The organism is Azospirillum sp., from assembly GCF_035627195.1.
In the GTDB taxonomy this organism is placed as follows: Bacteria; Pseudomonadota; Alphaproteobacteria; order Azospirillales; family Azospirillaceae; genus Azospirillum.
On sequence record NZ_DASPMG010000125.1, the window covers coordinates 1 to 51,045 of the forward strand.

The window sequence follows — 51,045 nt, forward strand, 5'->3', positions numbered from 1 at the left end:
GTCCGCGGCGCGATGACTTCAAATTTTTTGAACTACCCCCCCGGGGGGGCATGATCAGTGCCAGACACCACGCATGTGCAGTGACGCCTGCTCCTCGCGTTGCGTCACGCTGTCATGGCAAGGCTTGCATTGCGTCTCGAGATTGTCTTCACACCAGAACAGACGCTCATCGCCTCGGTGAGGCGTCTTGTGATTGCACACCAGCTGGCTGGTATCGCCTACTAGCCTGCCACACTCCTTGCGCTGGCAGGTGTAGCCATCACGCAGGAATATCTTGAGCCGCAAGGCCTGCCATCGGGCAGTCTTGTACCAGCGCTTCCATGGGTGCATCGGTGAAAGGGAGGCCGCACAGAACTTGGAGACCGTGCGGCCTCAGTCCAGGGAGGAAAGTTGACCATATCGGAGGGCATCCTGCATGGCCTACCCTATGCACACAAAAGCCCCGGGCGTTTCCGCCTCGGGGCTTCAGGTAGGATGCCAGCTGTCCGCTCCAGCTTCCGTTTCTCATAATCGCGCCTGTCGAACAGCGCGCTGGGTATCTGCTTTGGGCGTAGTTTTGGCTGGGGAAGAGACCGTTTTTTTTGGTCTCTTCGGTCCACCATCTCCGTTCCTGCATTCCCCAAATTCATGAGGACGGTACTAGCGAGAGGCCCAACGCCTTCCGAAGTGTCTGATTCCGTATCTTGGAGTCAAGCCTCATCAGCCGATCCTGGAATTCCGACGGGGGATGTGCAGCGACCACGCCTTCGTCGGCGACCTTTTGCTTACGATATCCACGCGATTTGCGCGGCCGCCAAATTGGACGTTGCCCATTCTCAACGGCACGCACAATGTCGATTACCTCATCAGCGATCACCACTGGCGTGCCCTCCGATGCGAGAAACTGCATCACGCCGGGCGTCGACCTGATCCTGGTGTAGTTTCGGTCGGTCAGCCACACGAAGACGAACAGATAGCCCGGAAACATCGGCCGGACGATATCAACCTTCCGACCACGCTTGATCTCGCTCCTCACTTCTTCCGGCAGGTAGATGCCGAACCGGCGGCTTGACAGTTCCTCGGCAACCGCGCGATCCGCATTCGCATAGGTTTCGATCACATGCCACGTCGGCTCCAGATTGCCCTTCATCTCGGCATTGCGGTAATCGAGCGTCACAAATGGCCGGGCCAGTTCCGCCATCACGTCCGCCGAAAACGCCTTCGGTAAGTCGTTCATCCCTCCGCATCGCTTTCCCCTCTCGCTTGGTGACAGATCGAACCCGGAATGGAAGGCCGGGCTTTTGGGCTCAAAAAGATATTCCGATTGAGAATATTTTTTCCGGGAGGAAGGCTGGGAGGTTCATGGGAACATCCAGCTTTCAACCTCAATCCAAGAAAACACTGTGCCGCAGGGCTTTCTTAGATTCTTTGGGAGGATGGGAGGATTGGGAGCTTATTTCCGTCTGTAATATACGCTCGCCCGCGCGCACGCGCATGTGACATAAGAAACAAGCTCCCGAACTCCCCTCAAGCTCCCATCGTCAAGCAATTCAACACGTTAAGCGCCGTCAATTCCTCCCGATTATGGGAGGATGGGAGGATCAGATTTCCATATCGACACCTTCACTCGCCTCCTTTGGCCCGTCGTTGCGCACGCGGATGGGCTTGCCTTCATGGTCGACGAAGTCGTTCACGCTCTTGACGAGTTTCATGTCGAGCCACCAGACGACGTCGCTCTGCTTGCGCTTGTAGCCGCGCTCATCCATCGCGAGCGAGAAGCCGCGGTTCTTCCAGGCGTTCTCGCCGGCGGACGCACACCATGCCTCGTAGACCTGGTGCAGCACGCTCGACTGCACACGATCGCCGATCGAGTCGACGATGCATTGCGACAGGAAGCGGCCAAGAGGATCGGAGGCGGAGCGGTATTCCGCCGTGGCCTGCAGCACGTCCTCAGGCTCGTGCAGGCCCTTGTCGATCCAGACCCGCAGGCCATCCAGCAGCCAGTTCAGAATGCCCGACGCCTCGGCCCGCAGCTTTTCGTGCAGGTGGATGTCGCGCTCTTCCTTGGGGATGGTGATGCCGAACGGTACCAGCCGCACGCGCCGCCAGATGCCTTCGTCCGTTCCCGATATCGTCGGCCGGTAGTTGCCGCTCATGGTGAGCTTGAACTGTGGGTAGAACTTGAAGAAATCGCGGTTGAGGTGACGCGCCTGGATCGGCTCGCCGCCGGTGACGAGCTTCACCATGGCTTCCGCAAGCTTTGCGCCCTTCTCAGGCTCGGAGGTGCGCAGGAAGCGCACGCCGGGCAGGATGGCGAGATCCGGCGTCGCCTGGCCGCCGCCGCGCGCCTTGCCGTGGTCGAGGAAGGTCTCGATCGGGACGGTCTCGCCGTAGTCGCCGGCGACGAAGCTGACGGCATCGATCAGCACGGACTTGCCGTTGCCGCCCTTGCCGTAGAAGAACGCCAGCAGCTGCTCGGTGACGTCGCCGGTCAGCGACAGACCGAGCCATTGCTGGATGAAGGAGCGCATCTCGTCACGCGGCTGCACCTTGGCGAGGAAGGCGTCGAACGCCGGCCGCTGCGCCTCGGGATCGAATTCGACGGGCGCCAGCTTGGTGATCAGGTCGGATGGATCATGCGGCTTGAACTCGACGTAGTCGCCCTCGGACCTGCGGCGGACGACCAGCGTGCCGTTGCGCACGTTGATCATCATCTTGTCGGCATCGAGCTTGTCGATCGCGACCGCAAAGTATGGCGCGCCGCGCTTTGACAGGGCGCCGAGCTTGTTCAGCGCTTCGGACGCGCGGCCCCAGCTGGCGATCTTGTCCGAATACATCGTCTTGTTGCCGTCACGGTCGACCTTGAACACGTAGTCGCGCGCGCCCCACGGCGCATCGTCGGCTTCCTTGTCGCCGCTTTCGGCGACCGCGTCAGCCTCATCCTGGATGGCCCGCACGGTGTCGTGCTCGGCGATCTTGACCAGGTCGTCGGCGCCGTCGCGGCTCCAGCGGCGGCCGTCCCATGCGAGCCAACCGATCGCAGGGCACCACAACAGCTTGTCGCGGTAGCGTTCGCGAAAGCGTTCGGCATTGCCGAGGTCGGTCAGCGGAAAGAACGCCAGCCGCATGTTGCGCGCGCCGTCGTCCTCGCGCCGGCCCGGCGGCCGCCCCCCGCCCCCCACGCCAGTGTCGCCATCGGCGCAATCTCCCGTTTGGGAGGTTGCGAACCCGCTTCGCCCCTCAGGGGGCGCGGGGGCGACAGACGACGACGAAGCGGAAGGATCGGGAGGAATGTCGGATTCCCGCGCCGCCGCGGGTGCGGCCGGGAGGTCGGGAGGGTCGGAAACCTCAGCAGAGGAAGATAGGCGGACAGCCGCGCTATTCCCGGCTTCGCCGGGGCGCGGCAGACTCAGCATGGGATGGCCGAAATCGCGCGGGGCCTTCTTGCCGGCCTTCAGCGCGGCCGCGATGGTCGCCTTCACCGCCTTGGCGCCGATCTCCTTGAGGAGGCCGACAGCGGCGGCTGCGTCTTCCAATAGGGCCTTTGCAAAGGGCTCGCTGAGTGCGCCGGCGCCGATGATGCTGCCGGCGGCTTGGGCGGCCTCCTGCAGGGCGCCGGCGCGGGCCTCGCCTTCGGCACCGCGCAGTCGCTGGATCTCCTGGTCGAGCGCGGAGAGGCCTGCGCGGCGCAGCTCGTCGGGGGACAAGGCTTGCGGCTCGGCGAAGGCGGGCGCGGCGTCGATCAGCTCGAGGACGGCGGTGCCGGTCATTTGCGGTCCGCCACGATGTCGTGCGCGCCGCGAAGCACATCGCTCGGTGTCCGAAACTGACGCGTTGGTGTGGGTCCATCTTCGGACCAGTCGCAGAAGTAATCGCGAACGATACACTCCAGCGCTTCCCACGATGTCTGCTCGTCCCACTCCGGCTCGTAATAGCCGCTGACCGCGCCGACCATGATCGTGCCCTTGAGGGGATGACTCGGCGGTGTCATATAAATCCAGCCGCCTTTTCCGTCGCGGGCGGGACGCTTCAACATGTCATCGTTGAACAGATCCGGATGCGACGAACGGCCGCGCTCCCAATGCTTACGGGCTCGAATGATCATGCCCGTGTAGCTGTCCTGCCGCTCCGCCCGGAATTGCTTCCGCTTGTCGTCCAACAACGGCAGCAACGGTGCCGCGCGCTTCGACAGCTTTTTGAGAATTCGCAAATTCACGCCGCACCCCGCAGCACGTCGTTGAAATCGACCCCCGACGGCGCGAACGCAATCCGGATCACGCGGCCGTCTTTGGCGTAGCGCCGAGCTGCCCGGACCATGGCGTATTCGGTCAGCACCTTCTCGCTGTCGCCGTCGCCGAGCAGGATCAACTCGGTGACAGGCTCCGGAATCGACAAGCCGCTGTCGTCAGGATCGGGCACGGGCCCGGGCACGCGCATCGGATGGCCGTTCGGCCGCTTCAAGATCGGGTGGCGAACGGCTTCCGTGGCGCGGCCGGCCATGTTGCCGAGGTCGCCGGCGGCCCAGAACGCGGTGTCGCCGATCGGCCGCATCGCGGCCTGGTGCGCGGTCCAGACGGCCAGCACGGTCTCGATGCCCTCGCCGATGATCAGGCGCGACGGATCGGAGGGCGCGGCGATCGCGATGTGCGCGGAGGTCTTCGAGCCGCGCATCTTTTTCGCGTTGAGGATCTCGCCGCTGTCGGGATCGATGATCTCGGCCTTGCCGGGAGGATCCTCCGCCGACAGCCAGGTCAGGTGCAGCCCACCGAACTTGCCATCCGGGCGGATGAAGGCCGCGCACATCGCAGGTCCCGTGTGGACCATGCGGGGCGAGGTTCGGCCCCGCGAGTCGATCACCTCGCCGTGCCAGTACGGCATCGAGGGCATATAGCGCAGGCCGGGACACGTCTCCGGCAGCTTGAGGCCGCGGCCCTCGAGGTAGCGCGCCGCCGGCGTGCCGTGGATCGGCATCGCGCCCTGCCAGGTCTTGAACAGCCGCTTGCGCTCGGCCTCGCGATAGGAGGCGGCGGTCTTTTCCCGATCGAGGCGTTTCTGCTCGCGGGCTTCGAACAGCGCTTTCGCCGCGGCCTTGTCGATATCGGTGCGGCCGCCGAGCCGCTCGATCGCAGCACGGAAGTCGCAGCCCTCGGCCTTCATGACCAGTTCGATAACATCACCCCCGCCAGGGCAAACTGCGCATACCCAACTTTCACTATCCTTGATGATCTCGAAGCGTTGCGAGGTCGCGCGGCCGCCGCAGATCGGACACGGCCCGACCAGGCGGGAGCCGGCGCGGCGCAGTTTTACGTAGCCGCCGGCGATCGCCTCCAGCGGGTTGCGGGCCTTGATGTCGTCGAGATCGTCGGGAGAGAGGCGGTTCATTCGTCGTCCGCCTCCTCGATCGACGCGGCATCCGTGGCCGGCACCGGCAGCTGCGACAGCTTACCGAGCCGCTCCAGGATCACGGCGTCGCTCTGGATCAGGTCGATCAGCCGGACGATGCCGGCGAAGTCATCGCGCAAGCTGACCTGGTCGGGCATCGGCTCTTTCAGCATGCCGAGCTTGACCCGGCCGTCCTGGCTGATCTCGATGCGCTCGGCCTCCGACAAGGCGGCGAGCTGCATGCGAGTGAGCGTGGTTTTGCCGGGAGGGATCATTTTGACTTTCGATCTCCGCGGCGCTTTGGCGGGAACGGCTGCATGAACTGCTTCAGCTTGCCGGCCTCATAGGCGTCGGCGAGTGCGCGCAACCCCGCCGGCGTGATGCCGTGCCACGCGTCTGGCCTGTTTCGAAGGCGGGGTTTGAGCAGCCCGCGCTTCACCAGGGATTTCGAGACGGCATCGCCGACGACCAGGAGCATCGAGGGCGAAGCCAACCCCAGCAAGCGCTCCAACTGCAGCTTTCCGAGGGGTCGCATCAGCATCCTCCGTTCGGCCGCAGGTCCGCGGCATTGAGCCAGTCGTTGATCTTGACGCACGCCAGGCGGCGGGCTTCGGCAAGGTCGCGCGCCGGCCGCCAGGCTGCAGATGTCGAGGCTTCGGGCAGGGTCAGCCGGAAGCAGGCCTGGTGCCGGCCGCCATCGGTCGGCATGATCTCGCCGACCTGGACGCGGCCGAGCATCACCGCTTCACGGCCGAGCGTGAGGGGCTGAAACGCCACCACGCCGTCGTGCGATTCCCCGCCCATGGATGGATTCCCCTGTGATGCAGGCCTCAGCGCTTCTTCTTCGCCGAGGTCTTTTTGGCTGCCTTCTTCGCTGACGCCGCGCGCTTGGCAGGCGCCGCCTTGGCGGGCTTCTTCGCCTTCCCTGACAGCGCCACTACCTTGCCCTTGGCGACCGGAGGGCCGTCATAGCCCTTGGCGCGCAGCTGCAGCGGCAGCCAGCCGGTTAAGGCCACGTTCTCGACTGCGAACGCGACGATGTCTGGCTTGCCGTTCTTGCCCTGCTGGCGGGCGATGTCGGGGCCCATCGCCTCCTCGATCGCCTTGAGGCACAGCGCCTTGCTGACGCCGCCGAAATAGTCCTTGGCATCGAAGGCGCCGCGGGCGGCGGCGTTGAAGGCCTTGGCGTCGATCGCGTTGACGATCGCCATGGCGCCGTCGTGCGGATCGTTATGGTCGGTCGACGTATGCTGGAAATCCAGCGCGTTGGCCGCCAGCTGCGTCAGCAGCGTGATCCGCTCGGCCGGCTTCAGCTTCTGCGCCAGCGGCAGCGCGCGCTTCATGTCTTCGGCGCCGAGCACGCTCCGCTCGTCACGGCTGCCGAGGCCTGAGATCGAGGCCTTGACGCCGCAGTTTGAATAGCAGCCGACGCCGGCGATCAGCACGGACAGCGCGAGCTGCTCGTCCTGGATTAGCGCGGTTGCGGCGGCCTTAGTCAGCTGCACGGACAAACGATGCAGCAGCGCCTGCGAGATATCGGCTTCATCGGCCTCGGCCGGCGTTACTGCTGCGGCTTTCTTTCCCGGCTTGGCCGGCTCGTCTGCCGGAGTCTGTGACGGCAGCCTGGCTTCATCCGGCTTTTTCACGCCATAGAGGATGACGATGCGGCCGTTCTCGACGTCGACGATGCAGCCGAGCTGCTTTCTTTTCTTGGACTCCAAGCTGCGCGCGCGGACGGCGGAGGTGATTTCCGCCATCTCCGCTTCGAGCTTTTGCTGCAGTTCTTCCTGCTCGTTGTAGGAGAGATCGGAATCCTCTTCCAGCGACTGCAGCTTTGCGTCCAGGGCGTCATAACGCGCCTTTTCGTCGCCCTGATAGTCGAGATGTTTCGGCTGCGACTGCGACCAGTAGCGCGCGCCGTGCGGCAGGTCCTCGTTGATCTCGGCCCAGGCCCAACCATCGGCCTGCAGTTCCTCGCATTTCGAGATCAGGAGCTGGCGCGCCATCTGCTTCAGCAGGACTTCGTTGCTGATGATATGGGAGGTGCCGAACAGGTCTTCCGTGACGTCGCCGCCGGCGTTGCGGTAGGCCTCGATGCCGACGACATCGAGCAGCTGGGTCACGCTGGCGTCGACTGCGCCGGCGCCGAGTTCCTTCTTGACGAAGGTTTCATAGAGCCGGCCCTCCGCGTGCAGCTTGTCGAAGGTCTTGTCCTGGGTGTCATGCCCCAGCGCCAGCGTGAAGGCGCGGGCGACCTCCGCCCTGATCTCCCCGGCCCGCCAGGCATCACGGATCTTCGGGCTGAGCCGGCCGAGCGCCAGCGCCTGGCGCACTTCCTTCTCCGTCATGCCGTACTGGCGAGCGATCTCTTCATGGGTCTTGCCGCGCTCCTCGAGCCGGGCAAAGGCCTCGTACTGGTCGACCGGGTGGAGCTGCTTGGCGGTGATCGCGGTCGTCAGCGAGAATTCGAACGCGCGGGTCTCGTCGACGTCGTGCAGGGTGCAGTTGATCGGCTGGTCGGAGTCCGCGGTGTAGATCATGTGAAACGCCGCCAGCCGCCGGTTGCCGTTGGCGACCGAATAGAAGCCGCCGCCGGCGTCTTTCACGATCAGGTTTTCGATCTGGCCCTGCGCGTGCAGGTTGGCGGCGAGTTCGGCAATGCCGTCCTGCCGGCCGGCGACGCGGGCGTTGATGCCGGCGCCGTCGTCCTGGCCGAACTTCAGGCGGTTCAGTGGAATCTGCATGTCCATCGGACTAGCCTCCCTGGCTGGTTGATTGTTCACGGATGAGTTGAGCGGTCTCGCGGTAGCGCTTGCGCAGCATTTCGCGGGTGCCGTCCGGACCGGTGGAGCCGATCGGGATCAGCGCCTCGAGGATGGCGATCTGGTTGAGCAGAATCTGGCGCTCGATGGCGGTCATCCGATGAGCCTCGGATTTTCGATGATGACAGGCTGCGGCTGAACGAGGCCGATCGGCGCATCGGTACCTTGGGCAAAGGCGTCACGAGCTCGCAACGCGCGGCAGACGGCTCTCACCACTTCGCGCCCCTGAAGCATGTCTACAAGCTCGGAAACGAGGGTGAGGTGGTTCGGCCGCTTCGGGACCGCGACTTGATGGCGCCCCGCGATATTGATCAACTCAGAGACGTGCAGCATGTCGAGCATTTGCGCCAGCCATGGCTTGTTTGCCCGGTAGTAGTCGCCGGCTGTCACGGTGACGGAAGAGGCCGCAGCATCGACCGTCCAAACCTCGATGCCAGCGACGCGCCGGATGATCTGCTGCGTCTCAGTAAATTGTTGCTGATAGCCAATCCCGCCGGATGCATGCTCGGTCTTGATGGTTGGCAATTGTTCGTTCCAGCGCGGCGCGAGAGCTGCGATCATGCGCGAGCTGATCGGCTTAAACGCCCGCAGCTGCGCTTCCAGCCGATCCATCACGTCCCGGCTCGATTTGATCTCGACCGAAACGATCTCGTCCTCGGTCACTGCCGCAAGATCGATCCGGTTGCTCGAATACCGCAGCGGCAACTCGTGGATAATTCTTGCTGCAGGATAGCGCTTACGCAATTCCGGCACGATCAGAGCGCGCATTGCTAGTTCTTCATCGGAACGGTTGTGCGTCATCGATCGTCCTCGATCAGAAACGCCGCCGCCCGCCCCAAGGGCGAGGCCGGCGAGCCGTCCGGGTTGCGCTTCATGGCGTGGGCGATGTCGGAGGGCGGGCAGCCGTATTGCAAAAGCATCGACATCAGGATGGCGCCGTCGCTGGCCAGCGTGTCGGCTTGCGTGTTGACCTTCTGGGCGTTGAGGAACACCTCGACGATCGGGCCGACTTTCGCGCGCTCGACGCAGACCAGTTCACGGCCGAGGCCGATCTTGTAGCGCTGGCCCTCGTGCTCGATGGCGATGGTTTCATGGGTGCGGCGGCTGGCGAGGCGGTGGCGGGAGGTCATAACCAGCCCTCGACAAGCGGCAGCGAAACCCTCATATCTGCAGAGACAGGAACAGACCGATGACGAAGGCCACCAAACCGAGAAGGCAGCTTGCCGAATTTATCGTTGAACGTGTCAATCTTGCAGCGCCCGAGAAGCTCGAAGGCATTGACATCGTTCCCGGCGCTCATCCGCTTGCCAACTGGAGCCCAGGCGTTTACTGGCCACCGGCAGTCGCGGGGGGTGCAACTGAACGCATCCTCCAGAACGTGGTGCTCGACCTGCAACGGGAATTTGATATCTCGGACTGAGGTCACGCTGCTTCCCCCGTAAATTCCAACTCGTCGCCCCAGGAAACCCATCCGGCCCTTGTCCGCCTTGCCTGCAGCGCGAGGTAATCGCCTTGCGTCAGCCACTCGATGCGCTCCAGCACGGCCCAAACCGATCTTTGTAGCGCTGGCCCTCATGCTCGATGGCGATGGTTCGTGGGTGCGGCGGCTGGCGAGGCGGTGGCGGGAGGTCATAGCGGCTCCCACTTGATCACGACGCCCTCGAAGGTAGTGGCGCCATGCGTGTCGAACCAGAAGGCCTTCATGTCGTCAAAATCGTTGAAGCCGTCGTCGCGCGCAAACTGATCCATATCCGCGATCGGCCGCAGCGGGCCCACGCGCCGAAACTCCCTTGGCGCATGTTCGAACAGGTCAAACAGACAATAGGACGGCCATTCCGACCACTTCAGCAGCACGCCGCCGAATCCGACGCATCGGCCCTCGCCGAGCAACTCGCAGTTTCTGGTTCGCATGCCGGTATAGAGCTGGACGATCTCTCCCGGACTCGCATGCCGCCGCTTGCCCATCGCACGGATGGTCTGTCGTTTGGGCCAACGATCGAACGACAGCGAAACGCTGCTCAAGCCGACGCGGATCGGTTCGGCAAAACGTCGCTGGAAGCTGTAGGCGACCATCAGGCTTGCCCCCGCTGGTCGATCGCCCGCCGGCCGATCGGCGGATCGCCCATCACCACGGCCGTCAGGTCGGCATGCTGCAGCGGGGCATCGCGCATGGGGTCATAGAGCGCGTCCGTCCGGCTGACGCGGATGTCGACCTGGTGCATCCACGGCGTTTCCGACTTGTATTCCGCGCGCTTGTGGGCGCGCTGGTAGGCGATATCCTGTTCGGTTCTGCGGCGGCGGCTCATGCCTCACCTTTCCGTTCAGCGATGCCCGGACGCATGCGATTGTCGACGCCGGCGAGCTGCAGATGCCAATTCGACAACGCCGCGGCGGTGCTGATCGTATGGTGTTTGGCCTTCTCGACGTCGCCGTTGATCGCGGACGTCGCGGCCTTCTGCGCGAGATATCCGATCAGCCAGAACCAATCGAGCGGAGCCTTGCCGGCATCGTGGGCGGCGCCCCAGCGTTCGCGCTGATGTGCGGCCTCCAGCGGGACGCCCCTCATGAAGGCTTCCGTCTCCGGTTTGTTGATCTGCGCCTCCAGCTCGGCAATACGCTCGCGCAGTGCAGTGACCTCTGCTTCCGAGATCTTCGCTAGACGAAACTCCGCGGCCCTGTTCATGCTGCCTCTCCCGTGAATTCAAGTTCATCTCCCCAGGACGTCCAGCCCGGCCTTGTCCGCCTTGCCTGCAGCTCGAGGTAATCGCCTTGCGTCAGCCGCTCGATGCGATCGAGCCAGGCGTCGGGCTTGCGCGAGTGCTCCATGACGGGGGCGACGATCAGCTGGCGGACGTCGGCATAGAGCCGCTTCGGATGGCCCTTGGTGGCGAGCCAGCATTGTTCCGGGTTGGCGCGGGTCCAGTAGCCCTGCCCCATGTGCCAGGTGGAGTTGTCCCAGATGTCGAGGCCGGTATCGTCGCCGTTGGTCTTGATCCAGGTAAAGGCCGTGGTGACGTGGCGCAGCCCGTAATGCGCGAGCAGATCGAGCGCGTCCTGCGGGCACCAGTCGACCATCCACATGTAGAAGGCGCCGTCGTCGGCCAGGAGTTCGCCGACGGGGAGGTTCTTGATCTTGTCAACCTCCTCGGTCTTGTAGTGGACATTGGCGCTGCGGCCTTCGCCGGCGGCCGAGCGCGTCAGGAATTTCCATTGCGGGTCGGAACCGATCGAGCCGAACTTGCGGCCCTCGCGCGCCATCCGGCCTAGATCCTCGACACTGCCGCCGTTGATGGTGCGCGCGGCATGCGCGGCGCGGCGGGTGTCGACCTCGGCGGTCTTGGCGTGCGCCTTCACCGGGTCGATCAGGATGGCGTGGCCGCTTCGCACCTTGTCGCGGGCGCCGGCGACGATGGTTTCGAATTCCGCTTCGTCGAGCGCTGCGGCGCGCCTGGAGGCGGCCGACAGTTTGTAGTCGACGCCGATGTCCGGCAGCGTCGCCGGGCGCGGAGCATCGTCCGCCGGGGCAGCCTTGGCCTTGCCGCGCTGGCCGCGGGCGCGTAGTTCGCCGGATTGCTCGGCGGCGGCGAGCTGAGCCCCCAGGTGCCGCTCGGCACGCAGTTGCAGTTCGGTTGCTTCCGCCAGCAGCTCGCGGTCCTGCACCTTTCGCGCGTAGAGCTTGAGATGGTCGATCAGGTCGCGCACCTCCAGCGTATCCTTGACCGTGCGGGCCTCGGCGATCGCGGCGCGGGCGCGGTCGTATGCGGCGAGCAGATTCATGGTGCTCAGATGTCTTTCAGCTGGTAGCCGACGCCCTTGACGGCGCGCAGGTCGAGGCCGATCGGGGCGAGGCCGCCCTTCAGGTCGGCGGCGATCAGGCGCAGCTGCTCGGCAGCATCGCGCGGCGGCTTGCCGTCCCACAGCGCGCCGACCAGGAAGGATTCCGCAACCGGCGCCGGCCGCGGCTTTGCGAGCAGCCGGACGAACTTCGCCTGGCGTGTGGTGACTTCCGTCGCCTTGCCGTTGAAGGTGATGCTTTCGGAATCGAGCGTCAGATCGATCGTGATGCCGTTGACCGTCTCGCCGACCGGGGCGCTCTGTCTTCGGGCAACCTTGGCCGGCTCGGTTGGCTTGTCCGGGTTCTTCGCCGGAGGCGGCAACAGCTTCGGGCCGTCATCCGGTGGAATGTCGATCTCGATGCCAGCTTCGACGATGCGCGCGTCAACCGGCCGCTGCTTGTGCGGCGTCACGCCGATCGCCGGCACCATGCCGAGCCGGAAGAAGAACGCGCCGGTCTTTTTCAGCTCGCGGGCACAGGCGACCCCTGCCTTGTCCTTGACGATCCGCAGCTTGCCGACGTCTTCATCGGTGCCGAGCTGCGCGCTGAAGGTGTCCTTGACGTTGAAGCGGGCTTGCGCGACCAGGTCCTTGCGCAGCGCCACGACTGTCTTGCCGTTCTGCGTGATGGTGATGCCGGCGGACTTCCTAGGCTGGTTGACCGCGATTTCAATCCGTTCAAACGCCATGAAGGTTCCCCGTGGTTGGAAATGCGGATGCGTGGAATTGATCGACGCGCAGCGGGTTGTGGTAACCGGCCGGCAGATACGGCTGCAGATCGAGCTTGATGTAGTGGCGCTTTCCCAGCGCCTGCAGCTTGTCGATCACGCGCAGCGTGTAGCCGCGCCAGTCCGTAGTTCGGGTGATCTCTTTGAGGTAGTTCGCGCGGCCGACCTTGTAGAGGTCGACGAATTCATGGGTGGCGTCGACGATCGACAGGCTGGCCTCGATGTCGAGCGTCGGCTCGAGGCTCACCCAGGTGAAGATGCCGCGATCGTGGAACGCCTTCAGCGCAGCGAGACGGTCAGCGGGCAGCGCGGCGTTGCGCTCCCACTTGCGCGAGAAATCATCGTCGAGCGTCGTCAGCGTCGACGCGAAGGCGTCGCGATCGGGCCGGAAACGATGGATATCGCGCAGCGCGCGCGTGCCGCCCTTGGTCAGGGTGCAGAAGCCGAGCCCGTATCCCTTCAGGACTTCCAGAACGACGCTGGTCAGCGACGTATCGCCAGGGTGGAACGGGTCCGTGGTGAATGAAAGCATGACCTGCTCGGTGATGCCCGCGGCCTCGTACTTCTCGGCATCGCGCACCAGGTGACGGCGGAAGTCTTTGCGCTCGACGGCGCCGGCGTCGAAGTCCGGCCGGCCTTGCTTGGTCACCAGCGGCACGTAGCAGTAGGCGCAGCCGTGGCCACAGCCGCGATAGGGATTGGTCGCCAGCGGCGCATACTCGCCGGCCTGCCCCTTGGGCGCATAGATGTAGGTGCAGCCAGCCACGGACGCCATCAGTTCGCCCTCGCCAGCTTCAGCGCGTGCTCGCGCTTGCGCTCGATCAGCAGCGGGCAGTTGTCGCAGGACGCGTGCGGGCCGGTCCATTCGTCGACCGAAAGCTTGCCGCAGCAGTGGTCGGCTTCTGCCAATGACATCTGGCGCGCGTGGGTGTCGGTGAGGCTCATGTCGCGAGCGCCCTTTCAACTTCACCCATCGAGACGCAGATGTCGGTTGCGAGCAGAGCCATCAGCTCCGGCTCTTCGCCGTCGCGCGTCAGGATGATGCAGCGCTTGCCCTGGCCGCAGAACCATCCGGCTTCGAGATGTGCGGACCGGCCGCACGGCAAGGCGAGCAGGCAGGTGTCCGCCCACTGCATGCCACGAAGATCGCTGAGAAAGCCGGCAGCGGCGATCGGAGAGGTAGTCAGCAGCTGGCGATAGCGCTCCGCCGACCACGCCTGCCATTCCGGATCGATCTGCGACCAGGCGAAGCCCGGAACGCCGTTGAACGGGTTTCGGAAATCATAGACCTCGTGGCCGAGCGCTCTAAGGCGCTCGACGATTGCGGGTTGGTGCGGGTTGCGCCATGACGACGCCACGTAAATACGCTTCATGATCCCCTCGCCTGCTTCTCGTCGTTCAGCGCGCGCCAGGCATCCGCCCGCAGCATCGGCAGCAGGCAGCCGGCCACCATCAGCCAGGGCGCGCCGGGATCGCGCTCGCCGTCGCGGTAGGCTTCGAGCGCGATCACCATCGCAAGGGCTGCATTGGTGCAGCGGACGCCCTCGGCGGGCCTGGCGTCGGCGGCGCGGACTTCCTGGGCGACCGTAATGAAGCGGTCGTCGACGATGTTGCCGGCGAGCGAAAGCCCGTGGCGGGTGACGACGTTGCCTGAGATCGTGATCAGCTCGGTGAGCGTCTTCGATAGCTCCCTCATGGCGCATAGCCTCCGGATTGCTTCAGCTCGTTCGCCTCGGAGCGCACCAGCTCGACCAGCGCGCCCATCACGTGCATCCAGCGGTCCTGGCGGGCGCTGCCGGCGTCTGATTGTGCCGCTCCCATCAGGGCGACCACCAGCAGCCGCGCCGGATCGAGGATTGCGCGGGCCGCGGGATCATCGGGGGCGGCGACCAGTTCGCAGGTCACCGCGCGCGCATTGGCGAGCGCCTGGGCTGCGTCATGGCGGCCGTCGAGCAGCGCTGTGGCATGCGCCACGACCTTGGCGCCGAGGAAGTTGGCATGCTCGGCGGGCGTGAAATTGGAATAGAGGGTGGTTCTACCGAGCACGGCGTTCACTCCCTGATAAGGTGCGGGCAGCGGCGGCCCCTTGAGAGGACTTTCCATTGCCGCCGCTGCCCTGGTCCGCGCGGCTGGCAGGCCTTGCGGAATCGGGGAAGGAATGGTCGCGCAGTGATCCCGAAGGCAGCGGCATCACCTCGCCGAACGGATGCGCAAATGGATCGGAGGCCTCAGCCTCGGTGGGCCAGGCCATCACGATGATGGTGATGCCGAGCGAGATCGCGGCGAAGCCGGCCATTGCGAGGTCAATCAGGTCCATGGTGGAATTCCCCGTCGGTTCAGTGGCCGATCAAGCCGGAAACTTTTCCCAGCGCGCGAGCTGGGCGGATTGGCGCAGATAACCGTCGAGCGCTTCGGTCAGCGGCTTGGCTTCCGGGGCGTTGTGCGGCATCACGCGCAGCGCCTGGTGCACGAGCAGTTCGGCGGCGAGGATGCGCAGTTCGGAAACGATGTTCATCAGCATGACGTGCGTCCCGGTGTGAGAGACAAGACGGCTCACGCTCGGAAATAACCGGGCGGGCCAGAGGTTTTCGATTTCAGGGGTACGCAGTGATGCTACTGGAACTAGGAGCGAGAGATCAGCTATCGGAGCCGGCGACCCTCGCGAATTTCAGGTGACGATGGCGCCGTCCGGTAAGCACAGAGCGTCCGGACGGCCAGGATCAGCGCATTGATGATTAACCAGGCGACGATGATCTTGGCGAAGAGGATCATGCGGCCCTCCGAATTAGGTGAGCGTCTCTCCGCCCTGTCGCGTCCATTATCTCAGACGTTGCAGGCTGAACCGCGACAGCCTCGCCTACTCGCAACCCCGTTCCGGCGGTCGATCGTCTTACGGGGCCCGTGACCCCAGCCGTTCCGGCTTTGCCTCTGGTTGCTTTCGCCAGGGATTCATCTGAAGTTGCAGGCGAGCCGCCATCGGCTCCTTTTCGGAAACCGCGATCGCGGACGCCGCCGGCGTCACAATCGCCGGTGACAGGCGGGGATAAGGCCCCGCTGCGATCCGAAAGGAGGTGATGACACCATGCGGAAGCATGGCGGTGCACCGAAGCATGTTCACGTCCGACGGTATGCCCAATGGCGACGGGGAAAGCGCACGAGAGTGGGAGACCACCCGCGCGGCGCCAATCCGAAGCCGGCAAGCAGACCGAGCCCAGGGCAACTTGAACTGTTCGATGACGAATGACGGGACTCGCAATCCCATCACCCCGATGGCGGCTCACCATCCGGTCAATTGATGCGCAGGAAATGAAAACGAGACGTGCACTGAGTGCCGCGAGGGATCGGTCATCGGCACCGAGGTGCTTACGGCCTTTCCGCTGGGGGCCGGGCAGGCCGTACCAGACGCCTCTCTGGGTATTCAGATTTTCCTGATGGCAACCCCAAACCGTACCTCTCCGGTCGCGGCTTGACGCATTGTGCGTCGGCGATGGCAATTCGCACACCGAACCTCGCATTTGGCCATCTCGGCGCGAACTCGACCCAGCGTCTTCCTGCCACGCCGCGCCTCCGCCATTGTGAACAACTTGAGCTTTGGGTTTCTGTGGTCGAATTCGAGAACAATCGGGTCGGCCTCGCCACAGTCCACGCAGGGATGCGTGCTCAAGTGATCGAGCAGAAGGCTCTTTACTGCGCCAACAAGGAGTCGGTTCTTCGCCATACTCCGCGCCGACTCTCTCGCAATGTTTCTGTGATAGTAAGCGCGCTGGCGCGCACGTTTTTTGATCGGGTCTTCGTACCCCATGCCAACATCCTAAACTAGACGAGCCTTGCCAGGTGCCACTCGGGCATTCAGTCGCCAAGGATCGCGCCATGGAGCGCGTACATGGCCTTGGCATTCGGCTTGCGCTTGCCGTCGATGAGAAAACTCGCGTGGCGCTTCGTGCATTTCGCACGCTGCGCGAGGCCGGCAACCGGATCATCGGGCCAGAGCGCCCAGACGACGAGACCGAACCTAGAAAGATTTTCGCGACGCGGATGAACAGTTGTTCCGATGTTCCGGCTTGGCCGCTGCCGCCGCTGATTCGAAATTGTTCCCATGAATGAACTTCCCCACGCCACAACACTGTCGATCGAACTGGAAACGAAGCTGCGCAATACTGCGGCGTATCTCGGCGCGCATCACGCATCGGTTGAATTGCGTTGCATTGACTCGCATAGCGAGTCCCAATTCGAAACAGAGGCGCAACGCCGCAGCCGAAAGGTGCAGATCGAATTAGGTTCACAAACCCGAAATGGTTGTCATACACTGTCCCCTCAACCGGCGTCCGGCGGCGGGCGGTCGCCCCTCTGTTGGGGGTATAAGAACAATGGGAATAGTGGTTTGCTTTCCGAGGCCGCGTCATGTCCGGGCCTCATCGAAACTGTTTGCCTGTCGACGCGCCGCGACCTCAGCCAAGATTTCAAGAGTGATTTCATTTTTGCCGGCTTCACCTGCCAGCTTGACGACGGCCGCCCAATGCTTTCCCGGGATGCCGCCGGGCCGTGATCGCCAGCCGCTGACCGTGGATGCAGACTCTCCGAGCCCCTCGGCAACACCCTTGGTGCCGCCGATGGCGTCAATGACCGAGCCCCATGTCCAATCCGAATCACTTGTCATGCACCAAGAAATAGTTCGCATTTCGCGAACCTGTCAAGACTACGCAACTTGCGAAACGACATTTCGCGAGTCGCGTGTTCGAATATCCACCATGGATAGTGATGTGGATGTTGGCCGCCGGTTGATCGCATTTCGCGAGTCCCGGGGCATGAACCAGGTCCAATTGGCCGGCGAGCTCAATATCGCAAAAAACACGCTCAATGGATACGAAACCGGCGAGCGCCCATTACCAGCTGAAAAAGCGAAGAGAATCCGCGAGCGGTTCGGCATCTCGCTGGACTGGCTGCTTTATGGAGATATCGGCCAGCCAGGCTATGAGATCGCGGTAAAACTAGGCCCCAAGCCAAGTATCAAGGCCGACACCAAGGCGGCCCCGGCCCAGAAGACGCCAGCAAAGCGCAAAAAATCTGCGAACCGGTAATTCGCATATTGCGAACTTTCTGTTGACAGGTTCGCAAAGCGCGAACTAAGATGTTTCCCGTGAGATCAATCACGGGGAATCATCGTCATGCGTACCTCTGCCCGTTCAACCTCCTCCATCGTCGCTTTTCCGGCCCGCTCGCGATCCTTCGCCCGCCGGCCGCTGTCGTCGTTTGCCGGCCACGTCACCTGCCTGATGCTGTTCCGGCACGGCGAAAGCGCGACCGAGATTGAGGTTTCCGATGATGGTGACCCGGTCGGCGCCGTCTGGCTGCCGAAGGCACTGATCTCGATCGACCGCACCGACCGCGGCCGCTTCCTGGTGGTGACGCTGCCGCAGAAGATCGCCCATCAGCACCGCCTTTACACCCCGATCATCGATCGCGCGCGCTTTACGGCGGCCGAGCGCGCCGACCTCGAGGACGCCATCATCACCGCCGCGCGGGCCCGCAAGCGGCTGAGCGGACGGGAAGACGCGCTGCCGTTTCCGGGGAGGAACGCATGGGCCTAATGCTCGCAACTGCTGTGACCGACGAGATGCGCGCAAAATGGGAAGCCGCGAGCCGGGCCCGCGAAGCGCGGCTGGAATACGGGCGCACCGTCGGCGATCTGCGGCGCCTGCTCAAGGGCGCGAGACAGGTGCAGATCGCGCTGCGCACCGGCAGCGCCGACAGTGCGAATGACGTCGTCTTCCCGGTCGTCTCGGCCGCCGCAGTTCGCATCATGTTCAAATACTACAAGGATGACGAGTTTGCCCCGTGCGAATTCGATCCCGAAGAGAAGAGCCTTTCGATCGGCACCCTTCGCGCCATTCACAAGGCGCAGGAGACCGCGTCATGATGCCCGCCGAATTCCGATGGCTGAAAGGACCGATCGTGGTGAAGCCAGCGACCTATCGCCAGCAGCTGACCGAAAGCATGGCTCGCAGCCTGGAGCAATCCGGCTGCGCCGGCGACGAGCGCGACGCGATCCGCTGGCTGATGCACGAAGGCTACGCATCGGCGGACATCCTGATGCTGCTGGATGACGTCCGCGCGCTGGCGATGCAGGAGCTGGTCGGCCGCGAGATGTCGCGGCGATGATCTCCGATCGAACTCATTCTTCCACCGCAGTAGTACAGCGTATCAGCGCGGTGGCCCCGCCCGGCTCGCTTCTCAAGCGCGGACAAGTCCAGCCCCGGACGCGCCTCGAAGTGACCGGGCGGGATCTCGATCCCGACTACCTGCGGATGGTCAGGGAATGCCCATGCCTGATGTGCGGACTGGACCCTTGTGGCGAAGCGGCCCACGTCAGATTTGCCAGCGCCGCCTACGGCAAGGCCTCCGGGCTACAGAAGAAGCCTGAGGACCGATGGGCGTTGCCCTGTTGCGGGCAGGACCATCGCGTCGCCAGGCACGCGCAGCACAACCGAAACGAACAGGAATTCTGGGCATCGCTCGGCATTATTGCCCTGCAGACATGCGTCCGCCTCTATGCGGTCCGCGGCGACCTGGTCGCGATGCGCGCCGTGGTCATGGTGGCGATTTCAGAACGCACCGCTCCGCCGTCCTCCGTGGCCGTTCCAAACACGGCGGCATCACCGGCTTCACCGCCGCGGCGGGCGCACCCCCCGCGCCCGTCGATCAAGCCGGAGGACGGCGGAGGCTCCTCACAATGAGCGGCAAGCCGAAGAGAAGCGGCCGCATTGGCGAGCGCGGCAGGCCCGGCAATCTGCGAAGGCAGGCCGCCCGCGGCGTCGCCACGCCGACCGGCGAGGTCCAGGTGGTCTGTGCTTTCGATCCGGAGACTTTTGCCGAGATCCGCGAGATGGCCGTTCGGACCCGGACCAGCTTTCGCGCCCAGGTGCGGCTGCTGGTCGAGTTCGGCCTTGAGGACATCAAGCTGGCCGAGGCGGAGCCGGCCGAGCTGCTGATCAACTGCCAGAAGGTTGAGCGATGATTCAGTCGAAGATTACATCGAACGTGATACCATTCGATGCGCGCCGGTTTTGGCTGCAGCGATATCCCGTGATCGAGGAAACATTCTTCAACCGCGACCAGGCGGCGGCATACTGCCGCCTCACAGTTCCGGCCTTCTCGGCAATGGTTCGCGGAAAGCTGTTGCCCGCTCGTTTGAAAGACGGCTGGTGGAAGGATCATCTGGATGAGGCAGCGGCCAAAATCGATCCACTGCTTTTCGACCGTAACGTTTACGGCTCGGAGGTGTACTTCATTGAGTGCGAGTGTTTTTGCAAGATCGGTTTTTCAGCCTTTCCGCCTTCAAGAATGGCCGACCTGCAGGCCGCGACACCGTTTCAACTCCGATTGCTTCACACGATCCGCGGCGACGAACGGATAGAGCAGCAGCTTCATGACCGTTTTGCCGCCCTGCGGGTCCGTGGAGAATGGTTCAACAAAGCGCCAGTGCTTCTTGCCTACATTGATTGGCTGAAGGCGAACGGTACCAAATGACCAACCTTTCCGCATCAGGCATCGAGGACGTCCCCCCCCACGTCCTAGCCGCCTTCGAGGGACACCCGCATCTGACGATGCCGCATCTCGCTAAGGTCCTGGAAATGGACAGGAAGACGCTGGACCGGCACCGGGAGGCCGATAATCTGCCCGTGCATATCAAGGGAACCGGGCTTGAGCGCCGGCACTATGTCTGTACGTTGGCCGACGTTGCCGAGTTCTACCGCCGCACGGGGCCAGCATGTCAGTATTCCGCGTCAAGGGATCGCCCTACTTCCAGTTCGATTTCCAGCTCCAAGGTCATCGCTTTTACGGGTCCACGCGGTGCACGAATGAACGTGAGGCCCGCGAAGACGAGAAGGCCCGCCGGGCAGAGGCCGCCGTCCTCGTAAAGCAGGCGCTCGCCGCCGGCCGCAAGCCGATGACGTTCGGCGCCGCCTGCGATCGCTGGTGGGACCAGGTTGGCAGCCACGGCAGCGATCCCGACCTCAAGCGCGCGCTGGACTGGCTGAAGGATCAGATCGGCCATCAGGTGGCCCTGCACACCGTCAACGACGACATGGTTTCCCGGGCCGTGGAAGCCCGCAGGAAGTGCGTCATGCGCGCCGGCCGCGATGCAAAGGGCACGCAGCTCTACCGCCCCCTCTCCGCGCGCACGGTCAACAAGACCGTACCCAGCCTGCTCCGCCGCGTTATGAACCGGGCGCGCAAGGCCTGGTCGGTCGCGATCCTGGTCGAGCCGAACTGGAAAGAGCACTTCCTCGCCGAGCGGAAGCGGCCGGTGCGCGAGATCACGGCCGCGGAAGATGCCGCGCTCGACGGGATCGAAAGCCTTGAGTATGCCGGGCTGCGCGAGTTCGCCGAGATCATGGGCCTGCGGCGGAAGGAACTGCTGCTCACCTGGCCGCAGGTCGATTTCGACAAGGCCACCATCAGCATCATCGGCAAGGGCGGCGTGCCGGCGATCCTGCCGCTCACGAAGCGGGCCTATCACATCCTCTGGGGCCTGCGCGGGCACGACAAGATGCACGTCTTCACCTTCGTGGCCCAGCGCACCAGGCGCTGCCCGAAGACCAAGCGCGACTTCGTCAAGGGCCAACGCTACCCGATGACCTATTTCGGCATCGGCACCAACCGGCGCAGGAAGTGGTCCAAGGCGGGCGTGGATGCGCGGCTGCACGACACCCGCCACACGACAGGCCAGCGCGCGCTGCGCACCACGGGCAACCTGCGGCTCGTACAGCAGCTGCTCAGGCACACCGAGATCCGGACCACCGCGAAGTTCTACACCGACACTACTATGGCGGACCTGCGGGCTGGGATGGAGGCCGTCGAACAATCAAAGCCTGCAAAGCCCGATCAACCAAAAAAGGTGACTGGCGAATGAGCGTTTTCAAGGTCCGGAACTCGCCCTACTATCAGTATGACTTCCGTCGAGAAGGCCACCGCTATTCTGGATCGACCAAGTGCCTCAAACTGGCCGATGCGGAAGCCTTTGAAATCGCGCAGATCGGGTTGGTCGAGCGCCGCAATGAGTCACTGAAGCTGGCTGCGATCCTTCCGCGGCATGTCATACGCGAGCCCCTTGGCGACGGATGGCGATATTACTTCATCGTGCCGAGCAAGGCCCGCAAGGCCGGTTGTCCGGTTCGCAATGAGAGCCTTGGCACTGTCTTAGATACCGCCATAGCGCGGGCCGAGGATCACCTGCTGCCCGAGTTCGACGCATGGCATGCGAAGCACAAAACCACGATGGGGGTGAATGGTGTCACCGAGCGGTCAGACCCTCCGCTCGTTGGGGTCTATCTGCTGTTGCTCAAAGGCAAGGTCGTCTACATCGGATCTAGCAAGAACATGCCCAGGCGCGTTAGGCAGCATCGGAACGGCAGCCGACCGTTCGACAACGCCTACTATATTGCAGCCTCGGAAAGCGAGATGAGGAGCCTGGAGGCCTCTCTGATCAAGGCGATGCTGCCGACGCAGAACACGAGCGGGATTGCGCGACGGCAAAAAGCCCCATGCCCAGCCCCAGAGTACCCCGACGCACCATCTTCAAGCCTTTGATGCACTGAGTAAAAATCGCATCGTGACCCACGTCTTTCGATTCCGAGGGTCGGGAGTTCGAATCTCTCCGAGCGCGCCACGTCTACCCGCCTACGTTCATTGAAAACATTGAGAAAAGGCGCGGGAACAAGGCCGCTCAGCACCGGTCCGGAAGGCGAACGCAAGGGGATCAAAGGTCACCTTGTGTTGCGCTAGCGGACGGTGAGTCCCAGAAAAAGCCCCAGACTCCGCTTGCGGACCGTTGCGACCTATATACCGGCCATGTCCCAAGACGACCCCGTCCGCATCATTCCCCACGCTCCGGAAGGCATCCCCGACACCGGCAGCTTCGAGGTCGTCTGGCCGGGCGGGAATCGGCACTTTTACTGGGATGAGAATGCCGGCCGCCGGGCGATCACGCTGCACGACAGCCGGGACGAGGCGCTGGAAAAGGCCCGGGCCCTGGCGCGCGCCGAGCGCGACCGGCTGGAACACGCCTGCCCGGGATGCGACGGCACCGGCTGGGTATGCGAGGATCATCAGGACCAGCCGTGGGATGGTCCGCACGCCTGCAGTTGCGGTGCTGCCGGCGCGCCCTGCCCGCGCTGCAACTGGCCGGAAGATGGCGAGCTGCCGCGGATGCCGGACGGATTCCAGCCGGGCTGACCCGCGAAACCGCAGCTGCGTCTGGGCTAGGTTCGCTCAGTCGGCACGATCCCGATGGCAAGGACGACGACCCCGATCGCCAGCACGATCATCAACATGGCCATCAAAGCCAGATACATGCCAGCCTGCCCTGCGGAACAAGCCTCAGCCCACCGTGGAAGCGGTGAGCTGAGGCCCGGGAGCGGAACGGTCGCTGTGAGACAACCGCGCAGCAAACGCAATCGCCGCACAGATGTTCCAAACCGGGTCGCGTTTTCTATCGGATAACATCTCGGGCTGCGGGCGCCCGGTGACGGCTTCGAGCTGGCCCCGCCGATGATCACGCGCGCCGACGCCCGCTGAGGCCAGTACTTTCGCTTGTTCCACCGCCAAACGTGAGTCTGTAAACTTAACATTTGTTGGGGAAACAATTTCGCATCAACCTACGTTAACTTCTATCACCGCTCGGTCCTCGGCAGTCATCGGTGATGAGAACGCCGGTAGCGCTCCCGCCTTCCTCTAGCGAAAGGAGCGCGCCATGACCATCACCCGGCGTCGTTTCAAACAATCCACATCGTTCCAGGATCGGCTTGCAGAGGAAGCCAAGCGCTTCAGAGAAGAGGCGGACAAGCTCCCGCACGGCCCGCAAAAGGAACTATACCTGCGGCGCGCCCGACAATGCGAGACGGCCAGTCACATCAACGACTGGCTCACATCGCCCGGCCTACAGCCGCCAACTGGCTTGTCCAACCATGCCGACAACTAGTCGCATGGATAAATTCAAGCATATCCTCACCTTTGTGAACCGACCCGGCTTTGTCGCGCTCGACGTGGCCGATGATGAGGCCGCGTTGGCCGTGGGCAGGATGATCGCCGAAGAGACAGGCGGCGCCGTCGTTGTTCGCGATTCGCAACTTGTTGAGATCGACACGATTCCTGCGCCGCAGAGAAACTGAGGCCGCCTGAGACGACGGCGAGCCGCCGGGGTTCGAGCCCGGGCACAAGCTCTTAAATGGTTGCCCGCGAATCCGGTTGACACGGCCGCAAAATTGCATCGCTAACTGATTCGCTTTCCAACTTTTCCCGCCCTATTTTGGACTCGGGACGTTGGGAGTTGCATATGAGTTCACCGTCAATTGTTCCAAATGACCGTTTGGACAAAGATTTTTATCTGGTCCTTGAGAATTTCAGAGCCGGCGCCGCATTCCGGGAAACCGATGAGGGCATTACCTACACCACCCTGATCGACGACCTGCTGACCGGGCAATACGACCAGGTGCTGCGGATCGTGGCCTTCAATCCCGTCGAGGGCTGGTCGCGCGACGCCTCCGAAGATGTCGCCAACGCGCTCGAGCAGCACATCGCCGCCGAAGGCCGCGAGGTCTCGGAGGCCATGCGGGATTTCATCGAAGGCCAGACCGGGCGCAAGATCGGCCAGCAGCTGGCGTTGTTCTGATGGGCGCCAGTTTCGCCGTGTCGCCGCTGATCCTGTCCGCGATCTGCGTGGCGGAGAGGGATGGCAATCCGCCGATGACCGCCGACGAGATTGCCTTCATGCTCGAATTGCCGCGGGAATTTATTGACCCCGCCCTGGATCAGCTGGTCCGGAACGGCTCGATTGTGCGCGCTGGCGACCATTATCGCTATGACAAAGACCGATCGCTCACCGCATCCGAACTGGCCGAGATCGAACTGCTCCACGACGAATTGCAGGCGATCGTTCCCCTTCTGGAAGCAATTCCGCCGCGTCTGGACAGTTGAGGGTCAGTCAATCCCCGCTCATGTTGAAGTTTGAGTATTGCAAGCCGGTCAACGCCAAGGCCGTTCCGACCGGCGACGAATGGATTCACGAGGTCAAATACGACGGCTACCGCGGGCGCATCGTCCGCGACGGCCGTGACGTCAAGCTGCTGTCGAAAAGCGGCCTCGACTGGGCCTGGCGCTTTCCGTGGATCGTCGAGACCGCGCTGAAGATCCGGCAGAGCCAGTTCATCATCGACGGCGAGATCTGCGTGCTCGACGTCCAGGGCATCTCCGATTTCAACGCCCTGCATTCGAACAAGCACAATGACGAAGCGCAGCTTTACGCGTTCGACCTGGTATCGATCGGCGGGGAGGATCTGCGCGACGTGCCCCTGCTCGATCGCAAGGGCCGGCTGGAAAAGCTGCTACGCCGCCGCGTACAGGGAATCTTCATGGCGCCCTTCGAGCGCGGCGAGATCGGGCCGGACCTCTTCACCGCCGCCTGTCGCATGCGGCTCGAGGGCATCGTGTCAAAGCACGAGGGGCGGCGGTACCGGGCCCGCACCTGCGACTGGGTCAAGGTGAAGAACCGACAGCACCCGGCGTTCGCCCGGGTGATGGACCAGTTCTGACACGGTTAACGGACCGTTCGTACACGGGAGCGGCCTTACTGCTGCCTTTTCTTTGAACTTATGAAGATGTGAAAGAGCGGCCGGCTTGCCTCATCCGTTACTTCGATGCTCCACTCCTGGCCGGGCCGGAACTTGCCGTCGATGTCCCTGAACAGATCCCCGGCAAAAAGGGTAGCCGCTTTCCACGCCGCTTCATCGTCGGGGAACTCCTCGCCCACGTCATCAGTGCTTGGTTCGACGTCATGGACGTTGAAAAAGTATCTCGGCATTGCCGCAGAAAAATGCCGGTTGGGAGCATTTGTTCCGGCGTCGGTTGGCTGCCCCCCGTAGTTCTCCGAACGGAGAATGTTAACGGCTGCACAATTCCAACCGCATGGAGGCGGACGCAGGTGGCACGGGTGTTGCTAATTACCCAATGACTGAGATTTCAGGTTCAGTCTGAGACAGGGCGCCGCCGGGACAACTCATTTCGAGCCCGGCGGCGTATCCTTTTGAAACGTTCGGGCGGGTTGGCACAAACTGGACGTGACAAAGGGACCGTCGGGAACTTCAACCTGTCAGGGAAGTTACAATCGGCAGGCATGGAGGCTCCAAATGATAGTCACAATCGCTGCTGCAGCCCTCGCTGCTCAACTTGGCGCAGCTCCCGCGGGCGACACCAATAGTTTGGTGCACCAGGTTCGTCGTGGGTGGTGCAGCCACGGTTATGACATCGACATCCATGGACGTTGCTATCCCAACGGCGTCATTCCTCCTCAGTATCAAGCCGGGCGACAATACCGCGGATACGGCGCCTACGGACGATACAGGGGGCGGTATCAGGACCATCCAAGGTTCTATCGTCGCTACTAGGACCTCAAACCACAACAGAAGGCCCGCCAGCGTGAACCGGCGGGCCTTGTTCGAGACATCCGGTGAAGTCTACGCCATCCCGTGCAGCCGGAAATAGCTCAGCGCCACTTGGTAGGAAATGATCGCCTGCTGTCCGTAGGTAAGCCGCGCCTTGTCGTAGATCGCCGCGGCGGCGGCCGGTTAGACACCCTGCCTCAAGACTTATCCTGGTCGCAGATTGGCCGCGGCCTCGTCTGTAGGGAGCCGGCATCAAAGGTTCTGTGCACGTCGTGCCAAACTGGCATGACAGAGCTGCTGCTGCCGAGCGATTCACCCGCCATTGGAAAACATGAGAACTCAGCTTTGAAAATGACTGCCGCGCGACCTTTCTGAAACGGCTGCCCGTCGTCTTCTGGAGCACGCCCACGCCTTCGAACCCATTCAGGATGGGCTGGATCTATATCGAGAAGCTCAATGGCCCTTCCTGTTCCGCGACAAAGGCACGCTCGCGGAGCACAGCGCCGGCGAAAAGCTCGCCATTGAACGAGGCTGGTGGAAATTCATGACAGCGGGACTTTCGAACAATTCACCGCCGCCGGCGCGGATGTAATCGCTTGAGGCTTTGAACCTTCTCCAGCCCGGCAAGCCATATAGTTGAGGTCCCCCAAGCCCTCGCAAGCCCATCAGAAAGCTCCGTCCCTCCTAAGGCGGGGCTTTCGCTGGCCGCGATGACCGCCGCGCCACCGCTCATGCTCAATGAACCGTGTGCGCCGCCGGGTTTTCCTTTAACCTGAGATCGAGATAAACGTTGTACTCGCCGCATTGGATATATTGAAAATCGAAGTCTTGCAGAGCTTTCAGCACCTTCGACTCCGCTTCCGCAGAATGTATCTCGACACAGAAGTTGCGAACGAACTTCAACCAACGTTTAGCATCCATATTAAAAAGCGTCGCCTCGGCACCTTCGATGTCGATCTTCAAGATATCGATGATCGGTTTGGGGCACATCTTGAGAACGGTCGGCATATCGATCGCCTCGACGTCAGCATTTTCAAGGTCGCTCGTAGGAGCGACCTGAGTTGCCCATTCCCGACCATCGCGAAAAGCTCCACGAGAAAGCGATAAACGGGTTGAGCGATCCCATATGGCCGCTTCAACTATCCGAGCGCGAGGACCATATGCAGCAAGATTTTGAGCGCAGATATAGGCGTTATTCGGATCAGGTTCGACAGCCAACACGAAAGCGTCGGGAAAGGCATTTAAGAAAAAGACGCTTGAGTATCCGACGTTCGCTCCCAAATCGACGATCACTCGAGCGGACTGCGTTCGAGAGGCAATTTCGGACAGGATTTGTTCGATGAAAATCGCATCGAACACCTCAGGATCGCTGCTACCACCTAATCTCATAAGCACTGAATGCCCGGAGCTTGGCACACGCGCCAGTCTCATGGTCTTAGGAAGAAACCTGCTACCGTTGCTTCCACGGATCACGCACCAGCGCAGTCCGCTGAAAACTCCCAAAACGCTTATGCAACGCTGTAGCTTCCTGAAATGATTGCGCATCGACACCTACGCGAAACATCGAAATCAATGCAGAAAACTAAATGATCGCGCTGCAATGCTTAGTTCGTCAATGGATCTCGCCGGTACCTAGCCGGGATCGTGCGAGGCACGTCGTCGCAGGCAACCTGGCGAAGTTGAGCCGGATTGCTCGTCTTTGAGGTGCGCGGTGAGAGTCATCGCACGGCAATCAGGCTAACGGACGCTGGGCTCCAGAAGATGCGTTCGCCAATCTAAAGACCGCTTGTGAAAGGCTGAAGTTGATGGGGAGAGGCGCGGCTGATGCCGTTGGGCAAGGCGGCTTGGCTGAGTTACCTCACCGGGTTTTGGTGCTATTTGTTTCTTGGGGCGTTAGCTGCGTGGCCGCGGTTGCCCTAACGGCTAGGCTCAAGTATTTTTTCACAGAAAGCTGGCCAGGCAGCGATGTGGCCTCATTTGAGTTCCACTGGTGGTCCCTCGCAGCCAACCATCGCCATTTTTTGGATGATCAGCTCGGAATGCCTACAAAGGACGACCTTCTTAAGATTGTTCCAATCGGAGAGGAGAATGCGGTCTCATCCCGCTTGCTCTGGCAGCAGCTCGGCATGTGGTCCCTCGCGAGTATCAAAAAAACGCTGAGTGAGATGGCAGAGGCAGGCCTGATCGAGCGAAGGCAAGATTGTCAAGAAGAGAGAGCAGCCAACTTGTATTTCAGGCTCCCCGACCCGGCCGCCCGCTTGTAGAAGGCAAGAAATGAACGAACTGGAGCCTAAGGCATCCCAGCAGTGGCTTTGGTTTGCGGCGGCGCTATTGGCTATGGCGGTGATAGCGGTGATTGTGACTAAGCTTCCCGTTTGAAACGGTTCTGCGCGGCGGCAGGCGGCTCTGCAGGCGCAGCTGCCGCCAGGTCGATTTCGCGGTTGGTTTGGTCCCGGCGGTATCCCTCGGTGTCCACCCATCGGCCCTTGTCGGGATCGTAGGTCGAGGCCCGCTCGCCGCACCCCGCGAGTGAGATCAAACAAAGCGCCAGCAGCACCAGGATGACCGGTGGGCAGGCCTCGAGGAGTCTGTCAATGTACCAGGGGACAGGCATTCCGCGCCGTCGTCTCACGTCGCAGTCCCAACTGGAATCCGGCTCAGTTCACGCCAGTGCCAGATCCACCGGCAAACGATATGCTCCGGCTCCTTCAGGTGGGCGGCAATCTCCGCCGTGTTGAAGCGACGGGACCACAGCTTCAGCGCGATCGAGTATTTGCGGAACAGTTCGCGCTCGATGTCGTCGCTTCGGGTGAGGCCGCTCACGTCATCGCCCCGGCATAAGCGGATCGTCAGCCCCATGTAGCCCTGCGTCGGTTCGATCACCGCGCTTTCCGGCACGTCGATCCATTCGCCGTTGATACGCACGCGGTAGCGGCCGTCGCGGCTTTCCCAGTTCAACGTCGTCGAGCGGGGTGGCGTCGGTGCCGTCGCAGCATGCCGCGCCGGCACGGCTGGTGAGGCCCTTGAACCAGCCGTCGAGTTCGGGCCGGTGATGATCGTAGGCGCGCGCCGGTTTGACATGGATCAGCAGCGCCATCGCCAGAAGGATCAGCGAGACGATGATCAGCGCCAGCCAGCCGTTGAAGCGCATCTTCTGTTCGCTCATATCCCGGCCAACCAGGTGAGGCCGGCGAGCAGCCCGGACAGCACGCCGAGCATGACGATCACCCCGCCGAGCGTTTCCTGCGGGCCGGACTTCGCGAGCGCACAGAGCGTCGCGCCGAGCGCGAGCAGGATGCCCGCGGTCAGCAGCATGATGGCCGTCAGCATGGGGAAGCTTTCCTTTGGGATCTTGGGGAGCGTTACGCGCCGTATTCGCCGTCGACCGCCGAGCGATGGCTGCGGATGAAGCCTTCGCCCCGCCGCAGCTCGTCGATCTGGCGGCCCTGCGAGGTGACGCGGCGGTCGAGGTTGAGGATGCGTTCCTCGACCAGCGCCTGCTTGATCAGGATCTCGCTCATCTTCTTCAGTTCGCTCTGCACGCCGGCAAACTGCGCACCGGTCTGCTCGCGAATCGCTTTGAATTCCTCCTTGTTGTCCTCGCCGTCCGCCTTCAGCTGGTCCTTCAGGGTTTTGACCGTGTTGCGCAGGGTGACAATGGCCGCCACGCCGCCGCCGGCGATCACCGCCGTCTGCAGGATGGTGCCGATGCTGATCGTCAGATCCAGGGTAACCGCCATTTTTGCGTCAGCGCCTTTTTGCTTGGGCGCACGCACGCGCAACAGCGCGATCGCCAATGGATTGCACGGCAACTTCTGCCAGCGCCGAACTGGGTGCGGCGCGCATTTCGGCCGCGACCTTGTTGCGGAATTCGCGCGTCCACGTCCGGACCGGCGGGCACACGACGGCGGGGGGCGGTGTCAGGTCCGTGCAGGTCATCTGCACCACGAAGAAGGCAAAGCCGGTGCAGTGAAGCGTCATACCTCGCCGTCCCCTTCCAGCTTGCGGATGGCGTCCTCGACCGATCGCGGCGCGTTGGCCTGCGCCTCGAGCTGAGCCTTTTGAGACGAGATCGTGACGTTGCCTTGCTCGACATGGGCCTTGGCTTCCCCGAGATCCTGCGCGTTCTGCTCGGCGCGTTTGGCGGCCTGGCTGGCGTTGAGGGTCGCGCCGAGCGACTTGAGGAATACCTCGAGGAGCGGCGCGAGCACCGCCAGCAGGCCGCTCCTCGCAAGCCAGGCCAGCATCAGCTTGGCTTGACGCTGTCGACCACGGCCGGGAGCACGGCCGCGTCCGCGCCGTCGCCGAGGTTGAGCTTGGCCCAGATCTTCTTGGCGATCTGCTCGGGCCCGCCGGCCCAGGACTGGAGCCAGCCCGGCGCGTTGTCGATCGCATACTGCAGCGCCTCGCGCAGCACCTGGTTGCCGACATCGACCTCGAGCTTCTTGTCCTTGACCGCGCCGGCAACCGCATTAAGGCCGTAGTTGATTGCGTTGTCGATCAACAGCTCGACCCGGGCATTGCCGAAGATCGCAACCAGGTTTGCCGGCAGCTTGCGCAGCATCACCATGGCCAGCGATACCAGCACCCACGCGACGGCGGAGGCGATCTCCGAGACCGTGGCACCCCAGGCCCACACCACCTTGTTGGCCTCGGAGGTGGCCTGCGCCACCGTTTCGGGGGCGCTGTCGGCTGCGAACGCAACCGCATGAACGATCGCGACGTCGGCGATCGGGGCGACCGCGAGAGCGAGGAACATCACCGGCACGATCGGGGCGGCGACGACGGAAAGATACGCGGCAGCGATTGCCGCGCGAGCATAGCGCATCATGGTTTTACCTTTGGGGTTTGGGGAGGGTTTACGCGATGCCGTCGCGCGGCGGTTTACTTCAGCTGAACCACCAAGCCAGCCACATAATGACGGTGCCGATCCAAGCGGCGGCGATCAGACCGGCGCCTTGGAACTTGCCAGGCGACGACCGCATGGCGTTGGCCCAGAGCACCACGAACGACCATCCCAGCGCGGCCAGTGTCGCGACGCTTGCAAGAACGATCACGACGCCACCTGGATAAACCGCGCCGCGACATAGTCGTCGCCGGCGATCTTGAACCAGAGCGTATCGCCGTTCCTGGTGTCTCCGATGATCATCACCGTGTCGCCCTTGTGAAGCACGCGGGTCACCGGCGACTTGCCGCTGGGCTCGTCGCGGACGTTGAGAAAGTCATCGACCGAGACGTTGACGATGCCGATGCGACCCGGCTTCGGCGTCACCGCCGGCGGCGGATCGTCGTCCTCGTGCGCGCCGCTATCCGACAGCCGCGCCATCGCCTGCCGGATCAGGTCGACCATCTTCAATTTGTCGACCTTGCGGCCCGGGCAGGTTTTGGTGGTCTTCGGATCGTCGCGATGGAAGTGCAGCCCGCTGGTCTTGAAGGCGTAGCCGTCAGGACTGATGCCGAGCGAAAGATGCAGGCAGGCCATCCCCTCGGCGTAGCGGTCGGCGAGATCCGGCGTGAACGCCTCGCTGTCGAAGTTGCCGACGCATTCGACGCCCCACGAATTGGCGTTGAAGGAGACGGCGTGCACGCCGCGCTTCTCGGGGAGCGACAGCACGCAGAAATTATCCGGCGTAAAGAAGAAGTGCGGGCCGGCGCTCCAGCCCATTTCGTTGCCGTAGTAGCTGGAGAGGTTCTTCATCCACGCGGCATCCGTGATCGGCACCTTGCGGGTGCCGTGGGCGTAGGTCTTCCAGGTGGCAAGGCTCGGGCCACCGGTATGGTGCATGGTGACAAAACGGGGACGCCAGGCGCCGAACTTGATGCCGTCGAGGTAATCGAGGAACAGCGCAGCCGTGGGGAAGCACTTCCCGACATAGGGAATCGGCGCCATGGGGATTTCTCCAATGGTTTGAGTCCAATTGTCTCAACCGTTGATATATATCGGGTTACGCTCGCGATCTTACGTTGATCGCTGCACAGTTGCAGTGCTAAAACGCTGCCATGTCTTCAGCAGAGACGCCGCCAGATCCAGACGAGCCCGAACCGACTCATGAAGAGGCAGTCGAAGGCTGCAAGCGCTGGCTGTTTTGGGTTGGCTGCCTGACCGCGCTTGCATTGACGGTGATTGGCTACGGCGAGGTCGCCGGACGAATTAGCTTTTTCTGATCAGGCGCGCGGTCGCGACCTCTAGAATAATTCCGCAACCAGCGTGCCATAGCAAAGCAGAGCGCCGGCACCGCCCGTGAAATTCGTTTGCATGACCGCGTTGAGGTTACCGCCACTCGGCAGGTTGAAAACCCGCTCCATATTCGGGAAAATCCAGCCGTTCGGATCATTGCTCGTCAGATGCATCGCAGTCGTCGCACCACCGGCCGGCGACGTCTGGATGCTCGTCGTCCCGATCCCAAAGTCTGAATGCATGTGCGAGATCACCGGCGTTGTTCCAGTATTATGAATGACGCCCGACTGGCACAAGCAGCGCCAGTTTCCCGCCGGCAGCACGATAACATTCCAAACTTTGTCGACGCTATCCACCAGCCCGACATTGTCTGCAATGCTGATTATGCTGGTGAGCCGATGCCCCTTGTAGGGATACGGAATCGAATAGTTGGCCCATGCGGTATGCGTGCCGGACTGCGTGCCGGTAAAATTGATCGACGTTCCAGCGATCGCGTTTGCGATGCTGCTTGATACCCGAAACGAATTCGTCTGCAGCGACGCGCCCGCCGTAACATAAACGATTGACCCCGCCGTCAGGCCGGTCAGCAGCGCGCCTGTAGTGGTCAGAAAGAGCGGCGTGTAAGCCGGCAGGCCGTGGCCGGTCCAATTGATGGTTCCAGGACTCCCAAGCGTCAGCGTGACCGTGGCCGTCTTTGGCATTGCGGCCAAAATCAACCCGTTCGGGATCGGAGCTACGGCCGCGGCGGCCAGCACCGCCGCCGCGGCGTCGGCCATGGCGTCGGAAACCTCACCCTCGAGAGAAGCCGCCCACGCGATGACGTCGGCCTTGACCGGACGATGCGGACCGCTGGCCGGAACGCCGTCGACATTGTAGAGCCGCCAGACATCGGCGCCCGCAGGAGTAGTCATGGGATCGCTTCCTTTTTAAGCTTTTAGATTTCCGCCAAAGCGGCGGGATCAACCAGGATCCAGGAGAACAGCACGGTGCCCGTCAAAAGGTCGATCGTTGGCGACGGCTGGATCTCGACCACGCAATCCTCGAGATCGGCGAGGAACGGATACTGCACCTTGACCCAGCGCTTGCCGAAGTATCGCAGGCCGATCAGTTTGGTGGTGAACGTGCCCGATCGGCGCGGGTTGAGCCGCTGCAGCGCCCGGCCGGCCAGCCGCTCGGCCTGCGCTTCCGACTGCACCCAGGTCAGCGAAAGCGGCTTCGGCCGCTCGGCGCCGAGTTCGGAAATCGATATTTCGTCGCGCACGTCATCGAGCGCGGCGCTGACGAATTTCTGCGCCGGATCGGTGAAACTGACATTGAGCACGTTAATGATCTGCTCATCAGCCTGGCCACAGTGCAGGCTGACGCCGACGATATCATGCTCGGTCAGCGGCGGCTCGGTCGGCTCGCGATAGACCCCGACCGTCAGCGACAGCGTGCCGTCGCCGGCCTCGGCCAGCCAGCCGTCGCAGGTCGACAGGATCGAATTGATCACGTCCTCCGGCGAGGTGTCATAGCGAAACCAGCCGTCGGAGACGTAGCGCGGCGCGCCCTCGACCAGCGCGTCGCACAGATCGGCCTCGACCATCCATTGCGCCAGCACGTCCGGCGGAAACACAATGTCGAGATCCTGCCCCATGCCGCCATCCTCGCGCGTGACGTAATCGATCAGCTCGAGCACCGGGTTTGATTTCGTCACCCACGTCGAAGGATCGCCAAAACTCTGCGCGCCGTCGCGCGGATCCCAGATCGGCGAACAGTTCGCCACCACCGACAATTCGGGACGGCCTCGTGGGTAAATGCGGCTATGCTCCGATGGATCGCCGATGCCGGCACAGATGATGCCGGCATAGGCAATGCCGTCCCCGCGGTGTGTGCTGTCCCATCCCACAATGCTCGACATTGCCGTTTGCGATGCGTCCCCGAGCCGAATCTGTATCAACACGGGGTGTCCTGTGCCGCCGGAGGGTATCTGATAAGAGCCATCCGATAGCCCTTGCACTTCGCCGGCAGACAAACCGCCATTTAGAACAGAAGGAATCGTCGATATCGAATCGTCGCTCAAATACATGCCGAGCAGCGAATCGATCTTGCCGGAATGAAACGCGATCACGTCATAGGACTGTGCGGGAGGCCCGCCGGAATCCGAGGCCTCGAAATACATATAGGCGCCGGCGAGCCTGTTAATGCCGTAGCCGCGCTGCCGCGCCGGGATCGACTGCCGGATTGCCTGCGAACCATCCTCCGGCCGAGGTGCCCCCGGCGTGCCGTTGAGCGCGTATTGCAGCCCGATCGACGCGCCGATGATCGCGGCACTGCCGACGATCGTCGTTAGCCCGACGCCGACAACGGTCGTCGACGCCAGGGCGAAGCCGGCCGGACCAGTGACGCCGGCGGCCGCCACGGCGTTGATGATCAGAAGGCCTACCGCTTCAGCCATGGTGATAAGCCTCCAGCAGCGGCAGCCGATCCTGATCGGCAATGACGATGCCAAGATCTGACGTGATCACCGCCAGCAGGCGATCCGAAACGCAGATCGCGCCGGTCGGCCGGCGCAGGATCCGGCCCTGCCGAACCGCATACGGCGCCATCACGACGGCGATATCGCCGCCCGCCGGCGCCGGCGTCGGCGCATAGCCGACGGCCGCAAGTCGCCTGGCGCACGATCTGGCAAATCCGCCCTCGCGGCGCAGGATCCGGCGGAACTCGCGTTCGCTCGAATAGGTGCCACGCACGTCGGCGATCGGATCGACGCCGCGAACGGCCATCACCCAATCGGCCATGAACACGCCGCAGTCGAGCGCGCCCGGCTGCCAGCGCCGGCCGGCAAGCGACGAGAGATAGTTTTTCAACCTGGGAATGTCGGCCATTTCTTGTTGAAGTTGTTGGCATAGCGCGCCGTGAATTCGCAGAACGCGTCGCCGGGCGAGCGCGCCTGCTGGTCGCGGTCGGAGAAATAGGAAAAATTCGGCCGCCGCCGCGACGTCAGCAGCGATCCGCATGACAGCGTGACGGTCCGCACGATCGACGCCTGCGGATCGGTGACCGGCGGCTGGTCGATCGACAACCGGTCGGCGCGATAGGTCGCCAGCCAGCGCGGCGGACCGAGCAGCTGCCACGCACCGGACAGGATGCCGAAGCCGACCGCGACCCGCTTGCCCTTGACCTCGTCGGCGTCCTGGTTGGCGGCGATCTGCAACACCTCGCCCGAAACGCCCGACAGCGTGAACTCGACCCGCTGCGCCGCGCCGTTCATGATCTGGTTGAATGACGGCAGGTCGCGCAGCTCACCGAACCCGACATATTCCGCGCCGTCTGGATCGAACACATTGCTGGCCGCGCGGATATTGCCGAAGCCAAGCCAAAGCCGCACTACCGGGTCGGTATCGAGCCTGAAGAACGCGGCGATGTTCTGCACGCCGGATTGCAGCGCCGCGATTTCGGCATCGTTGAAATTGATCATGGCTATGCCGACTCGACGAAATCGACACTGGCCGAATTGAAGGTCCACGGCACGACGCTCAGATCCATCGATCCCGGATTTGCCAGCCGCATCCTGCAGCGTGGCCGATCGAATTCCAGCGGCGTCCCGGCCTCGATCGACTCGCGCAAAGGCGGGTTGAACGTGATGGTCGCCGTCGTGCTCGACGTCATGTCGACGGTCGCGATCTCGTAAAGCCGCCAGTCCATCGTATCATGCGCGATCGAGAACGACTCGCCGCCGATCAGTTCGCCGGCATAATTGAGCGTGATATCCATACTGGTCGCGCGCAGGTCCACCGCGTCCGTCGCCTCGATATCGATCACCGACTGGTAGTATCCGGCTCCGTCATCGAACAGGGTATCGTCCGCGTGCGCGATATCGATGCCGGCGGTCTGCGAGACGCCGGCCGGCCACGGCCGGAACAGCGTGTCATTGCGCCAGACGATGATCGGCGTCACGCCGCCGTTGCATATCTGCCGGACCGCGCGCCACAGCAGCGTCGAGATCCGCTGCCGCTGCCTGCCCTGCGAGCCCGGCAGTCCGCCCGACAGACTGACGTCCGACATCGAGCATTTCCAAAAGCCGCCGCCGTCGCTCCTCGTCAGAACGGAAACACTGTTGGCCGTATCGCCTGGCGTCGCGGCGACGCCGGCCAGATTCCAGCTGTGGCTTTTCTCGCGCAGCAGCAGTCGCGGGAAATGAACCGTCATCAACCGACCCCTGTCGACTGCATGCGCTGCGCACTGGTGAAAGCCCGGTTCTGGCCGGCAATGGCGCGCGCATGCTGTGCCAGCACGGACTGGATGCGGGCGACCGTTCCACTGTCGGCGCCGGCGGCGTTGATCTGATAGACCGGCGCAAATGTCTGGCCGCGACTGCCAGCCGCGGATCCAACCCGCGGCAGGATCATCCCGCTGCGGTTAGGAACAAACAGCTCCGGCCGCTTCTCGCCGACGACGTATGCCTTGCCCGCCTCGACCGGACCGCCGGCCGCCCTGGTGCCGCCGAAGAGACTGCCGAGATTGAAGCCGCCGCCCCCACCGCCGAGCGCCGCGGCGATCGGCCCCGTGATCGCCTGGCGAATGGCAATCCGCGCCAGGTCCGCGATGATCGCATTGGCCATCGCCGTGAAGGCATCGGCCGCGCTCGCGGTCCCGGTCACGATCCCGACCAGGGCATCCTCAAACGAGCGCAGCCCGCCCAGCGCCGCATCCTGCAGCGCCTTGTCGGTGTCGCGTGCCTCGCGCGCAAACGTTCGCAGCGGCGAATGCGCCTCCTCGGCCGCCACCTTCGACCTGGCGTAAGCCTCGGCCAGCGCATCGATCTGCAGGCGCTGCTCGGCCGTCACCTTGGTCGCGTCGAGGCCAGCCTGCTTGTTGGCTGCTTTAGCCGCGGTCTCGAGCTCGACGGTCTTGCGCGCCCGCTCGCGGGCGAACGTGTTGAGATCGATGGTCTCGGTCTCGACATTGGTGACCGCAATGCGCTTTTGCGTCTGATCGATCTCGCGCTGAAACGCATCCCTTGTTGCCGCGTCATCGCCAGCGGCACTCGGCAGCCTGGTCTTTTTCCCGGTGACCTCGACGCGCGTCGGCGGCTTGATACCGACCGCGTCATAGAATTTTGCCGCATCGTCCGCCGAAAACTCATTTCCGCCGCCGACCGTCAAGCGCTGCTTGGCCGCCTCGAAACGGCTGATCAGGCCGAGCGCCTCGCGCACGCGCCCCGATGCCAGCAGATCGAAGCTCAGCGCAAACATCTTGACCGCGACCTCGAGCCCCTTGAAGGTTTCGAGCAACGCCGGCCCTCCCCAGTCGACCGACATCCTTTTGTAGGCGGTCGCGGTACGCTCCTCGAGCTTGCGAAACGCCTTGTCGAGCTCGCCGGCCTTGTCGATCAGGCCCTGATCGAGCACCACGCCCGCCTCTTTCGCCTTTTCGATCAGCGCCGGCAGGCCCTGCTCGGCGATCTCCTTGAGCGTGCCGACCATCTTCGGACCCGCCTGGCGCCCGAAGGCATCGGTTGCGAGTTTCAGACGTTCCTGCGGTGTCGCCGCATTGGTCACCAGCCGGGCAAAATCAACCAATAGCGCGCTGTTGTCGCGCAGGGTGCCGCTGCTATCGCGTAGCGCGACGCCGTTGGCGTTGAACACCTTCATCAGGTAGCCGGAACCGAGCGCCGCCTCGGCGACGCTATCGGAAAACTTGTCGAAAGCCTTGTCGGCCAGTTCGGCATCGCCGCCGGCCTGGCCGAGCGTATGCCGCAACGCCTGGATCGCATCAGTCGACAATCCAACGCGTTCCGACAGATCGCCGAGGTCGTCGACCTCGCCGATCGCTTTTCTGATACCGACGATCGACTGCTCGAGCGCAAAGGCACCGGCGGCCGCGCCAACCAGGCCACGGCTGAACGAGTTGAGAAAACCGTCCGCAACACCCGGATTGATTTTCTTGAACCGATCCTCGATGCCGCGCGCGGCCTTGTCGGTCCCGCTCATCGCTTTCGCCAGCGATTTCTCATACTTGGAAATGTTCGCCTCGAGCGAGACGACCAGGCGCTCCAGATCGGTTGCCACTTACATCAATCCTTTGATTGCAGCCATTCCCAGAGATCGTCAGCCTCGGCCGGGCTCAGGGAATCCCCGATCTCGATCTGGCCGGATATCATCGCGAAAAACTGCCACATCGACATCGCGTCGACCTGCTGCGGCGACAAATTCAATTTGCCGCCGGCGCCGTAGATGGCTCCGAACCGGATTTTCCCTCGTGGGAGATCGTCGACGCGCGCGCCCGACGCGGAGCCCTTGATTTTTTTTCGATTCTCTCCTCTGGCGCGCCGTAGCAGCCGGCAGACAGCACCGCGATCGCATGCAGCAGATTTTCCGCCGGCGGCCGCGCCTCGACATAGGTGCGCGTTTTCTTCAGCGCCTCGACAGGCGCCAGGCCGCCGCCGATCAGGCCACAGCGCAGCACGTTTGAGATCTCCTCGATTCTGCAGACTTTCGCCTGCAGGCGATCAAGGATCACGAACGGCCCGGCGTCGCAGGCCTCCTGCAGCAGCGCGATCTCGCCCCAGCCCAGACGGAACCGATAGGTTCCGTCCGCCCAGTCCAGCATCAGAGATGCGTCGCGGCTCACGGCGAAACCGTGCGCGCGAGCTCGCCGTCGCTTTGCATTTCGATATTCGCGGTCACGCGCCCGCCCTGTTCGGCGCCGGCGGTAAACGTCGCGATATGCATCAGCCCGGTCCAGGTGATCGTCTTGGCCGGAAACTCGACCTCGATCTTGACCGGAATGCTCTCGACGCTTTCCCAGCCATCGAGCCAGGCCTCGACCGATTCCGCGGCCAGCACACCCTCGCCGGAGACCGCAGCCGACAGGCTCGCGGCGTCGCGACCAACCCAGGCAACTGCGTCCGGATCGTCGCAATCCGGCAGATTGACGTCGGTCAGATCCTTGGTCAGCGTCAGCGATTTCGACGTGAAACCGCACGGCGACGCATAGGTAATCGGATCGGCGTCGTCGCCGAGCAGCACGCGGAATTTTCCAAACCTGGCGGTTGTCGGTTGCGCCATGACAGCAGTCTCCTTTTGTGAAAACGGGGTTAGGGTTGCTCAACCAGCGCGACGAATTCGATGACGGCATGGCTGGTCTGACCGTCAGGATCCGGCAGGATCCGCGTCTGCCGATGCTCGATCGACAGCAACGCGTTGTCTGTTAGCGACAGATCGAAGCCGTGCAGCGCCAGGCGAACTGCCTCGGCGACACGCTTGACCTCGACCCGTCCCTCAGTCCGCGACCATGCGTCGAGCTGCAGGAACACCTCGAAAGCCGTCAGGCATTCCGCGTCGTCAGAAACAATCTGATCCGGCCCCACAGAAATGTAGGGAAAAACCGCCTCATCGGGCACGGCGTCATAGACCCGATCAGCGATCAGCGCCGTCAGCGGCGCAAACCCGACCAGGCGCGCGACGATAGCCCCCTGCAGCTCGAGCGAAACACTACTCATTTGCCAGCTACTTTCTTCGCCGCCCGGTTGGTCGCCCTGGTGATGCGCGATTTGACCCGCTTGCGCAGCGCCCGATAGGCAGGAAAGAAAAACGGCTGCGGCGCCGTGCCGGGATGCTGCGTTCCCTTGAACTTGCCGCCATTGACATGCGGCGCCGTGCCGAACTCGACAAACGACGCATAGTAAGCCTTCGCATCTCCGGCATGGATCGTAACCGTGAGATCCGGATCGCCCGCACCGGCAAAGGCGCTGACGCCGCGCACATTCGCGTTTTCCGCCCGATATTTGCCGAAGGTCGACCCGATGCTTTTGGCCAGGTCGCCACTCTGCTTGGGAACAAGGCGCCGCTGCATATCCGTGATCTCGTCAGCCCCCTCGGCCAGCGCCTGCTTGATCGCCGAGCGCACCTCGGACGGCAGCGCCCGCATCTTGGTGAGCAGCCGATCGCGCCCCTTCGTTCTCGCGGCCATCCGTAACCTCACCCGCTTGCGCTGAAACGATTGCCCTGACCGCAGCCTCTGGAACGCGCCGGTAGGACCGGCCGGCACGATACGCCACGATGACACCGGCCCGCGGCCGGTAGTCGAAATCCCGCAGCATGGTCACGCTCTTCACGTCGCCACCCCGGATTGGCACAGCATCTCGAGCCATTGGCCGCCGGCATCCGGATCCGCGATCGAGCGGATGTTATAGATCACGCCGGTTCGCACATCGCGCGCGCGCCAGTCGGTCGTAATCTCCGCGGTCGCGCCGACCTGCCTCACGGTGATCACGACCGGCTGTTGACCCGATAGCCGCGCCGCGGTCACCGCCTCGCCGCCGAACTTGGCGACGATCGCTGCCGCGCAGACGAACTGCTGCTCGAATTCGCCGCGCACGTTGCCGAAACCGTCGGAGACGACGGATCGCTTTTCGAACGCGACGCGCTCGCGCAGCTGGCGGGCCCGCGGCATGGGTCAGTTAGCGACGGCGGTATAGTGCGGCTGGACGTCGAGCACCGAGGCAGAGTCCGCCAGGCCGACCAGGTTGACGTATTCGCCGGAGCCGACATCGGCGATCGGGCAGATCCCCCCGGGGGTGTCACTGCCGTAGTAGGCGAGCCCTGGCGTTAGCGTTGCGCCGATCGTGATCTTTCCCTTACCGAGCGTGATCGGCTGATTGAGGGAAGCCGCATTCAGCGCAACGTGCGAACCCTGGCGTGCCGCGGCGGTCGCTGAATTCGAATCCGCCAGCATCCACTTACGCGACGTCGGATCCAGATAGCAAAGCTTGCCTTGAGCAATCGTCTCGCCCGCGGTCCCATGGACGCGCGTTGCAGACGGTGAGGCAACGACGTTGGCGGCGGTGATCACGATGTCGGTCATTTGTGACGTTCCTTTTCAGGTTGCGGGTTAAGCAAGATTTCAGCGATAAACCCGATACGGCTGCAGCAGCCGGTAGATCGTATCTTTCAGCCGGGCCCGCTCCTCGTCGGTCGGCCCGTCAAACGTCATCTCGACATGCAGCTTCACCGCCGACTTGAAATTGTTCAGTCGGATGTCGCTGGCGGGGTACCCGACCCAATATCGGATCCGGATGCACTGTTCCTCGCCCGACACTACCGGCCAGCTCTGGCCCGACTTCAGCAGCACGCGGCATTTGCTGGCGTTCTCGCCGTCGACGATCCGATAGACGGTCCCGACCAGCGTCTGCTCGACACCATCGGCATCGTCATAGAGGATCACCGGCTCCGCATCCGGATCGGTCAAAAGCGGCCCGCCCGGCAGCGCGATCTCCGAACCGCAAAAACCGTCGAGCCGCAGCTCCACCAGCCGCGGCAGCATCGAGCGCCCAAGGAAGCCGAGTTCGGGATCCTCGAACTCGGTGATGGCACCCCAGATCTTGGATTCGATATCGGCATCGTCATCGTCAAAATCCTGACGCAGATGCGCCTTGACCTCTTCAACCGACGGCACCGGTTCATCCGGCGGTGTGATAACGACCAGCGTGCTGCCCATCAAATGACCAACCTGATTTGAAGTACGATCACGGAACGAGTTTCGACAGCACGGGATACAGATCGCATTCCACTGTGGAGCCGTCGGCGTTCACCAGTGTCAGCAGCCCCTGCCCGTCGACCGCCATCTCGATGATCGCGGGCCCTGCCGCGCCGCGCGGCCCCACCCCGCCGCGTTCGCCCGGCTTTCCGGTCTTGCCTTGTGTCGATATCACCTGCCATCCCGCACCCGGGCACGGCCCCGGATTATCCTTGCGCGCGATGAACGCCGCGCCGCCGAGGGCTACGATGTCGAGCTCGCGGTAATCCTGCTCCCCGGCATCAAAGGTCTCGCGCACCCGCGGGCTTCGGCCATCACGCCCGGCGGCTGCGATGCAGGTCCAGTCCGCATGCGGCGGCGCGTGACCGGTATCCTTTGCAGCCTGCCAGGTGGATCCGGCGAGCGTCACCACCTCGCCCTCGTAATGCACCCGGTCGCTCCAGGCGCGGACCACCGGCATCTTGCCGTCCGCGCCCCTGTCGCCCTTCTCCGGCTTCGGCAGGGCCGCCACAGCCTTGGCGACCACATCATCGACCAGCGGCGCCAGCTGCTCGACCGTGACGCTCTCACCATCCTTCGGCGCCGGCAGGGCGGCCACGGCCTTGCCTACCGCCTCGTCGATCAGCGGCCGTACATCGTCGATCGTGACGCTGTCGCCGTCCTTCGGCACCGGCAGCGCCGCCACGGCCTTGGCAACTGTGTCCTCGACCAGCGGCGCGAGCTGCTCAACCGTCACGCTCTCGCCGTCCTTCGGCGCCGGCAGCGCCGCCACGGCCTTCTCGACCGTTTCTGCAACCAGTGGCGCGAGCTGCTCCACCGTGACGCTGTCGCCGTCCTTCGGCACGGGCAGTGCCGCCACTGCCTTGGCGACTACATCTTCGACCAAAGGCGCGAGCTGCTCGACCGTTACGCTCTCGCCGTCCTTGGCCGCCGGCAGCGCCGCCACCGCCTTCGCGACCACGTCGTCGACCAGTGGCGCCAACTGCTCGACCGTGACGCTGTCGCCGTCCTTTGCCGGCGGCAGGGCTGCTACGGCCTTGCCGACGGCATCCTCGATCACCGGCCGCACATCGTCGACCGTGACGCTCTCGCCGTCCTTCGGTGCCGGCAACGCCGCCACGGCCCTGGCGACCACATCGTCGACCAAAGGCGCGAGCTGCTCGACCGTCACGCTCTCGCCATCCCTGACCGACGCCAGCCGATCGGCAACCGCGCGCTCCAGATTGACCAGGCGCAGCTCGCGCTCGGCGTCGATCCGGCGCAGGTCGGCGATCGCCGCCTCGATGCGAAGCCCCGCTTCGCGTTCGATCCGTCCCGCGACGGCGCCGAGCTCCTCGGCGAGGATGTCAAGCGGCGTGGCGGGCATGTGCCGATCGGAAGAGTTGGCGCGCGCGCTCGTTACCATCCGCATCAGCCTCCGGCTTGTCTTGCTCTGGATCTTCGGTATCGCCGGCCGGCGGTTTCGCCGCCGGCGCCGAGACCTTGCCCGCCATGCTCAGCGGGATGTCCTGCTGCTGCACCAGGATTTCGTCGCCACCGGCTTTTGCCGGCAGGTCGAGATACCGCCGCGCTTCGTTGACCGCCATCACGCGGCGGGTGCCGTTCGACAGCGCGTCGAGCATTTCCTTGAAGGACGAACGCAGCAGCGCGTTGGTGTCGAACTCAACATACTCCTCGGGAAAGCCCTTCAGCCGGAACAGCAGGCCGAACGCTTCCTCGATGTGGTTCAACGCAAAGCCGAGCCCCATCGCCCGCCAGGACGACATCAGCGCCTCGGTCGACGCGAATGGGGTGCCGCCGATGCCAAGAATCTGCAGCGGCATCCGAAACGCCAGCGCCACGTTCTGGTCCGACATCTTCAGCATGTCGGCCAGCATCGTATCGCCCACGGCCTGGGTTGCCGGCTTGGCCTTCAGTCCCCATGCCAGGACCGTCGTGCTGCCGGCGTTTTCGCCGGTCGTCTGGTCGATCCAGCGCTGCCGCAGATCCTGCGTCTGCTGCGCCGTCAGCTGCTGGTCGGTTTCCAGCATGAACGACGGGCGCGACTGATTGAGGTAGTAGGTGATCTGCTGATTGAGCGCCGCACCCGAGAACATCATCTCCAGCGCGGTCGCGAGGATCGGGCTTTCCCCCTTCAGGGGATGCCGCGGCGTATGCAGGCGGATGTGCAACACGTCCCGCGCCGGAATCGGTCGTGAAAGGTCAAAACGCTTTTCGGCGATCTCGTTGCCATACAGCGCATAGAAGATCTCGCCGCCGGCGCCGAGCAAGGGCTGACCCTCGCGCATCCAGTGCAGTTCAGCGATCTCGCTGCGATCGTTACGCACCCCAGCATAGGCAAACGCCTCGCCCTTGGAATAGAGCCGGCGCGTCATGTTGAGCAGCAGGTCCGACATCGACTGGTAGTCGTTCGGCCGGCGGATGATGCGCGACAGCGCCGAGCTCGTGACGCGTTCGCGGCCGCCATCACCCGTCGATCGCCAGTGATCGCCCGGACACATCGCGACCGTCTGCGAATAGGCCGACACACAGGCCTCGACCATGGCCCCGCTCTGCCCGTAGTCGAGCGAGTAGCCCTTCTGCCACCAGTTCATGAACTTGCCGGCGGTCGCCGACAGCCAGCCACCGTCAAGCAAATACGGTCCGGGGCGGTACTCGCCCTCGGCGGGCACCGCCTTCAGCCGCAGGCCGGTCAGGATCCTGTCCAGGAGGCGCAAGGGATCAATCCGCCTTGGTTTCGCGGGTCTTGTAGCCCAGCTGCTGCTGGTCGTCGGCCTTCATGGCCTTGCCCTTGCCGCCACCACCACCCTTGCTGGCAGCGTCGGCCTTGGCCTTGGCGTCGGCATCTGCCTGAGCCGCGGCTTCCGCCTTGGCGCGCTCGGCAGCGGGATCCACCCCGCGGGTGCGCGGAACGCCAGGCGCGCGCATCGCGACCGGAACGCCGCTCGCATGCACCAGGGCGCCGCCCTCATCCAGGGCTACTTCGGATGGATCGACGGTTCGGCCGTCTTCCAGAACGTACCAGGTATCCTGCATCGGTCAGGCTTCCTTCTGTGAAATGGGCCCCTTACCCCTAGACAGCAAAAAGCCGCCCGGAGGCGGCTGTGGGGAACGGGGACAAGATTTCAGCCTGGCTGATTGGACCTTACGGTTGAATTGCTGACCTATCCTGCGGAGGAAACGTGGCGTAGAGGGTTGGGGATGCTCCAAAGAATTGCCTCGTCCCTGAAATATCGCGCGAAGTGGGCCAACCTCGGCGTTCTATACGCCCGGCAGCCGGACATAAGCCATATCAAGGTTGGAGGGCGCCCCGTAAGGCTCCAGCTTCCTAACGATGAGCGGCCTCGCCAGGAACACGAGTTCCACAAGATCGTCTTTGAGGACTGCTACCGCCTGGCAAGCGCGCCCAGCGCCAATACTGTCCTCGACATCGGAGCCAACATCGGCCTCTTTGCCATTGCTGCCCGGAATCGGTTTCCACGGGCTACCATCCACTGTTACGAGCCCAATGCAGCGGTGCTGCCAAACCTTCGCGCGCACGGACTGCAGATAGACGCATCTTGTTTCCCGGAAGCCGTAGGACTCACGGCCGGCAAGATATCCCTCCAAACCTCCGGGGACGGCTCGCTGTTCTCGGTAAGCAAACCTGACGCTGCGGGTCTGATCGACCAAGTTTCGTTCGCCAGTGCAGTTGGCAAGCTTGGCAACGTCGATCTGCTCAAGCTCGATTGCGAGGGCGCTGAATGGCAGATATTCGAAGATCGCGAGACGTGGAAATCAGTGAAGCATCTCGTGATGGAGTATCACCTCTGGGCGAAAGAGGGCTCGACTGTTGCAGAGCTTAAGTCAGTCATCGCCGGGCTAGGGTTCAGTCGGGTAGATGTGCGGGAAGACAGCCCAAAGTTTGGGATAGTGTTCGCATCCCGCGCGTAGCGACCGCAACGCCGCACCAGCGCCCCGGATTCGTCATGCGCCACCTCGTTGGGATCGACCTTGCGGCCGTCCTCCAGAACGTACCAGGTATCCTGCATCGGTCAGGCTTCCTTCTATGAAACGGGCCCCTTACCCCTACACAGCAAAAAGCCGCCCGGAGGCGGCCTGGGGAGAGTGGGGATAGGCAGATTAAGGCCGGTCAAGACCTAGATTGGACCGGCACCGTGGGGTAGTGGTGGGGGATGAAGGCCCTTGTCCTGATACTAGCGCTAGCGCTTGCGCCCGTGGCGACAGCCACCTGCGGAATACCTACCGGCAGACCCTGGCGCACTGGCTGACCAAGGTATCCCCTCCCCCGACCGTTTTTATCCGCGACAGCATCACAGCCGGGGGGCAATGGTTCGATGACGTCAGGAATATCAATCTCGCTTCGAATGGTCTCATCACCGAGCAGATCGCGGGGCTTCTAAAACTGGCCCAAGCCTATCGCCCGAAGCGTATCGTCATCATGGCCGGTACAAACGATGCCACCCGCGGTTTTGATGCCGACAAGCTTCGCGGCCTGTGGGAAACCACATGCAAGGAACCGACCATCGTCATCACTTTGGCGCCGCCGTCAACGAATGTCGAGACGAACCGACGTATTGACCAGATCAACCGCATCGCTATGGATAGCTGTCCTGGAAAGCCCGTCATCACTCTGGATATCGGCGACGAACAAGGCCGATTAAAGCCTGAATTTACCGTTGACGGCACCCACCTTGGACCGAAAGCTTATGCGCAATGGGTCGCTCGATTAAAGGCGCTCTAATAGATGGACGAAACGCTTTGGCACAAGTGCCGCACACCGTTCTTTCCTCGCCGCACTGTCGACGGCGGTTGGACCGACGTTCTCGGTCAAGGCCAATGCTGGCGGCGGCGGGTCAACGGAAAGTGGGAATATCGAGAGGACGAAGAATCCGCGAGCGATTGGCTTAATCGGCAATGGTGAATTTCAGCACCGAATCGAGGTTGGCGATGTCTCAGGGTACATGCACTATTTGTGGCAAGATGAATTGCGAGTGGGTCGCTGGCCCCTATTGCGATGGAGCCTCGCCTCCCGCGCCCGATGGATATAGAATCCGGGTAGCCATGCAAAACTTCGGCGGCTTCTTTTTCTATGCTGAGCAGAAGCATCGGAAATGGTTTCGCAATCGCTGGGAGCAGATCACCGGAGTGATGGGATCAACCCCGGAAGAGGTGCTGGCGTCACTTCGGAGCAAGATCTAGCTACGGCGGCAAGTTCTGATTAGTCCGTAGCGTCACCGTCACCTGTGGGCTGTCGCTGGGTGTGTTGGCGGAGAATATTGGCGCTGCATTAAACCCACCAAAGACGGCCCCCGCTGAGGGAGCCGTGAGCGTGTCACCAACCTGAGTTCCTGTTGCGCCGGATGGCGTCAACGTGCGCGTTCCGCCACCGGCAGACGCTGGAAGCTTCATATTTATCATTCCGCCTGAACTCGTTGCCGTGCCGAAATCCACCTGAACGTTGTCCGTGCGCAGCATCTTGATCTGGCCGAACTGGGTGATCGACCAGTTTAAGGAGCCCGTGTTAGTGTACGGCACGTTGTTGGTGAACGTAAAGGTGTCCAGTTCACCCCACATCGTAGGGACGTTTGTTGAAACCGTCGTGCCTGCTGCGCCGCCTGTATAGGTAAGGTTTGCACAAGAGAACATCGGCGATTGAGCTGCGCATCCACCGAAAAGGGTAATGCTATTTACGCCTGTTGGGTTCGTTATAGTGAGTTTTGGCGCTGGATGTGGTGTGACGCCGAGGCCGTTTGTTGTCCATGCTCCCGTTGGAAAGCCGCCCGCCTCGCTGGTTTGAACATAGGTGTTCACCAAATCTTGCGTCACATCTACGACTTTGAACGAACGTCCCGCTTGGGCAGTCGTGCCGCCGCCTCCGCTACCCGCCCAGAACATATATTTGCCCGGAACGATGTACCGGGTCTGCGTCTCGAACGCTCCCACAGCGCCGGTGCTAATGGCATTCGGGATCGTGATGACTCCGCCTGACATGGTCCACAAAGTCGCAGGAGCGGTATCGCCAGCGCGTGTGACGACGCCCGGCGATGATACGCTGCAATTGGTGCAAATGGTTTCGTCCGAGGCGCCATAGGAATCTGTCCCGATCTTGAATATAGCGTCAGTCGAAATACAGCCAGGACACGAAATCGGAGAGTTGGTGAGGGTTAGCTTTTTAGGGCTGCCTTGCCATGACCGAATGCTTGTCCCGCTTAGATTGATTTCGTCCATAGACGAGCTTTGGACGTGAACTCGTCCTACCAATCCTCCGGTTATATTCCATTTTCCGACGAGCTTATCTGTCTCGATGGTGCAGGTAGATGCGTCAACGTTGATCCAGTTGTGCGTTTCGTTCTGCGTCGGGGCGACGCAGTTAACCCCGGCCATCTTTATATTTTCAAAGGTGACACTCCGGCCGTTAAAATATGTCTGGCCTGGGATGTCCAAGGTGAAGTCTTTGAAGACAGCAGTTTGCTCCCACAGCGGGTCCAGCGCATAGAGCGTAGCAGGCCCGCCGGGATCGACTTCAAAGAGGTTGCCGGTGTTGTACTGCGGCCAAGCCGCCTTATAGGAGTTTGCCAGTGGTGTATCGAAGCATACCTGATGCGTGCCGGAGTTTGTGCTGGCGACGGTCTTAAATTCGAACCAATGGTTATTGCTGGGGAAACCATAGGGCCCAGCCCAATAAGCCTGCAACACATAGCCGGTCATCATGACCTTAGAGCCGACTGGTGTCAGCGACGTTCGATCGCCGCCGCCAGTGCCGCCGCTGGTATAGGAACCATCGTAGTCGCTCTGGAAGATATCAATCTGCGTACCGTTTATAACCTTGATCCAACGCAGGCCGTTTGTCCGCTGAGCGAGCAAGCCGCGCGATGTGATGCCGGTCAAGTAAAGCGTGTCGCCAGATGTCAGGCCCGCCGTGGAATTAAGCGTGACTCGCGGTTGGCCGTTGCCTTGGAACTGCCTGCTACTGACGGTAGAGAGCGGAGGCACGTCGAGTTGATAGGTCCCAGTGCCGCCTGCTGAACCGGTCAACTGGGACTGGATCGAGACCGCGTTACCTTGAAGGCCGCCACCATTTGGGTACACCCACATACCGACAGCGAGGGCGCCATCCTGAACAGCCGAGACGGTCATGACGCCTGTGGTAGCGACACTGGCGGTAAATGATGCTGGCTTGGTCACGACGGTCTGGGATGAGAATGTGGCGGAGACGCTTAACGCATACGTGCCAGTTCCTCCGACACCGGTCGTCCCGGCGGTGCCGTAAGGCTGGATTGTGTTGAACGACCCCGTGCTACTGTCTTGGTTTCCGATGATAGCGCCGGGGAGGATGGTCCCTGACGCCACCGCCGTCACTGTCATTGTGGTCGTGGATGACGACGCTGTGAATGTTGCACGAGCAGGAAGGTTGTTGCCAATCGCGGATACGGTGACCGCTGATGCAGTCTTGATGATAACGCAACTATCACCAGCATTCGCGTCGTCGGTGCGGAGGCTGTGCGCGTTGTCTTGAACCTGCCCACGTCCTCCTATCATGAGGGCTCCAGACGCGCGCTTGATTGAGGTTGTCGCTGCGCCGGTCCCAGCAACGACCAGATCGGCTACACCTCCAAATATGAGTTGATTGTCCCCCGAACCGGCCGGATTAATCAGACACGTTCCAGCAGGAAGGTTTAACTGGACCGGAGCCGTGCCTTGAAAGGCCGCCTTGAACGCGAGGAATGCTGCCGTGTCATCGGTCACTCCATCGCAGACTCCACCGTAGGTGGAGAGGCTTACCTGAACGCGATTGTCGGCGCCTAGACCTCCCAACGTACCCACCGCCGCATAGACACTGCCGTGCAGCAACAGCAGCATAAGAGCAGCGACAACATTTCTCATTACAGCATTCCCGCCCAGCTAAGACCCGCGCCACTGTTGTAAAGAGAAGTTACATCGCCGGCAGAAAGAATACGCCCTTTCCAAAATCCGCACTGGTCAAAGCGATAACCCGTCGCAACACCGGCGCCGCCGAAAGCGCCTCTACCAATAGATATTTCATTTGTCGTGGACTGAACAGCGTTTGTAGCAGTGGCCGTTCCTACTGATGCCCCATTCTTATAGAGGGTCAGACCCTTTGTGGCGCTGTCGTATGTAGCAACTAGATGCACCCATACATTGTTTGTAATAGACGCGGAGTCATCTGCGTTGGTAACGTTTGATGAACTGTCGTAGTGGAAGAACGACCATTTATTAGACCCAGAAAAACGTGATCCTAGAGACCATTCTGCATTTCCAAATCCTGAAGTACCCTTGCCAAACGCCACCGATCCAGGACTTCCGGGACTGTAAATCCACATCTGCACGGAGAATGAGCCGCCAGCCGTGACAATGTTAGAGTTGCTTGCGGCAGTGAGATAAGCGCTACCGGGAAGAGCGAGGTAGTTGCCAACCAAAGCAGGCGCGGTATTTGTCGACGTTGGACTGCCAGTCGCTGTGAGCGTGGTAGCGCTGGCAGTGTCGTCTGTCCACGAGCCTGTTTCGAACGACCAGAAGCCAGTGCAGCTGGTTTGCAGGCCGAGCCCACCACCACCAGTCGAGTGGACGGTCCCTGGCCCCGGTCCCATACCACCCTGGGCCCTCGCCTTATCAGGCCGGATGATGGCCGGGATTGCCGGGACGAAAAGCCCGGCGGCTGTTTTCAAAAACCGGCGGCGGTCCATCAGCGTGCCACCCGCCAGTTGAGCGTGATGGCGCCGGGCGTGATCGAGCCCGACGTATTATTGCATACCTTGAAATTCACGTTGTTCGCTGACGGATAGGCGATGATCGTCAGCATGCCGGCGACCAACGGAACATAGCCGGTGACTGCTGTCGGATCGCCATTGAAGCCCCACCAGATGACGTCCGTCGTGGCCGTGTTGGTCGCGGTAGTCGTGACCACCGTTGCGCAGGTGGCCGAGGATATCGCGCTCGTGCCGAGGGCTGAGGTCCCGCTGGCCACCGTCGTGCTCAAGCCGCCGGCTGCCGACAGGTTGGCTGCGGCAGCCGTCGCGACGCCAGTACCCGGCGTGGTCGAGCAGAGCGCCGTGCCGTTGCTGAGATCGGCGCAGGCAGCCTGAGATACGACGCCGGAGCCGTTGCCCTTCAGTGCTCCGCTAATCGTGCCTGCGCCG

At 62.7% G+C, this 51,045-nt stretch carries 76 protein-coding genes (1 of these 76 only partly in view); 19 read left to right on the forward strand and 57 right to left on the reverse strand.

All coding sequences use genetic code 11. From position 1 onward, the window contains the following. Positions 1-625: 625 nt before the first annotated feature. The 11 genes from nusG to VED21_RS11615 all read right to left on the reverse strand — a co-directional run bounded on the left by nusG (position 626) and on the right by VED21_RS11615 (position 9,313). Entirely contained in the window at positions 626-1,216 is a 591-nt protein-coding gene (nusG, locus tag VED21_RS11565) for a transcription termination/antitermination NusG family protein (protein ID WP_324882507.1), read from the reverse strand. A 364-nt stretch (positions 1,217-1,580) separates the two neighbouring features. Then, complete coding sequence (locus VED21_RS11570) at positions 1,581-3,749, reverse strand: phage/plasmid primase, P4 family (RefSeq protein ID WP_324882508.1); 2,169 nt, start codon at positions 3,747-3,749, stop codon at positions 1,581-1,583. After that, complete coding sequence (locus VED21_RS11575) at positions 3,746-4,195, reverse strand: hypothetical protein (protein ID WP_324882509.1); 450 nt, start codon at positions 4,193-4,195, stop codon at positions 3,746-3,748. Before VED21_RS11575 ends, VED21_RS11570 begins: the two co-directional genes overlap by 4 nt. Next, positions 4,192-5,361 carry a DUF7146 domain-containing protein gene (locus VED21_RS11580; RefSeq protein WP_324882510.1) on the reverse strand — a complete coding sequence of 390 codons (1,170 nt, stop codon included), beginning with the start codon at positions 5,359-5,361 and terminating at the stop codon, positions 4,192-4,194. The genes VED21_RS11575 and VED21_RS11580 overlap by 4 nt, the downstream gene beginning before the upstream one ends. Beyond that, positions 5,358-5,603 carry a hypothetical protein gene (locus tag VED21_RS11585; protein WP_324882511.1) on the reverse strand — a complete coding sequence of 82 codons (246 nt, stop codon included), beginning with the start codon at positions 5,601-5,603 and terminating at the stop codon, positions 5,358-5,360. Before VED21_RS11585 ends, VED21_RS11580 begins: the two co-directional genes overlap by 4 nt. A 29-nt stretch (positions 5,604-5,632) precedes the next feature. Continuing rightward, positions 5,633-5,872, reverse strand: a complete 240-nt coding sequence (locus tag VED21_RS11590; protein ID WP_324882512.1) for a hypothetical protein — start codon at positions 5,870-5,872, stop codon at positions 5,633-5,635. Between the two features lie 23 nt (positions 5,873-5,895). Further along, positions 5,896-6,165, reverse strand: coding sequence for a hypothetical protein (locus tag VED21_RS11595; RefSeq protein ID WP_324882513.1), 270 nt, complete (start codon positions 6,163-6,165; stop codon positions 5,896-5,898). Between the two features lie 26 nt (positions 6,166-6,191). Continuing rightward, complete coding sequence (locus tag VED21_RS11600) at positions 6,192-8,111, reverse strand: ParB/RepB/Spo0J family partition protein (RefSeq protein ID WP_324882514.1); 1,920 nt, start codon at positions 8,109-8,111, stop codon at positions 6,192-6,194. Between the two features lie 4 nt (positions 8,112-8,115). Continuing rightward, a complete protein-coding gene (locus VED21_RS11605; protein WP_324882515.1) occupies positions 8,116-8,280 on the reverse strand; it encodes a hypothetical protein in 165 nt (54 codons plus the stop codon). Then, entirely contained in the window at positions 8,277-8,984 is a 708-nt protein-coding gene (locus tag VED21_RS11610; RefSeq protein ID WP_324882516.1) for a hypothetical protein, read from the reverse strand. The genes VED21_RS11605 and VED21_RS11610 overlap by 4 nt, the downstream gene beginning before the upstream one ends. Further along, positions 8,981-9,313 (reverse strand): hypothetical protein, encoded by a 333-nt coding sequence (locus VED21_RS11615; RefSeq protein WP_324882517.1) that lies wholly within the window; start codon positions 9,311-9,313, stop codon positions 8,981-8,983. The genes VED21_RS11610 and VED21_RS11615 overlap by 4 nt, the downstream gene beginning before the upstream one ends. Positions 9,314-9,372: 59 nt before the next feature. Here VED21_RS11615 and VED21_RS11620 point away from each other — a divergent pair, with 59 nt between their 5' ends. Further along, entirely contained in the window at positions 9,373-9,603 is a 231-nt protein-coding gene (locus tag VED21_RS11620; RefSeq protein WP_324882518.1) for a hypothetical protein, read from the forward strand. Positions 9,604-9,812: 209 nt separating this feature from the next. On the opposite strand, the gene VED21_RS11625 is transcribed toward VED21_RS11620, so the two are convergent. The 15 genes from VED21_RS11625 to VED21_RS38965 form a co-directional block, all read right to left on the reverse strand. Then, positions 9,813-10,256: a hypothetical protein gene (locus VED21_RS11625; RefSeq protein ID WP_324882519.1), complete on the reverse strand. Its 444-nt coding sequence runs from the start codon at positions 10,254-10,256 to the stop codon at positions 9,813-9,815. Then, positions 10,256-10,489, reverse strand: a complete 234-nt coding sequence (locus VED21_RS11630; RefSeq protein ID WP_324882520.1) for a hypothetical protein — start codon at positions 10,487-10,489, stop codon at positions 10,256-10,258. Before VED21_RS11630 ends, VED21_RS11625 begins: the two co-directional genes overlap by 1 nt. Continuing rightward, positions 10,486-10,866, reverse strand: a complete 381-nt coding sequence (locus tag VED21_RS11635) for a hypothetical protein (RefSeq protein WP_324882521.1) — start codon at positions 10,864-10,866, stop codon at positions 10,486-10,488. Before VED21_RS11635 ends, VED21_RS11630 begins: the two co-directional genes overlap by 4 nt. Next, entirely contained in the window at positions 10,863-11,960 is a 1,098-nt protein-coding gene (locus VED21_RS11640; protein WP_324882522.1) for an MT-A70 family methyltransferase, read from the reverse strand. Before VED21_RS11640 ends, VED21_RS11635 begins: the two co-directional genes overlap by 4 nt. A gap of 5 nt (positions 11,961-11,965) precedes the next feature. After that, positions 11,966-12,706 (reverse strand): hypothetical protein, encoded by a 741-nt coding sequence (locus VED21_RS11645; RefSeq protein WP_324882523.1) that lies wholly within the window; start codon positions 12,704-12,706, stop codon positions 11,966-11,968. Beyond that, a complete protein-coding gene (locus VED21_RS11650; RefSeq protein ID WP_324882524.1) occupies positions 12,696-13,520 on the reverse strand; it encodes a radical SAM protein in 825 nt (274 codons plus the stop codon). The genes VED21_RS11645 and VED21_RS11650 overlap by 11 nt, the downstream gene beginning before the upstream one ends. Then, entirely contained in the window at positions 13,520-13,690 is a 171-nt protein-coding gene (locus VED21_RS11655; protein ID WP_324882525.1) for a hypothetical protein, read from the reverse strand. The genes VED21_RS11650 and VED21_RS11655 overlap by 1 nt, the downstream gene beginning before the upstream one ends. Then, positions 13,687-14,118, reverse strand: coding sequence for a hypothetical protein (locus tag VED21_RS11660; protein WP_324882526.1), 432 nt, complete (start codon positions 14,116-14,118; stop codon positions 13,687-13,689). Before VED21_RS11660 ends, VED21_RS11655 begins: the two co-directional genes overlap by 4 nt. Further along, positions 14,115-14,441, reverse strand: a complete 327-nt coding sequence (locus VED21_RS11665) for a hypothetical protein (RefSeq protein ID WP_324882527.1) — start codon at positions 14,439-14,441, stop codon at positions 14,115-14,117. Before VED21_RS11665 ends, VED21_RS11660 begins: the two co-directional genes overlap by 4 nt. After that, positions 14,438-14,791 carry a hypothetical protein gene (locus VED21_RS11670; RefSeq protein WP_324882528.1) on the reverse strand — a complete coding sequence of 118 codons (354 nt, stop codon included), beginning with the start codon at positions 14,789-14,791 and terminating at the stop codon, positions 14,438-14,440. Before VED21_RS11670 ends, VED21_RS11665 begins: the two co-directional genes overlap by 4 nt. Continuing rightward, entirely contained in the window at positions 14,781-15,062 is a 282-nt protein-coding gene (locus VED21_RS11675; protein WP_324882529.1) for a hypothetical protein, read from the reverse strand. Before VED21_RS11675 ends, VED21_RS11670 begins: the two co-directional genes overlap by 11 nt. A gap of 30 nt (positions 15,063-15,092) precedes the next feature. After that, positions 15,093-15,266 (reverse strand): hypothetical protein, encoded by a 174-nt coding sequence (locus tag VED21_RS11680; RefSeq protein ID WP_324882530.1) that lies wholly within the window; start codon positions 15,264-15,266, stop codon positions 15,093-15,095. A gap of 119 nt (positions 15,267-15,385) precedes the next feature. Next, positions 15,386-15,517, reverse strand: coding sequence for a hypothetical protein (locus VED21_RS11685; protein WP_324882531.1), 132 nt, complete (start codon positions 15,515-15,517; stop codon positions 15,386-15,388). Between the two features lie 1,077 nt (positions 15,518-16,594). Continuing rightward, on the reverse strand, positions 16,595-16,843 hold the full coding sequence (locus VED21_RS11690; protein WP_324882532.1) for a hypothetical protein: 249 nt from the start codon (positions 16,841-16,843) through the stop codon (positions 16,595-16,597). 301 nt (positions 16,844-17,144) lie between these two features. Continuing rightward, on the reverse strand, positions 17,145-17,423 hold the full coding sequence (locus tag VED21_RS38965; RefSeq protein WP_414638188.1) for a carph-isopro domain-containing protein: 279 nt from the start codon (positions 17,421-17,423) through the stop codon (positions 17,145-17,147). A 70-nt stretch (positions 17,424-17,493) separates the two neighbouring features. Between VED21_RS38965 and VED21_RS11700 the strand changes: the two genes are divergently transcribed. From VED21_RS11700 to VED21_RS11770, 15 genes are all read left to right on the forward strand, one after another. Beyond that, on the forward strand, positions 17,494-17,823 hold the full coding sequence (locus VED21_RS11700; RefSeq protein ID WP_324882534.1) for a helix-turn-helix transcriptional regulator: 330 nt from the start codon (positions 17,494-17,496) through the stop codon (positions 17,821-17,823). 87 nt (positions 17,824-17,910) lie between these two features. Then, complete coding sequence (locus VED21_RS11705; protein WP_324882535.1) at positions 17,911-18,333, forward strand: hypothetical protein; 423 nt, start codon at positions 17,911-17,913, stop codon at positions 18,331-18,333. Then, positions 18,324-18,662 (forward strand): hypothetical protein, encoded by a 339-nt coding sequence (locus VED21_RS11710; RefSeq protein WP_324882536.1) that lies wholly within the window; start codon positions 18,324-18,326, stop codon positions 18,660-18,662. The genes VED21_RS11705 and VED21_RS11710 overlap by 10 nt, the downstream gene beginning before the upstream one ends. Then, positions 18,659-18,904, forward strand: a complete 246-nt coding sequence (locus VED21_RS11715) for a hypothetical protein (protein ID WP_324882537.1) — start codon at positions 18,659-18,661, stop codon at positions 18,902-18,904. Before VED21_RS11710 ends, VED21_RS11715 begins: the two co-directional genes overlap by 4 nt. Further along, complete coding sequence (locus tag VED21_RS11720; RefSeq protein ID WP_324882538.1) at positions 18,901-19,479, forward strand: hypothetical protein; 579 nt, start codon at positions 18,901-18,903, stop codon at positions 19,477-19,479. The genes VED21_RS11715 and VED21_RS11720 overlap by 4 nt, the downstream gene beginning before the upstream one ends. Continuing rightward, positions 19,476-19,760: a hypothetical protein gene (locus VED21_RS11725; RefSeq protein ID WP_324882539.1), complete on the forward strand. Its 285-nt coding sequence runs from the start codon at positions 19,476-19,478 to the stop codon at positions 19,758-19,760. Before VED21_RS11720 ends, VED21_RS11725 begins: the two co-directional genes overlap by 4 nt. After that, the gene (locus VED21_RS11730) at positions 19,757-20,272 is read left to right on the forward strand and encodes a GIY-YIG nuclease family protein (protein WP_324882540.1); all 516 of its coding nucleotides are present in this window, start codon (positions 19,757-19,759) and stop codon (positions 20,270-20,272) included. The genes VED21_RS11725 and VED21_RS11730 overlap by 4 nt, the downstream gene beginning before the upstream one ends. Positions 20,273-20,513: 241 nt before the next feature. Continuing rightward, complete coding sequence (locus VED21_RS11735) at positions 20,514-21,659, forward strand: tyrosine-type recombinase/integrase (protein ID WP_324882541.1); 1,146 nt, start codon at positions 20,514-20,516, stop codon at positions 21,657-21,659. Next, a complete protein-coding gene (locus tag VED21_RS11740) occupies positions 21,656-22,336 on the forward strand; it encodes a GIY-YIG nuclease family protein (RefSeq protein WP_324882542.1) in 681 nt (226 codons plus the stop codon). Before VED21_RS11735 ends, VED21_RS11740 begins: the two co-directional genes overlap by 4 nt. A 261-nt stretch (positions 22,337-22,597) precedes the next feature. After that, complete coding sequence (locus tag VED21_RS11745) at positions 22,598-22,981, forward strand: hypothetical protein (RefSeq protein WP_324882543.1); 384 nt, start codon at positions 22,598-22,600, stop codon at positions 22,979-22,981. 517 nt (positions 22,982-23,498) lie between these two features. Next, positions 23,499-23,726: a hypothetical protein gene (locus VED21_RS11750; protein WP_324882544.1), complete on the forward strand. Its 228-nt coding sequence runs from the start codon at positions 23,499-23,501 to the stop codon at positions 23,724-23,726. 4 nt (positions 23,727-23,730) lie between these two features. After that, positions 23,731-23,916: a hypothetical protein gene (locus tag VED21_RS11755; protein WP_324882545.1), complete on the forward strand. Its 186-nt coding sequence runs from the start codon at positions 23,731-23,733 to the stop codon at positions 23,914-23,916. A 164-nt stretch (positions 23,917-24,080) separates the two neighbouring features. After that, positions 24,081-24,416, forward strand: coding sequence for a hypothetical protein (locus tag VED21_RS11760; protein WP_324882546.1), 336 nt, complete (start codon positions 24,081-24,083; stop codon positions 24,414-24,416). Further along, complete coding sequence (locus VED21_RS11765) at positions 24,416-24,721, forward strand: hypothetical protein (protein WP_324882547.1); 306 nt, start codon at positions 24,416-24,418, stop codon at positions 24,719-24,721. The genes VED21_RS11760 and VED21_RS11765 overlap by 1 nt, the downstream gene beginning before the upstream one ends. Before the next feature lie 20 nt (positions 24,722-24,741). Then, positions 24,742-25,335, forward strand: a complete 594-nt coding sequence (locus VED21_RS11770) for an RNA ligase family protein (RefSeq protein WP_324882548.1) — start codon at positions 24,742-24,744, stop codon at positions 25,333-25,335. Between the two features lie 35 nt (positions 25,336-25,370). On the opposite strand, the gene VED21_RS11775 is transcribed toward VED21_RS11770, so the two are convergent. The 11 genes from VED21_RS11775 to VED21_RS11825 form a co-directional block, all read right to left on the reverse strand. Further along, complete coding sequence (locus VED21_RS11775; protein WP_414638189.1) at positions 25,371-25,604, reverse strand: DUF6894 family protein; 234 nt, start codon at positions 25,602-25,604, stop codon at positions 25,371-25,373. A 1,315-nt stretch (positions 25,605-26,919) separates the two neighbouring features. Then, positions 26,920-27,615: an FkbM family methyltransferase gene (locus VED21_RS11780; RefSeq protein WP_324882550.1), complete on the reverse strand. Its 696-nt coding sequence runs from the start codon at positions 27,613-27,615 to the stop codon at positions 26,920-26,922. Between the two features lie 1,197 nt (positions 27,616-28,812). Further along, positions 28,813-29,007 (reverse strand): hypothetical protein, encoded by a 195-nt coding sequence (locus VED21_RS11785; protein WP_324882551.1) that lies wholly within the window; start codon positions 29,005-29,007, stop codon positions 28,813-28,815. A gap of 1 nt (position 29,008) precedes the next feature. Then, complete coding sequence (locus VED21_RS11790; protein ID WP_324882552.1) at positions 29,009-29,350, reverse strand: hypothetical protein; 342 nt, start codon at positions 29,348-29,350, stop codon at positions 29,009-29,011. Then, positions 29,347-29,514: a hypothetical protein gene (locus VED21_RS11795; protein ID WP_324882553.1), complete on the reverse strand. Its 168-nt coding sequence runs from the start codon at positions 29,512-29,514 to the stop codon at positions 29,347-29,349. Before VED21_RS11795 ends, VED21_RS11790 begins: the two co-directional genes overlap by 4 nt. Before the next feature lie 32 nt (positions 29,515-29,546). Beyond that, the gene (locus VED21_RS11800; protein WP_324882554.1) at positions 29,547-29,981 is read right to left on the reverse strand and encodes a hypothetical protein; all 435 of its coding nucleotides are present in this window, start codon (positions 29,979-29,981) and stop codon (positions 29,547-29,549) included. Next, a complete protein-coding gene (locus VED21_RS11805) occupies positions 29,932-30,165 on the reverse strand; it encodes a hypothetical protein (protein ID WP_324882555.1) in 234 nt (77 codons plus the stop codon). The genes VED21_RS11800 and VED21_RS11805 overlap by 50 nt, the downstream gene beginning before the upstream one ends. After that, entirely contained in the window at positions 30,162-30,431 is a 270-nt protein-coding gene (locus VED21_RS11810; protein WP_324882556.1) for a hypothetical protein, read from the reverse strand. The genes VED21_RS11805 and VED21_RS11810 overlap by 4 nt, the downstream gene beginning before the upstream one ends. Beyond that, positions 30,431-31,015, reverse strand: coding sequence for a hypothetical protein (locus VED21_RS11815; RefSeq protein WP_324882557.1), 585 nt, complete (start codon positions 31,013-31,015; stop codon positions 30,431-30,433). Before VED21_RS11815 ends, VED21_RS11810 begins: the two co-directional genes overlap by 1 nt. Positions 31,016-31,073: 58 nt before the next feature. Continuing rightward, positions 31,074-31,241: a hypothetical protein gene (locus VED21_RS11820; RefSeq protein ID WP_324882558.1), complete on the reverse strand. Its 168-nt coding sequence runs from the start codon at positions 31,239-31,241 to the stop codon at positions 31,074-31,076. Next, positions 31,238-32,074, reverse strand: a complete 837-nt coding sequence (locus VED21_RS11825; RefSeq protein ID WP_324882559.1) for an N-acetylmuramoyl-L-alanine amidase — start codon at positions 32,072-32,074, stop codon at positions 31,238-31,240. The genes VED21_RS11820 and VED21_RS11825 overlap by 4 nt, the downstream gene beginning before the upstream one ends. Positions 32,075-32,184: 110 nt before the next feature. Here VED21_RS11825 and VED21_RS11830 point away from each other — a divergent pair, with 110 nt between their 5' ends. Next, a complete protein-coding gene (locus VED21_RS11830) occupies positions 32,185-32,349 on the forward strand; it encodes a hypothetical protein (RefSeq protein ID WP_324882560.1) in 165 nt (54 codons plus the stop codon). A gap of 21 nt (positions 32,350-32,370) precedes the next feature. Here the strand turns inward: VED21_RS11830 and VED21_RS11835 are convergent, their stop codons facing one another. The 17 genes from VED21_RS11835 to VED21_RS11915 all read right to left on the reverse strand — a co-directional run bounded on the left by VED21_RS11835 (position 32,371) and on the right by VED21_RS11915 (position 44,920). Then, the gene (locus VED21_RS11835) at positions 32,371-33,273 is read right to left on the reverse strand and encodes a hypothetical protein (protein ID WP_324882561.1); all 903 of its coding nucleotides are present in this window, start codon (positions 33,271-33,273) and stop codon (positions 32,371-32,373) included. A gap of 23 nt (positions 33,274-33,296) precedes the next feature. Next, on the reverse strand, positions 33,297-34,799 hold the full coding sequence (locus tag VED21_RS11840; protein ID WP_324882562.1) for a hypothetical protein: 1,503 nt from the start codon (positions 34,797-34,799) through the stop codon (positions 33,297-33,299). Continuing rightward, positions 34,792-35,229 (reverse strand): DUF6950 family protein, encoded by a 438-nt coding sequence (locus VED21_RS11845; protein ID WP_324882563.1) that lies wholly within the window; start codon positions 35,227-35,229, stop codon positions 34,792-34,794. Before VED21_RS11845 ends, VED21_RS11840 begins: the two co-directional genes overlap by 8 nt. Beyond that, positions 35,208-35,822 carry a hypothetical protein gene (locus VED21_RS11850; RefSeq protein WP_324882564.1) on the reverse strand — a complete coding sequence of 205 codons (615 nt, stop codon included), beginning with the start codon at positions 35,820-35,822 and terminating at the stop codon, positions 35,208-35,210. The genes VED21_RS11845 and VED21_RS11850 overlap by 22 nt, the downstream gene beginning before the upstream one ends. A gap of 2 nt (positions 35,823-35,824) precedes the next feature. Continuing rightward, entirely contained in the window at positions 35,825-36,553 is a 729-nt protein-coding gene (locus VED21_RS11855) for a hypothetical protein (protein ID WP_324882565.1), read from the reverse strand. Further along, a complete protein-coding gene (locus VED21_RS11860) occupies positions 36,553-38,415 on the reverse strand; it encodes a phage tail tape measure C-terminal domain-containing protein (RefSeq protein WP_324882566.1) in 1,863 nt (620 codons plus the stop codon). The genes VED21_RS11855 and VED21_RS11860 overlap by 1 nt, the downstream gene beginning before the upstream one ends. A gap of 5 nt (positions 38,416-38,420) precedes the next feature. After that, on the reverse strand, positions 38,421-38,555 hold the full coding sequence (locus VED21_RS11865) for a hypothetical protein (protein ID WP_324882567.1): 135 nt from the start codon (positions 38,553-38,555) through the stop codon (positions 38,421-38,423). Between the two features lie 2 nt (positions 38,556-38,557). Then, on the reverse strand, positions 38,558-38,956 hold the full coding sequence (locus VED21_RS11870) for a gene transfer agent family protein (protein WP_324882568.1): 399 nt from the start codon (positions 38,954-38,956) through the stop codon (positions 38,558-38,560). Positions 38,957-38,973: 17 nt separating this feature from the next. Further along, on the reverse strand, positions 38,974-39,414 hold the full coding sequence (locus VED21_RS11875; protein ID WP_324882569.1) for a phage tail tube protein: 441 nt from the start codon (positions 39,412-39,414) through the stop codon (positions 38,974-38,976). 29 nt (positions 39,415-39,443) lie between these two features. Continuing rightward, the gene (locus VED21_RS11880; RefSeq protein ID WP_324882570.1) at positions 39,444-39,848 is read right to left on the reverse strand and encodes a DUF3168 domain-containing protein; all 405 of its coding nucleotides are present in this window, start codon (positions 39,846-39,848) and stop codon (positions 39,444-39,446) included. Continuing rightward, the gene (locus VED21_RS11885) at positions 39,845-40,318 is read right to left on the reverse strand and encodes an HK97-gp10 family putative phage morphogenesis protein (protein ID WP_324882571.1); all 474 of its coding nucleotides are present in this window, start codon (positions 40,316-40,318) and stop codon (positions 39,845-39,847) included. The genes VED21_RS11880 and VED21_RS11885 overlap by 4 nt, the downstream gene beginning before the upstream one ends. A gap of 141 nt (positions 40,319-40,459) precedes the next feature. Further along, positions 40,460-40,801 (reverse strand): head-tail adaptor protein, encoded by a 342-nt coding sequence (locus VED21_RS11890; RefSeq protein ID WP_324882572.1) that lies wholly within the window; start codon positions 40,799-40,801, stop codon positions 40,460-40,462. A 3-nt stretch (positions 40,802-40,804) separates the two neighbouring features. Next, positions 40,805-41,212 carry a hypothetical protein gene (locus VED21_RS11895; RefSeq protein ID WP_324882573.1) on the reverse strand — a complete coding sequence of 136 codons (408 nt, stop codon included), beginning with the start codon at positions 41,210-41,212 and terminating at the stop codon, positions 40,805-40,807. A 39-nt stretch (positions 41,213-41,251) separates the two neighbouring features. Next, the gene (locus VED21_RS11900) at positions 41,252-41,845 is read right to left on the reverse strand and encodes a hypothetical protein (RefSeq protein WP_324882574.1); all 594 of its coding nucleotides are present in this window, start codon (positions 41,843-41,845) and stop codon (positions 41,252-41,254) included. A 28-nt stretch (positions 41,846-41,873) separates the two neighbouring features. Beyond that, positions 41,874-43,250 carry a hypothetical protein gene (locus VED21_RS11905; RefSeq protein WP_324882575.1) on the reverse strand — a complete coding sequence of 459 codons (1,377 nt, stop codon included), beginning with the start codon at positions 43,248-43,250 and terminating at the stop codon, positions 41,874-41,876. Next, complete coding sequence (locus VED21_RS11910; protein WP_324882576.1) at positions 43,231-44,601, reverse strand: phage portal protein; 1,371 nt, start codon at positions 44,599-44,601, stop codon at positions 43,231-43,233. Before VED21_RS11910 ends, VED21_RS11905 begins: the two co-directional genes overlap by 20 nt. A 4-nt stretch (positions 44,602-44,605) precedes the next feature. Beyond that, positions 44,606-44,920: a hypothetical protein gene (locus VED21_RS11915; RefSeq protein WP_324882577.1), complete on the reverse strand. Its 315-nt coding sequence runs from the start codon at positions 44,918-44,920 to the stop codon at positions 44,606-44,608. 165 nt (positions 44,921-45,085) lie between these two features. Between VED21_RS11915 and VED21_RS11920 the strand changes: the two genes are divergently transcribed. Together VED21_RS11920 and VED21_RS11925 are read left to right on the forward strand one after the other, a co-directional pair. Continuing rightward, on the forward strand, positions 45,086-45,817 hold the full coding sequence (locus VED21_RS11920; RefSeq protein ID WP_324882578.1) for an FkbM family methyltransferase: 732 nt from the start codon (positions 45,086-45,088) through the stop codon (positions 45,815-45,817). Positions 45,818-46,028: 211 nt separating this feature from the next. Next, entirely contained in the window at positions 46,029-46,628 is a 600-nt protein-coding gene (locus VED21_RS11925) for a GDSL-type esterase/lipase family protein (RefSeq protein WP_324882579.1), read from the forward strand. 458 nt (positions 46,629-47,086) lie between these two features. Here the strand turns inward: VED21_RS11925 and VED21_RS11930 are convergent, their stop codons facing one another. The 3 genes in view from VED21_RS11930 to VED21_RS11940 are tightly spaced (at most 23 nt apart) and all read right to left on the reverse strand, a layout consistent with a single transcriptional unit that may run on beyond the window. Beyond that, positions 47,087-49,747, reverse strand: a complete 2,661-nt coding sequence (locus VED21_RS11930) for a hypothetical protein (RefSeq protein ID WP_324882580.1) — start codon at positions 49,745-49,747, stop codon at positions 47,087-47,089. A gap of 23 nt (positions 49,748-49,770) precedes the next feature. Next, entirely contained in the window at positions 49,771-50,592 is an 822-nt protein-coding gene (locus VED21_RS11935) for a LamG domain-containing protein (RefSeq protein ID WP_324882581.1), read from the reverse strand. Beyond that, positions 50,592-51,045: the end of a hypothetical protein gene (locus VED21_RS11940; protein ID WP_324882582.1), read on the reverse strand. The gene runs 908 nt beyond the window's last position; only the last 454 of its 1,362 coding nucleotides appear in the window; the start codon falls outside the window, past its right edge; it ends in the stop codon at positions 50,592-50,594. The genes VED21_RS11935 and VED21_RS11940 overlap by 1 nt, the downstream gene beginning before the upstream one ends.

What these genes read in the sequence shown, in the direction of transcription:
- nusG (WP_324882507.1), bottom strand. Translation starts at nt 1,216, where the DNA reads ATGAACGACTTACCGAAGGCGTTTTCGGCGGACGTGATGGCGGAACTG.
- VED21_RS11570 (WP_324882508.1), bottom strand. Translation starts at nt 3,749, where the DNA reads ATGACCGGCACCGCCGTCCTCGAGCTGATCGACGCCGCGCCCGCCTTC.
- VED21_RS11580 (WP_324882510.1), bottom strand. Translation starts at nt 5,361, where the DNA reads ATGAACCGCCTCTCTCCCGACGATCTCGACGACATCAAGGCCCGCAAC.
- VED21_RS11585 (WP_324882511.1), bottom strand. Translation starts at nt 5,603, where the DNA reads ATGCAGCTCGCCGCCTTGTCGGAGGCCGAGCGCATCGAGATCAGCCAG.
- VED21_RS11595 (WP_324882513.1), bottom strand. Translation starts at nt 6,165, where the DNA reads ATGGGCGGGGAATCGCACGACGGCGTGGTGGCGTTTCAGCCCCTCACG.
- VED21_RS11600 (WP_324882514.1), bottom strand. Translation starts at nt 8,111, where the DNA reads ATGGACATGCAGATTCCACTGAACCGCCTGAAGTTCGGCCAGGACGAC.
- VED21_RS11605 (WP_324882515.1), bottom strand. Translation starts at nt 8,280, where the DNA reads ATGACCGCCATCGAGCGCCAGATTCTGCTCAACCAGATCGCCATCCTC.
- VED21_RS11610 (WP_324882516.1), bottom strand. Translation starts at nt 8,984, where the DNA reads ATGACGCACAACCGTTCCGATGAAGAACTAGCAATGCGCGCTCTGATC.
- VED21_RS11615 (WP_324882517.1), bottom strand. Translation starts at nt 9,313, where the DNA reads ATGACCTCCCGCCACCGCCTCGCCAGCCGCCGCACCCATGAAACCATC.
- VED21_RS11620 (WP_324882518.1), top strand. Translation starts at nt 9,373, where the DNA reads ATGACGAAGGCCACCAAACCGAGAAGGCAGCTTGCCGAATTTATCGTT.
- VED21_RS11625 (WP_324882519.1), bottom strand. Translation starts at nt 10,256, where the DNA reads ATGGTCGCCTACAGCTTCCAGCGACGTTTTGCCGAACCGATCCGCGTC.
- VED21_RS11630 (WP_324882520.1), bottom strand. Translation starts at nt 10,489, where the DNA reads ATGAGCCGCCGCCGCAGAACCGAACAGGATATCGCCTACCAGCGCGCC.
- VED21_RS11635 (WP_324882521.1), bottom strand. Translation starts at nt 10,866, where the DNA reads ATGAACAGGGCCGCGGAGTTTCGTCTAGCGAAGATCTCGGAAGCAGAG.
- VED21_RS11640 (WP_324882522.1), bottom strand. Translation starts at nt 11,960, where the DNA reads ATGAATCTGCTCGCCGCATACGACCGCGCCCGCGCCGCGATCGCCGAG.
- VED21_RS11645 (WP_324882523.1), bottom strand. Translation starts at nt 12,706, where the DNA reads ATGGCGTTTGAACGGATTGAAATCGCGGTCAACCAGCCTAGGAAGTCC.
- VED21_RS11650 (WP_324882524.1), bottom strand. Translation starts at nt 13,520, where the DNA reads ATGGCGTCCGTGGCTGGCTGCACCTACATCTATGCGCCCAAGGGGCAG.
- VED21_RS11655 (WP_324882525.1), bottom strand. Translation starts at nt 13,690, where the DNA reads ATGAGCCTCACCGACACCCACGCGCGCCAGATGTCATTGGCAGAAGCC.
- VED21_RS11660 (WP_324882526.1), bottom strand. Translation starts at nt 14,118, where the DNA reads ATGAAGCGTATTTACGTGGCGTCGTCATGGCGCAACCCGCACCAACCC.
- VED21_RS11665 (WP_324882527.1), bottom strand. Translation starts at nt 14,441, where the DNA reads ATGAGGGAGCTATCGAAGACGCTCACCGAGCTGATCACGATCTCAGGC.
- VED21_RS11675 (WP_324882529.1), bottom strand. Translation starts at nt 15,062, where the DNA reads ATGGACCTGATTGACCTCGCAATGGCCGGCTTCGCCGCGATCTCGCTC.
- VED21_RS11680 (WP_324882530.1), bottom strand. Translation starts at nt 15,266, where the DNA reads ATGCTGATGAACATCGTTTCCGAACTGCGCATCCTCGCCGCCGAACTG.
- VED21_RS11685 (WP_324882531.1), bottom strand. Translation starts at nt 15,517, where the DNA reads ATGATCCTCTTCGCCAAGATCATCGTCGCCTGGTTAATCATCAATGCG.
- VED21_RS11690 (WP_324882532.1), bottom strand. Translation starts at nt 16,843, where the DNA reads ATGGGAACAATTTCGAATCAGCGGCGGCAGCGGCCAAGCCGGAACATC.
- VED21_RS38965 (WP_414638188.1), bottom strand. Translation starts at nt 17,423, where the DNA reads ATGCGAACTATTTCTTGGTGCATGACAAGTGATTCGGATTGGACATGG.
- VED21_RS11700 (WP_324882534.1), top strand. Translation starts at nt 17,494, where the DNA reads ATGGATAGTGATGTGGATGTTGGCCGCCGGTTGATCGCATTTCGCGAG.
- VED21_RS11705 (WP_324882535.1), top strand. Translation starts at nt 17,911, where the DNA reads ATGCGTACCTCTGCCCGTTCAACCTCCTCCATCGTCGCTTTTCCGGCC.
- VED21_RS11710 (WP_324882536.1), top strand. Translation starts at nt 18,324, where the DNA reads ATGGGCCTAATGCTCGCAACTGCTGTGACCGACGAGATGCGCGCAAAA.
- VED21_RS11715 (WP_324882537.1), top strand. Translation starts at nt 18,659, where the DNA reads ATGATGCCCGCCGAATTCCGATGGCTGAAAGGACCGATCGTGGTGAAG.
- VED21_RS11720 (WP_324882538.1), top strand. Translation starts at nt 18,901, where the DNA reads ATGATCTCCGATCGAACTCATTCTTCCACCGCAGTAGTACAGCGTATC.
- VED21_RS11725 (WP_324882539.1), top strand. Translation starts at nt 19,476, where the DNA reads ATGAGCGGCAAGCCGAAGAGAAGCGGCCGCATTGGCGAGCGCGGCAGG.
- VED21_RS11730 (WP_324882540.1), top strand. Translation starts at nt 19,757, where the DNA reads ATGATTCAGTCGAAGATTACATCGAACGTGATACCATTCGATGCGCGC.
- VED21_RS11735 (WP_324882541.1), top strand. Translation starts at nt 20,514, where the DNA reads ATGTCAGTATTCCGCGTCAAGGGATCGCCCTACTTCCAGTTCGATTTC.
- VED21_RS11740 (WP_324882542.1), top strand. Translation starts at nt 21,656, where the DNA reads ATGAGCGTTTTCAAGGTCCGGAACTCGCCCTACTATCAGTATGACTTC.
- VED21_RS11745 (WP_324882543.1), top strand. Translation starts at nt 22,598, where the DNA reads ATGTCCCAAGACGACCCCGTCCGCATCATTCCCCACGCTCCGGAAGGC.
- VED21_RS11750 (WP_324882544.1), top strand. Translation starts at nt 23,499, where the DNA reads ATGACCATCACCCGGCGTCGTTTCAAACAATCCACATCGTTCCAGGAT.
- VED21_RS11755 (WP_324882545.1), top strand. Translation starts at nt 23,731, where the DNA reads ATGGATAAATTCAAGCATATCCTCACCTTTGTGAACCGACCCGGCTTT.
- VED21_RS11760 (WP_324882546.1), top strand. Translation starts at nt 24,081, where the DNA reads ATGAGTTCACCGTCAATTGTTCCAAATGACCGTTTGGACAAAGATTTT.
- VED21_RS11765 (WP_324882547.1), top strand. Translation starts at nt 24,416, where the DNA reads ATGGGCGCCAGTTTCGCCGTGTCGCCGCTGATCCTGTCCGCGATCTGC.
- VED21_RS11770 (WP_324882548.1), top strand. Translation starts at nt 24,742, where the DNA reads ATGTTGAAGTTTGAGTATTGCAAGCCGGTCAACGCCAAGGCCGTTCCG.
- VED21_RS11775 (WP_414638189.1), bottom strand. Translation starts at nt 25,604, where the DNA reads ATGCCGAGATACTTTTTCAACGTCCATGACGTCGAACCAAGCACTGAT.
- VED21_RS11780 (WP_324882550.1), bottom strand. Translation starts at nt 27,615, where the DNA reads ATGAGACTGGCGCGTGTGCCAAGCTCCGGGCATTCAGTGCTTATGAGA.
- VED21_RS11790 (WP_324882552.1), bottom strand. Translation starts at nt 29,350, where the DNA reads ATGAGCGAACAGAAGATGCGCTTCAACGGCTGGCTGGCGCTGATCATC.
- VED21_RS11795 (WP_324882553.1), bottom strand. Translation starts at nt 29,514, where the DNA reads ATGCTGACGGCCATCATGCTGCTGACCGCGGGCATCCTGCTCGCGCTC.
- VED21_RS11805 (WP_324882555.1), bottom strand. Translation starts at nt 30,165, where the DNA reads ATGACGCTTCACTGCACCGGCTTTGCCTTCTTCGTGGTGCAGATGACC.
- VED21_RS11810 (WP_324882556.1), bottom strand. Translation starts at nt 30,431, where the DNA reads ATGCTGGCCTGGCTTGCGAGGAGCGGCCTGCTGGCGGTGCTCGCGCCG.
- VED21_RS11815 (WP_324882557.1), bottom strand. Translation starts at nt 31,015, where the DNA reads ATGATGCGCTATGCTCGCGCGGCAATCGCTGCCGCGTATCTTTCCGTC.
- VED21_RS11825 (WP_324882559.1), bottom strand. Translation starts at nt 32,074, where the DNA reads ATGGCGCCGATTCCCTATGTCGGGAAGTGCTTCCCCACGGCTGCGCTG.
- VED21_RS11830 (WP_324882560.1), top strand. Translation starts at nt 32,185, where the DNA reads ATGTCTTCAGCAGAGACGCCGCCAGATCCAGACGAGCCCGAACCGACT.
- VED21_RS11835 (WP_324882561.1), bottom strand. Translation starts at nt 33,273, where the DNA reads ATGACTACTCCTGCGGGCGCCGATGTCTGGCGGCTCTACAATGTCGAC.
- VED21_RS11840 (WP_324882562.1), bottom strand. Translation starts at nt 34,799, where the DNA reads ATGGCTGAAGCGGTAGGCCTTCTGATCATCAACGCCGTGGCGGCCGCC.
- VED21_RS11845 (WP_324882563.1), bottom strand. Translation starts at nt 35,229, where the DNA reads ATGGCCGACATTCCCAGGTTGAAAAACTATCTCTCGTCGCTTGCCGGC.
- VED21_RS11850 (WP_324882564.1), bottom strand. Translation starts at nt 35,822, where the DNA reads ATGATCAATTTCAACGATGCCGAAATCGCGGCGCTGCAATCCGGCGTG.
- VED21_RS11855 (WP_324882565.1), bottom strand. Translation starts at nt 36,553, where the DNA reads ATGACGGTTCATTTCCCGCGACTGCTGCTGCGCGAGAAAAGCCACAGC.
- VED21_RS11870 (WP_324882568.1), bottom strand. Translation starts at nt 38,956, where the DNA reads ATGCTGGACTGGGCGGACGGAACCTATCGGTTCCGTCTGGGCTGGGGC.
- VED21_RS11875 (WP_324882569.1), bottom strand. Translation starts at nt 39,414, where the DNA reads ATGGCGCAACCGACAACCGCCAGGTTTGGAAAATTCCGCGTGCTGCTC.
- VED21_RS11880 (WP_324882570.1), bottom strand. Translation starts at nt 39,848, where the DNA reads ATGAGTAGTGTTTCGCTCGAGCTGCAGGGGGCTATCGTCGCGCGCCTG.
- VED21_RS11885 (WP_324882571.1), bottom strand. Translation starts at nt 40,318, where the DNA reads ATGGCCGCGAGAACGAAGGGGCGCGATCGGCTGCTCACCAAGATGCGG.
- VED21_RS11890 (WP_324882572.1), bottom strand. Translation starts at nt 40,801, where the DNA reads ATGCCGCGGGCCCGCCAGCTGCGCGAGCGCGTCGCGTTCGAAAAGCGA.
- VED21_RS11895 (WP_324882573.1), bottom strand. Translation starts at nt 41,212, where the DNA reads ATGACCGACATCGTGATCACCGCCGCCAACGTCGTTGCCTCACCGTCT.
- VED21_RS11900 (WP_324882574.1), bottom strand. Translation starts at nt 41,845, where the DNA reads ATGGGCAGCACGCTGGTCGTTATCACACCGCCGGATGAACCGGTGCCG.
- VED21_RS11905 (WP_324882575.1), bottom strand. Translation starts at nt 43,250, where the DNA reads ATGCCCGCCACGCCGCTTGACATCCTCGCCGAGGAGCTCGGCGCCGTC.
- VED21_RS11915 (WP_324882577.1), bottom strand. Translation starts at nt 44,920, where the DNA reads ATGCAGGATACCTGGTACGTTCTGGAAGACGGCCGAACCGTCGATCCA.
- VED21_RS11920 (WP_324882578.1), top strand. Translation starts at nt 45,086, where the DNA reads ATGCTCCAAAGAATTGCCTCGTCCCTGAAATATCGCGCGAAGTGGGCC.
- VED21_RS11930 (WP_324882580.1), bottom strand. Translation starts at nt 49,747, where the DNA reads ATGCTGCTGTTGCTGCACGGCAGTGTCTATGCGGCGGTGGGTACGTTG.
- VED21_RS11935 (WP_324882581.1), bottom strand. Translation starts at nt 50,592, where the DNA reads ATGGACCGCCGCCGGTTTTTGAAAACAGCCGCCGGGCTTTTCGTCCCG.